The following is a 57,671-nucleotide window of genomic DNA, read 5'->3' on the forward strand; positions in this document are numbered from 1 at the left end:
GCTGGTATGCCCAAAAAGAAGGGGTTTATCTGTTCAGTGATATGGGGGATACCAGGAGCAGTGAGGAGGGCACAAACATTCACGGACTGTTTGGCGCCATTATCGTGGAAGCCCCTGAATCTGTATGGCTGGATCCTATGACCGGACAGCCGATAGAAAGCGGACTATTCGCAGACATCTATCATCCGTCCCTCCCGGCATTCCGGGAATACGCAGTATTTTTTCACGACGAACTGGAGATGAAAAATAAAGATGGGCTGCAGCCCGTAGATATGCACACAGGACTCCCTTCCGCCACAACCGGAATCAGCTACCGTTCGGAACCCATGCGGAACCGCATGCCTCTAAGCGATGACCACGCGGACACGGGAGAGGATATTTCCATGAGTTCCTGGGTGTACGGCGATCCTGCGCCTCCTATCCTCAGATCCTACGTGGGTGATCCGTCCAAAATCCGTCTGGTCCATGGCGGAGTGAAGGAAACACATGTATTTCATCTTCATAACCACCAGTGGAGACTGGAGGGGGATAATCCCAGTTCAACGATAATAGACTCCATTTCCATCAGTCCCCAGGAGTGTTATACCCTGGATATTCTGCATGGGGCCGGAAGCCTGAATGGAATGATTGGGGACGCTATCTTCCACTGCCATCTGTATCCGCATTTCCATGAAGGAATGTGGACCCTCTGGAGAATATACGACCGCCTTCAGGACGGGAATCAAAAGCTGCCGGACGGAACGGCCATTCCCCCTCTGCTGCCGCTAAAAGACAGGGTGGCTCCGCCTGAAGTTGACCCGGATCATCCCGGTTATCCGAATTTTATCAACGGCCAGTATGGTCAAAGACCATTACAGCCTCCGCTTGGTGTGCTGAATCCAGACGGAAGCAATAAAATATTTCCGACCCCTCTGGAAATGAAAAACTTTGTGGTAGATTATAAAAGCGGTGCCCTCTATACAGACACCTGTCCCTGCCATACCGATGGTAAATGCGGCTCCGGAGAGGAAAATATCAAGGTGTTTGAACTGGCTGTCATCCAGGCCAAAATCACGTACAACGATTATGGATGGCACGACCCCCAGGGCCGGTTTTTTGTACTGAAAGAAGAGCTGGAGCTGCACGGCGGACTGGACGCCTATATTCGGAAAGTGGAAAACCAGGAAATCCGGGTAGAGCCTCTGGTCATCCGGGCCAACGACGGGGACTGCATCGAAATCAGGCTGACTAACTTGCTGCCGGAATATCTGGAGGCCAGCCCATTTCAGTTAAAAACCCTGACTGATATCGTGGGTTACCATATCCATCTGGTAAAATTTGATACCATTGTATCAGACGGAGCTGCAAACGGCTGGAATAATATCGCGGGTGCCCGCAGATATGAGACGCTGATTGAACGTTTCTTCGCAAACGCAGAGCTGCGCGCTGTGTTCTTCCATGATCATCTGTACGCTAACAGCCACCAGCAGCATGGTGTCTTCGGCTCCCTTATCGTGGAGGAAGCAGGCGCGACTTTCCATGATATCCGCACAGGGGAAGAATTAAAGTTCGGGACACAGGCCGTAATCCGCAGAAGGGATGGTTCCTCCTTCCGTGAATTCGCCCTGTTTGTGCACGACTTTGCCCTTTTGTTCGACAAAGACGGAAATCCCCTGAATCCGCCTGCGGTCCCCGGCTCCCACGATGATCCCGGGGTTATGGGAATCAATTACCGTTCCGAGCCCATGAGAGAGCGGCTGAAAAGCCACGGAGATCCCGCCTATATCTTCAGCTCATATGTTCATGGAGATCCTGCCACTCCGCTTCTGCAGACCTATCCTGGTGACGAGATGATCATCCGGCTGCTGGACGGGGCCCATGAAGAACAGCACTCATTAAATATAACCGGGCTGGCCTGGCAAAAAGAAATTCAGGATTTCCATTCCCCCCTTGCCGCCTCCCAGGCGATCGGTATCTCTGAGGCATTTAATTTAAGAATCCAGAGAACCTACGGAGCCGGCGATTATCTGTACTATTTTGGAGGAATCGACGATGCCTGGCTGGGATTATGGGGAATCATCCGGGCCTATGATAAAGTAAGGGATGATCTGCTTCCCCTTTGCAAGGGAAAGGCGCAGATCCTGCCCCTGCTCCCTTGTCCCGGCAAGGACGCAGTGATACGAAAATACGAAATAGCCGCCATCCAGACAGATCTGTTATACAACCGGTACGGGGATCATGACCCGGACGGTCTGATATTTGTTCCAGTAGAAGAACTTCCCTCTATCTATTCGGGAAAATCAAAGCCAAAGCCGCTGATCCTTCGGGCAAATGCGGGAGACTGGGTGGAGGTTACACTCCACAATCTGTTCTCTCCGGATAAGCCGATACCCTATTACGACTATCCCAGAGTTCCTGTAGACATGAAACACCAGCCGTCCGACAGAGTTTCCTTAAACCCGCAGTTCCTTAAATACAATCCCATAACAGATTCCGGCATCAATGTGGGCTATAACAACAGGGAACAGACCGTAGGCCCGGGCGAGAGCATAAAATACCTCTGGCACGCAGACCTGGAATACGGTGCCTGTATCCTCCAGTCTTTCGGAGATATGCGTAATCACAGATACCACGGCTTGTTCGGAGCTGTCATCGTGGAGCCGCCGGCCTCCAGATGGTACCGCAGCTTCTCCATGGCAAAAGGAACTTATGATGAACAGGCGGTAATCACAGCGCCTGGAGTGGAAACCTTCCGTGAATTTGTATTATTTATACAGAACGGAATCCGATTGTTGGATAACCAGGGCCAATTAATCCAGACGGCGGCGGAAGATCCCCAAGAGCCTGTGGATGCGGAAGACACCGGAGAAAAAGGATATAATTACCGTTCCGAGAGATTCTTCAACCGTCTAAAAAAAGACGGACGCATTTCCAGGGTATTCAGCAGCAAGGTGCATGGCGACCCCGCCACCCCGATCTTCAAGTCCTACACCGGGGACCGCATCGTCTTCCGCACCATGATGCCCGCGGATAAACCCAGAAACGTAGGGCTCGCCGTCCACGGCCACTTATGGAAGGAGCAGCCCAAAGACCCATTCTCCAGAATCATCCCCCTGCAGGGAGGTATCAGTATCGGTAACAAATTTGACATGGAACTTTCCGAAGGCGCCGCGTGCCCAGGAGACTATCTCTACCGTTCAGGCAGCCTGAAATGGGATATCGAATCCGGCATGTGGGGCATCCTCAGAGTTCTCAGACAATCCCTGGGATGCAAATGCAAAAATGCCTGCAAAAAATTCTGCGGCTGCTTCAAGAAAAATTAGAAAACGCGTCTAAAACTGCTGTAAAGCAGGAGCGGGCCGGTGCGAGGGCGGGCTTCGGGGGCGGCGGAATTCTTTTGTGTCTCCCCGGGCGGGCATAGGGCGGCTGTGCAGCAGCTTAGTGAAATCCAAAAACCGGATTCAGGATGCCCGGCGGACTTCACGTCCGACGGGCAAGGGCCCCTGAACCGGAAACACATCATGTGTTTCTGGTGAATGGACCCGGTTCCTGAATCCGGTTTTTGGATTTCACTTAGCTGCTGCCAGCGCAAGCCCTCCGCCCGCCCGGGGAGACACAAAAGGATTCCGCCGCCCCCGAAGCCCGCCCTCGCACCGGCCCGCTCCGGCCCTTAATCACAGAACCTTCATCCCAGCTCCTCGATCTGCTTAAGCCACAAAGCCGCGCTGGCATCACTGGGCATTCTCCAGTCGCCTCTGGGCGACAGCGCAACACTTCCCACTTTAGGTCCGTCCGGTATGCAGGAGCGTTTGAACTGCTGGGAGAAAAATCTTCGGTAAAAAGTTTTCAGCCATTTCAGAATCGTAACGTTGTCGTAGACACCGGCAAACGCCTTTTGGGCTACACGGTAGATCTTCTCCGGCTCATAGCCGAATCGGAGCATATAATAGAGGTAGAAATCATGGAGTTCGTAGGGGCCCACCAGGTCTTCCGTCTTTTGGGAGATTTTACCGTTCTTCGGCGGAAGCAGCTCCGGGCTCACCGGCGTGTCCAGTATATCGTACAGGATCGCCGAGAGCGTATCATTGTCACAGGTTTCGGCATAATATCTGACCAGATGGCGGACCAGGGTCTTAGGGACAGAGGCATTGACCCCATACATGGACATGTGGTCCCCGTTATAGGTGGCCCACCCAAGGGCCAGTTCGGACATGTCCCCGGTTCCGATCACCAGGCCTCCCGTCTGGTTGGCAATATCCATCAGGATCTGGGTCCGCTCCCTGGCCTGGGCATTTTCATAGGTCACATCGTGCTGATCCTGATCCTGGCCGATATCCCGGAAATGGATATTGACCGCTTCCCGGATATCGATCTCCCGGAATGTGGCACCCAGGCACCGGATCAACTCACAGGCATTCGTGTAGGTCCGGTCCGTGGTCCCAAAACAGGGCATGGTTACCGCCGTTATGCCTTCCCGGGGCAGCTTGCAGCTGTCGAAAGCCCGGGCGGTCACCAGAAGGGCCAGCGTGGAGTCCAGACCCCCGGAGATTCCCACAACCGCGCTTTTACAGTTGGTGTGGATCAGCCTCTTTTTCAGCCCTCCCGCCTGGATGGACAGGATATCCTGGCAGCGTTTGTCCCTGTCCTGCTTATTGGCAGGCACAAACGGATTCGCGTCAAACATCCGGACCAGCGGAGTTTCCTCCATCTTCAGGTGGAATTTTACACGGACATAGGTCAGATTTTCTTCCTGCTGGAAGGTGCCCAGCCGCCGCCGTTCACTCATCAGCCGGTGGACATCTAGGTCCGCCCAGATGGTCTGATTGGAGAAGCGGGGAGACTCCGCCAGCACGATCCCATTTTCCGCGATCAGGTTATGGCCGCTGTATACCACATCCGTAGTGGATTCCCCGTCACCGGCGCTGCTATAGACGTATCCGCACAGCAGCCTGGCGGACTGGCCCCTGGCCAGATCCTGCCGGTAGGTGTCCTTGCCCACCACCTCGTCGCTGGCTGACAGGTTCACGATCAGAGTGGCTCCGGCCAGCGCGTGTTCCGTACTGGGGGGGGACGCCACCCAGACATCCTCACAGATCTCCGCCGCTACGGACAGCCCGCTCATCTCCTCACATTCGAATAAAATCCGGCTGCCGAAGGGAACCTGATCCTGCTTACATTCCACGAATTCCGGGTCTTTCGGGCCTTCGGTGAAATGTCTGGCTTCATAGAATTCAGAATAATTCGGTATATTTCTTTTTGGTATGATACCAAGAATCTTTCCTCTGTGCAGTACAGCCGCCGCATTATACAGTCTGTTCCTGAACTGGAAAGGAAGCCCGGTAAACACCAGCGCGTCCAGGGATACCGTCTCCTCCGCCATACGGTACAGCTGCCGCATGGATTCCTCCAGCAGCAGTTCCTGCAAAAACAGATCTTCACAGCTGTAACCGCTGATGGCAAGCTCCGGAAACACGATGATCTTCGCGCCCTTTTGTGCCGCCTGTTTCATTTCCTTTATCATAACATCGGTATTGTAGACCGGGTCCGCCACCTTCATATCCGGCGTGACCGCGGCGATCTTTATAAATCCATGCTTCATGCTGCGCCTCCTGCATTTCAACTGAAATTCTGCCTGTATCTGCTGTATCGGTCAGTCAATATTTTACTTTACCGCCTGGTTTTTCAGCTCCTTTAATTCCTCCACCGTGAACTGGTAATGTTTTTCACAGAACTGGCAGTTCACCTCGATCTCTTTTCCATCGTCGATCATTTCCTGCAGATCCTTCTTTCCCACGCTGATCAGGGCTTTGGACACCCGGTCTTTTGTGCAGTTGCAGTAAAAGCTGGTGGGAATACGGTCCGTAGTCTCCATTCCCAGTTCGCCCAGCAGCTTTTCCAGGATCTTTTCCGGGGAATAGCCCATTTCCAGAAGGGACGTAACCGACTGCACCTGACTTAGGTTCGATTCCAGCTCATCCACGACCCGCTCCTCGGCAAAGGGCATCAGCTGAAGGATAAATCCCCCGGCCTGTTTTACCGTATTATCCCTGGCCATCAGCACACCCAGTCCCACCGAGGAAGGCACCTGCTCCGATGTGGCAAAGTAATAGGTCAGATCCTCCGCGATCTCTCCGGTCTGCAGATCCACCTCTCCCACATACGGTTCCTTCAGTCCCATATCCTTGATGACACGCAGATATCCATGTCCCACAGCCCCCGCCACATCCAGCTTCCCCTGCTGGTTCGCATGCAAAAGCACGGAAGGCTCATTAACATAACCCTTGACCCGGGCCATGGCATCTGCGGTCACGGTAATTCCGCCAAGCGGTCCGTCCCCGCGTATCTGAAGTGTCAGAATATCCTGCCTGCTTTTCATCATACAGCCCATCATGGCTCCGGCCGTCATAAGCCTTCCCAGCGCCGCTGTGGCCACCGGGCTCGTATTATGGGCCTGCCGGGCCTTTTCCGCCATATCCCTTGTGGTAGCGGCAAATGCCCGGATCTGTCCCTGCGCTCCCATTGCCCTTACAATATAATCTCCCATTTTCCACTCTCCTATCTTTTTCCCCATTCCCTTGCGATCACATAGATCCGCTCACTGGCCGGCCCCGGTTCTTCTCCGGTGAACGCCTCATAAGCCCCTTCGAATTGAAGGCCCGCCTCCAATAGCAGCCTCTTTACCTTCTCAAGCTCATATGCCCGCTGATAATGTGTCTCCTCAAATTTGCGATACAGCGAGTGGTTTCCCTCTACAAAAAGAGTCAGATCGTATTCATTGATCTGTTCCTCTTCATAATAGGTATTCTCCCAGATAAAACTGCAGTGCTCCCTATTTTCCGCAATCACACAGTCCCCCATCTGTTCATACTTATAAATAGTGTTCAAATCAAATAAAAAATATCCACCCGGATCCAGATAATTATTCACAAGGCGGAATACTTTCAGCATGTCCTCTTCTTCCAGCAGGTAGTTTAACGAATCGCAGACACTGACCACCGCCCGCACTGTCCCATACAGCTCGAACTCCTGCATATCCTGCAGCAGATATAAGATCGGCAGCCCTGACTGTTCCTTCTTATGCATGGCGATCTCCAGCATTTCTTCCGAGTTATCCACACCGATCATGTCATACCCGGCTTTTGCCAACAGTTCCGTCATATTGCCGGTACCACAGCCCAGGTCCAGAACCAGTCCGTCCCCGATCCCCAGATCCTTTAATACTCCGACCAGATAAGCGCTCCATTCCCCGTAGGGCACGTTGTCCATGAATTCGTCATATACCCCGGCAAATCCCGTATACGCTTCCATTTTCTCCACCAGCCTTTTGTTAGATATACTATCAAGTTTTCCGTGGAAAAGCAAGGTTGATTCTTTCTTCTGTTGATTCTTTCTCCAAAATCCCGTATACTGGAATAGAAATTACAGCCACAGTGCGATCCCCGCGGAGCGTTTTTATTTACACAGGGGCACTTTCCTGTGAAATAAGAAAATGCCTCCGGCCAATCAGGCCTACAAAGGATTCCATATGAAACGAATGAAGAATACAAACAAAGTCTATAAAAATATACGACGTTTTTATCTGTCGGATTTCATTTTCCCCATTCTCTTTCTTATGATACTGGCAGCCGCCTGGAAGTACAATCCCTTCCAGGGCATCTACACGCCGATGAAGATAGATTCCGTGCAGACCTTAAAAAATGCTTATTCCTCCGATAACCGTTATGTCAAAATCTCCCTGAAGGATCTTCACAATACCGGTTACGATTACATACGTTTCGGCAAAGTATACGGAACCTACTACTATACCTTTTTGGACGGCACCTGTCTCATTGTCATCCTCTCTCCCGATACGGTTCAGAACCTGGCTGCGCCCATCGCGCAGCTTAATATCCGCGCCAAAATCGTCCGGCAGAACCAGAGCGACAGAGAATTGGTGGAGCGTATGTCCGAAGATCTGGACTGGACCTATCAGGATCTGTCCCAGGTAGTCAGTCCTCTGATTCTGGATGAAGCAGATTACCATCTGCTCTTTCCTTCTATTCTCACCTTGTTTCTTCTGCTTGGCTTTCTGTGCGCCTTCGCCGTCCTGATTACCGATCTGGTCTACCTGGCCGATCCCGGACTGGCCCCGGTATCCCGCAGACTCAGCCGGCTTAGTAAGGACAAGAATGCTCTGGCCACGGCAGTTCAGGAACTGGAAAACGAGCCGTTGCTATCCACCGGCCACATGTATGTAACCGAGCACTATTTTTTTGACCTGTCCAACCGGGGGACCATCATTCTTCCGATTCACCACATGCTCTGGGTGTACCGGCATCTGAAAGTGCACAGGCCCCTGCTGAGAAAATCCACGTCCTATCATCTGTATCTGATCACGGAAGACGGTCGCGTGACCGTCTGTCCCAAACGCAGCCAGCATGATACCGACGCCGTCATCGCGTACCTGCAGAACCTTAACTCCCGGATTCTCATTGGATTTACAGAGGATAACAAGGAAGCCGCCTCTCATTTAGTCAATTCTTATATTCAGTCCGCTAAGAAGGGACATCACCTCCGGAAATGAAAACCTGGCTCCTTTCATATTATTGGTCAGAACATCGATCTGGTATCCCGAGGCCTGCCTGAAATCCGCTTTCTGGATATTGCATTGAAGGAATTCGGTTCGTTCAAGATTACATCCTTTAAAGCTACACTCCATAAGCCGGCATTTGGCAAACATGGAATCTGAGATATCCTGTCCCGAAAAATCAAATTTTCTCAAGTCCATGCCGGCGAATGTATTGTACTTCAACCGGCATGTCTGCAGTTTTTTGATCGGTTCCGCAAACTTTCCTGCGGGCAGAAGCTCCTCCCAATGTACCCCAATCAGATTACAGTCTGCAAATTCCACGAATTGAATCTGGGAGTGATCAGACGCTCTCAGGCTTGTAATCGTACATTTGCGGAAAGTACAGCTGCTAAATGAACACTGAACCAGCACGCATTCTTCAAATATACAGTTGGTAAACGTACAGTCCTCAAACCTGTATTTCCTGAAAGTTTCTTCTCTGTATTTCAAATTTTCAAACTGCTGCGATTCATAATACTTTTCTTCCATAATATTTCTTACCTCCTGATGATTCATAAGGGGGCCGGCCTTTTTATCCGGCATTTACAGGCATTTATAGGCAGGCATCTACCTGCAAATATGATCATAAAGTAAATTGACAAACCTCACAAGAAAGAATAGAATCATATCTTAACTGGAATTTGTTACTGCAAATCAGTTTTGTAGGAAAAGGTTAAACACAATGTTCAACAGATTAAGTTAAAATATAAACGCAAAGAATACGGAGGGAATTGCAGAATGGGTGATTGGTTTACCATCGACCACATCGATAAGGATACACATATGATCAGCGAATACCGGCATTGGGAAGAAACCCACGCCTATTTGCTGAACGGCAGTACCCGCAGTCTTTTGATCGATACGGGGCTTGGCATTGAAAATATTTACGAGGAAGTCATAAAATTAACCGACAAACCGGTCATAGCCGTGGCAACCCATATCCACTGGGACCATATCGGCGGCCACCGGTATTTTCCTGAATTCTACGCCCATGAAGACGAGGTCTGCTGGCTTACCGGAGAGTTCCCGCTGACGATGGAACAGATCAAAGCCTATGTGGTCGAACGCTGTGATCTGCCGGAAAATTTTAACGTGGACAATTATGAATTTTTCCAGGGCACTCCCGTGAGGGTATTAAAAGACCAGGACCTCATTGATATCGGCGGCCGGGTGATACAGGTATTACATACCCCGGGCCACTCTCCCGGACATATGTGTTTCTGGGAGGAAGCCAGGGGGTATCTGTTTACCGGTGATCTGGTCTATAAAGATACGCTCTTCGCCTATTACCCCTCCACCGATCCGGCCGCCTATCTGGCCTCTGTCGAGAGGATCGCCGCACTTCCCGCGAAAAAGGTATTTCCGGCTCACCACGATCCGGACGTGAAGCCCGCTCTCATCCAGGATATGAAAAAAGCCTTCACCCAGTTGAAGGAAGAAGGCAAGCTGCATCACGGCAGCGGTATTTTCAAATATGAGGATTTCTCTATATGGATATAGCGAAACCTGCAATTATGTTCCATATCTGGTATGACTGATTCATTTCCCGGCGGATTGCGGCTGCGGGCATGGGGACCTCATGTATTCTTACGAAAAGAAATTGAGGGGGCTTTTATTCCTCACCCCTGGAACCCATAATATAGGTAAATACCGCGCCTGCCGCCAAAAGCACTACACCTGCGATGGTGTTGAGTACTGTGATGTGCATACCGCTTTCCTGCATGACATTGTATATAATAGCGAAAGGAGAAGCCACGATAAGCCCCATAATCGCGCTGTAGGTGGTTACACTGTGCTTGCGGAACAGGTAATCGATCAGCTTCGCAATCAGGAAGATCCCCAGCAGTACGCCGATCCCGAAAGGAATCAGCACAATTCCTCCAGAGAGTATCCCATCTATCTCGAAGGAGGCCAGCGAGTCCAGAAAACTTTTCAGCGTGTCAATGATTCCATAGTAATATCCCAGGATCATCAGGACCAGAGAGCCGCTGACTCCGGGAATGACCATGGTAGCCGACGCGATGATCCCGACCAGGAACAGTTTTATAATGGTAAAAATCCCGGGGTCCGTGAGGGAAGCCGACTGTCCCTCGCTTTTCATCAGAGGCATCACGATAACCAGCGCGAACAGGACAAGAAATGCGATGACCTGGACTGCACCGAACTTCGTGTGTGTGGTTCGCATTCCCTTTTTCAGGTTTGCCACCAGGATCGGCACACCGCCCAGTATCATACCGATGAATGCCAGACAGGTGGGAAAAGGCTGATTGGCCAGCAGATACTGGATCGCATAGGTGAATCCCACCAGGCCGATGACACAGCCGATCCCGATCGGGAGCAGGCTGATCACGCTCTTCTTGAACTGTTTGAACAAATTAGTGATGGAAGAGATCAGACGGTCATAGATTCCCATAGAAACCGCCATTGTACCACCGCTGACTCCGGGGATAATATTGGCTACCCCCACAAAAATACCTTTTACAATATCGATTATAAATTTCATGCGTAACGTTTTACCTTTCTTAATTTACTTTCCTGTACAGATCAGACTCTTATAGATACCTCTTTGTATATTTTCTCAGGAAACCGAGAAAAACATTCATCTCCTCATCCGTTCCGATGGTAATTCTCAGATAATTATCTGTCCGGGGGGCATCAAAATAGCGGACATAGATCCCCTCTTCTTTTAACGCAGCCTGCAGTTCACGGGCCGGATAGTCCGGATGAGTGGCAAACAGAAAATTCGCCCTGGAATCCGGAAACGCAAACCCCAGCTCCCGCATTTCCTCTTTCACCCGCTCCCTGGTGGTGATAATCTGATCCAGGGTTTCCCGGAAATAAGCTTCGTCATTGACTGCCTCCACGCCCAGGATAATCGCCGCCCTGCTCATGGTATAGGAATTGAACGAGTACTTAACGTCATTCAGATATCGGATCAGCCGAGGGTTCCCCATCGCATACCCGATTCTCATACCTGCCAGTGAGCGGGACTTGGAAAAGGTCTGGACCACCAACAGATTCTCGAATTCGTCGATCAGTTTCACCGCCGACTTTCCGCCGAAATCAATATAGGCTTCATCTACGATGACAACGCTGTCCCTGTTGTGCTGTAAGATCCAGCGGACATCCTGCAGAGGCTCGTACACACCGGTAGGCGCATTGGGATTCGGGAAAATAATTCCGCCGTTCTCACGAACATAATCCTCCTTCACCAGATGAAACTGATCATCCAGCGGCACCGTCTCGAAGGGGATCTGAAATAACTCCGCCCATACCGGATAGAACGAATAGGTCACATCCGGAAACAGCAGCGGCTTGTCCGAGTTAAAAAAGGTCATGAACGCCATAGCAAGCACATCGTCGGAGCCCACTCCCACAAATACCTGGCCGCTGCTCAGATGGTAATGATGGGCCAGCGCCTCCACCAGATCCGACGCCGCCGGGTCCGGGTAGAGCCGCATGGCTCTGGTGGACATGCTTTTTACCGCCTGCCGCACCTCCGGTGACGGAGGATAGGGATTCTCATTGGTATTCAGCTTGATAATATTCTCTCTTCCCGGCTGTTCGCCGGGAACATAGGGGGTTACCTTCCGGATATTCTTTTCCCACGTTCTCATTCGTATCTCCACCTTTAAAAATACACTTTGCCAAGGGCCTCAAAGCCGGGCATGGCATTTACGATTGTCTCATAAGCTACGCAGTACGCGATCCTGACATATCCGGGGCAGGCAAAGGAGGTGCCCGGCACGATCAGGATATTGTGTTTCTTCGCTTCCTCACAGAACACTTTTTCATCCGGAACCGGAGATTTTACGAACAGATAAAAGGCGCCTTCCGGCTTAATGCAGGTAAATCCGCACTTTTTCAGCCCTTCATAGAGAGCCTTGCGGTTTTTGTCATAGAAGTCAACATCCACTTTGGCATCCAGACACCGGCCGACGACCTTCTGGAACAGGGACGGCGCGTTGACATAGCCCAGAATCCGGTTGGCCACATTCGCCGCATTGATGATCATCTCACTGTCAGCGGCTTCATCCGGGATCACCAGATAACCGATCCGCTCTCCCGGCAGGGACAGGGATTTGCTGTAGGAATAACCGACGATGGTATTTTCATAATAATCCGCGACCCACGGCACTTCCACTTTGTCATATACCAGCTCCCGATATGGTTCATCCGTGATGAGATAGATATCGGTATGGAATTCTTCCTGTTTTTTGTGAAGGATTTCCGCCATCTTTTTTAATGTGTCCGCGGAATATACCACGCCGGTGGGGTTGTTCGGAGAGTTGACTATGACTGCTCTCGTCCGGCCGGTGATCAGCTTCTCAAATTCGTCCAGGTTGGGCTGGAAGGTTTCCGTGTTGGGAGGAACCACCACCAGGTTCCCTTCAAAGTTGGCCACATAACTTCTGTATTCCCCGAAGAACGGGGCAAACGCCAGCACTTCATCACCAGGATTCAGTAATGTCTTGAAAATCACATTCAGACCTCCTGCCGCTCCTACAGTCATCAGAATATTATGCAGCTGATAAGAAGTACCGAACTTTTTGTTCAGGGATTCCGCGATCGCCTGGCGCACGTCGTCAAAGCCGGAATTATTCATATATCCGTGGACAGCCAGAGAATCTTCTTCCTGTATGATGTCCATGACCGCCTGTTTCACTTCCGCGGGAGCATCCACACTGGGATTGCCCAGACTGAAATCATATACCTTATCTGCTCCATAGATCGCCGCCAGACGTTTCCCTTCCTCAAACATTGCCCGGATGGCCGAACTGTTCTGAACCATACCTATCATTTTATCTGCTATCATAGCGTTACTTCCTTTCCAGAAAATTCTTATCCCTTATCATAGCAAACTACTGGAGAAAATGCAATATTGGAACGATGGGGAGGGGGCTTTTGGGGGAGGGCCGGGGAGAGAGGGGCGGGGCGCGGCCTTGCTGAACCGGGCAGGCTATCCCGTGGGGCGGAATCGCTTCGGCCGGACCTAAGAACAGGTAACTACGATGGAGGGAGAACCTCTTATTGGCATGGCCTGGAACAAACTCGCCAAAATACGGCTCGGACAGTGTTCCAGGCCATGCGAGGTTCTCCCTCCACCTGCGTAACCTGTTCTAAGGCCCGGTCTCAAGCGATTCCGCCCCACGGGATAGCCTGCCCGGTTCAGCAAGGCCGCGCCCCGCCCCTCTCTCCCCTACACTGGTAAAAGCGAACTTATATTTCTGAACTTATATTTATGTATTTATATATTTAAGTATTTATATTTTTATACTGGGGTTTGCAACAGTTGGGCGTTTGATTTACACTTATTGGAAAAGAGGTTTCTATTGGATTTTTTGGGGCTTATATTGGGCGTTTGTGCTGAAGGGCCTGGGAAGGAGTTTTGGTATGAGTAGGATCAGGTGGTGTAAGAGGGGTTTTTGTTTGCTGCTTGTTTTGATGATTGGTTTGACTGGGTGTCAGACTGAGGGAACGGGAGAGACGGATGAGACGGATTCCGGGAAATCGGTGGGGGCAGCGGATTCTAATGAGGCGGGGGATATGGGGCTGGCGCCGACGCCGGCGACTAGTGGTGCTGATGGAGGGGAGGTATCTGGAGAACCACCGGCGGGGGATTCTTCCGGGAGATCTGAGGCTGGGCCCTCTGCCGCGCCGGAAGCGGTGATGAAGGGGACGGTGATTCAGGTGTCGGATTCGACGATTCTTTTGGCTGTGAATGAGAATGCTTCGTCGGACCTGTTTACCGTAGGAACGGCTGATATTCCGATCGTGGATTCTTCGGGTAATCCCGTGAAGGCCGGGGAGGTTGTGCCGGGAATGCTGGTGGATGTGGAGTATGACGGATTTATTGAGGAGATATATCCCGGGATCGTCGCGAATCCCTCCCTGGTTCGGATTACGGATGCCGGGGATGATATGACCGGGTTTTATCTGACGATTGTCCGGGATATCTTTGAGACGGATTCGGCGCTTAACAGCGATATCCATACCATCGCTCTGGATCTTACAAAAGTGCATAATCTTTCGGACGCTGAGAAAGCAGCTCTTGCTTATCTGGTATGGACTCAGCTGGGTTACGAAGCGTTTCAGAGTACGTGGGATGAATTGAGTGAACAGGGTTATATTGATAAGGACCGGCTGAGTTTTGAGGATGGGATTCTGATTACTCTTACGGATACCCCCGTAAAGGGCTCTTCTTTTGATTTTACGGTTAAGAAATGGCGGGGCGGGGATGGTTCGATCGGGTATGATGATTGCAAAGCTAAGAAGTCCGGCACGGAATGGGAGTATAAACTGGACGGAGCGTGGATTTCCTGAGAGAGGAATTGGGAGGGGTAGTCCCCTCCCATCGTTTGCTGTGGGCAGGTACTTTGGGGGACCGGCAGGAGTTTTTTTGTAATGCTCCTTGCGCTTTGGCAGCGGAATGTAGTAAGATCAGAAAAAAGGAGGATCTGTTGGCGGCGGTCCGCCAGCATTTAAGCAGAAGGGAGTTAACAGATGAGTCAAACAGTTCTGGTCACAGGCTCTTCCCGGGGAATCGGTAAGGCCATTGCTTTAAAGTTTGCTAAGGAGGGCTGGTCCGTCGTTTTGAACTGCGCCCGGTCTTTGGATCAGCTGCAGGCTGTAAGGGATGAAATAGAAGAACGGACAGGACAGGCGTGCCTGGTCTGTCCGGGTGATGTCGGGAATTATGAGCAGGCGCTGGGGATTTTTTCGGAAATTGAACGGCGCTTCGGGGGCGTGGATATCCTGGTAAATAACGCCGGGGTGTCTCATATCGGCCTTTTACAGGATATGTCGGCGGATGAGTGGCAGGGATTGTTGAATACGAATCTGTCCTCGGTGTTTTACTGCAGTAAATTGGCTGTGCCTTATATGCTTACGAAAAAGAAGGGTCGGATCATCAATATTTCTTCGGTCTGGGGAAATGCGGGTGCCTCCTGTGAAGTGGCTTATTCCGCTTCCAAAGGCGGGGTGAACGCGTTTACCCGCGCGTTGGCTAAGGAACTGGCGCCCAGTAATATTCAGGTGAATGCCGTGGCCTGCGGTGCTATTGAGACGGAAATGAATCAGTTCCTGTCCGCTTCGGAGCGTCAGGAACTGATGGAGGAGATCCCCGCGGGACGCTGCGGCGACCCGCAGGAGGTGGCTCAGATGGTTTATCAGCTGGCGCATGCCCCTTCTTATCTGACCGGACAGGTGATTACCCTGGACGGCGGTTGGATGTGAATGTTATAAGAAATTGCCGACTTATTTCAGCTTCCAGATATCCCTATTATACTGTTCTATGGTCCGGTCGGATGAAAAATATCCGGCTTTCGCGATATTTACCAGCATCTTTTCACTCCAGCCCTTCCGGTCCTCATAGTCTTTGAGCATCCGGTCTTTGGTGCGGATATAGTCTTTCAGATCCAGAAGCGTCATGAACCAGTCTTTGCCGATCAGTTCCTTCTGCAGTCTGTTCAGATTTTCCGGGTCCCCGATTTTCATAAGCTCAGGGCCGGTGATAAAGTCCACGGCCTCTTTGATCTTGGGATCTTTCTCGTAATAGTCTCTCGATACATAGTCTTCCCTGGCATAGTGTTCGATTACTTCTTTGCTTCCCACTCCGAAGATATAGATGTTTTCGTCCCCGACCAGATCATGGATCTCCACATTGGCGCCGTCCATGGTACCCAGTGTCACCGCCCCATTCAGCATGAACTTCATGTTGCTGGTTCCGCTGGCCTCTTTGGACGCCAGGGAAATCTGTTCGGAGATATCGCAGGCCGGTATCAGCTTCGCAGCCTTGGTCACATTATAGTTCTGGACCATAACCAGGTTCATGTGCCTGCGCACCTGTGGATCGTCCTGGATTAACTCCTGCAGACAGAGGATCAGATGGATGATATCCTTGGCTGTCACGTAGGCCGGAGCCGCCTTGGCCCCGAAGATCAGGGTGACCGGCGTGGAAGGCACTCTGCCTTTTTTGATCTCCAGGTATTTGTGGATGACATAGAGCGCGTTCATCTGCTGGCGTTTATACTCGTGCAGACGCTTGATCTGGATATCAAAGATGGAATTTTCGTCGATCTCTATATGTTCCGTCTCCTCCAGGTAACGCTTTAACGCCAGTTTATTCTCTTTCTTGATGGCCAGCAGCTGTTCCTTCACCTGGCTTACGTCCCGGTAACGTAACAGCTGTTCCAGTTCCGCCGCGTCCTTCTTGAACCCATTCCCGATCAGTGACTCGATATAGTCCGCCAGCGGGTGGTTTGCCTCCAGCAGCCAGCGGCGGAAGGTGATCCCGTTGGTCTTATTGTTGAATTTTTCAGGATAAATATCATAGAAATGCTTCAGCTCCGAATGCTCCAGGATCTCGGTGTGCAGGGCCGCCACTCCGTTGACGCTGAACCCGTAATGAATATCGATATGGGCCATGTGTACCCTTCTGTCCCCGTCGATGATCTGCACTTTCTGATCGGCGTACTCCTCTTTGACCCGGGTGTCCAGCTCGCAGATGATCGGCATCAGGTGGGGCACCACTTCGTTCAGATACTCGAAGGGCCATTTTTCCAGCGCTTCCGACAGGATCGTGTGGTTGGTGTAGGCGCAGGTCCTGGAGACGATGCCGATGGCCTCATCCAGACGGATGCCCTCCAGCATCAGCAGCCGGATCAGCTCCGGGATCACCAGGGTAGGATGGGTATCGTTGATCTGGATCACCACATGCTGATCCAGTTTGTGCAGATCGTAACCTTTTTCTTTGCACTCTTTTAAGATCAGCTGCGCGCCGTTGCAGACCATGAAGTATTGCTGGTATATGCGGAGCAGGTTTCCTTCTTTGTCACTGTCGTCCGGGTATAAAAATAAGGTCAGATTCTTTTCCACCTGGCTTTTATCGAAGCTGATCCCTTCCTCAACCAGACTTTCATCCACCGTCTCCACGTCAAATAAATGGAGTTTGTTATTTTTGCTCTCGTAACCCGTCACATCGATATCGTATAGACGGGATTTCAGTGTAAAATTTTTGAATGGCACTTCGAAATGGATATCGGTCCGGTCAAGCCAGCTCTCCGGCTCGATCCAGGGATTGATTAACTCTTTCTGCTTATGTTTTTCAAATATCTGCCGGAACAGCCCATAATGATAATTCAGGCCGATACCGTCGCCAGGCAGGGAAAGCGTGGCGATGGAGTCCAGAAAGCAGGCAGCCAGACGGCCCAGCCCGCCGTTCCCCAGGGATGGCTCCGGCTCCGCCGCTTCTACCTCCTCTATCGTTTTTCCAAACTTCGCCAGCACTTCTTTCACATCTTCGTACAGACCCAGGTTGATCAGATTGTTTGATAAGAGCTTGCCGATCAGAAACTCGGCGGAAATGTAATAGAGCTTGCGCTCCCCTTCGTTGTATCCGCGTTCCTTTGTGATCTGCTTGGTCAGCTCCAGCAGGGAATAGTACAATTCCTCACTGCTGCAGTCCTTTGCTTGTTTGTGACAGCGCCCAGTGATGATGTCACACAATTGCTTTTCTATCATATGATACCTCCCGAAATATCTCACCTGTATTTTTCTTTCACGCATTCCCGAATCCTAAAATTTACTATTATTGAAGTTTATCACTACTAGGATACATGATCAATGTGAAAATTATACGATTTTGGCTTGATTTTGACAAATTTTTGTGTATCGGCAGGTTTTGTTATTTCTATGATACGGTCCGGTTTTTTTTATCTTTCAGCTTGAGCATGGCAAACAGGCTGCCGGTGATACCCACTCCCGCGCCCAGAAGAATACAGGCCCGCACCATTCTCGGATACAGCTCCCGAAGCGGAATCAACCGGATACCATCCTGGAACAGATGGAACTCCTCCGCCATAAAACCTGCTCCCCAACGGTAACTGAAATAGAATACCGCCAGCGGCACCGCCACACCGATCAGCCCCATCACGATCCCTTCCAGGATAAATGGTATCCGTACAAAAGCCTCCCGGGCTCCCATCAGGCGCATGACCCTCGTTTTTTCCCTCTGAGCCTCGATTCCCACTACCAGCGTATTCCGGATCAGTACCGCGGAAATGATGATCAGTATCCCTGTCATCCCCATCACCACGGAGGTGATCACATTTTCCAATTTCACAAGCGCGTTCACTGCGTCGGTGGAATGCTTGACACTGCGCACGCCCTCCAGCCCTTCCGCAAATGTGACAAAAGAAGGCTGATCCTTGATCCTGTTCAGATAGACCTCATAGTTATCGGAATTTTCCAATGGGTTGTCCTCCTTGAGGATTCCCTTCAGATTGGCCTCCTCCGGAAATACCGAGCTCTGGAAGTCCGCCCAGGCATCCTCTGCGGAGATGTATACCGTCTCCTTCACCTCAGGCCTCTGCCGGATCAGTTCACCGATCTCTTCGATCCGCTGATCCGTGACTCCGGGCTCGAAAAAGATCAGCACGGATATCTTTTCCTCGGTTTTCTGCACCGCGTTGTCCACGTTCAGAGCGGTCGCGTAGAATAGTGAGAACAGAAAAATACAGACCGACATCGTAACCACGGTGGCCATGGAGTATACTTTATTTTTCCACAGATTTTTTAACCCCATCTGAAGCAGATAGCGATAGGTCTTAATTCCCATAGAAATATCCTCCCCGGCTGCTGTCCTTGATGATTCTGCCATGTTGCAGGGTGACAATGCGCTTTTTCATATTTTTCAGTATTTCCTGGCTGTGGGAAACCACCAGTACGGTGGTTCCCCCTTCATTGATCCTGTGAAGCAGCCACATAACTTCCATCGCATTTTTCCGGTCCAGATTGCCTGTAGGCTCATCGGCCAGCAGGATCGCGGGCTGATTCACGATGGCCCTGGCCACTGCGGCCCGCTGGCATTCCCCTCCCGACAGCTGGCCGGGATACAGCTTCGCCTTTCTTTCCAGTCCCACCTCCCGCAGTGCTTCCATAACTTTTGCACGGATTTTTTCCGGGGCGGTCTCGCTGACCCGAAGGGCGAATGCCACATTTTCATAGACGGTAAAGTCTGAAAACAGCTTAAAATCCTGGAACACCACCCCGAACATCCGGCGATACCGGTAGATCTGGCGTTTTTTCAGCCTTCCTGTGTCTATGCCGTTTACCCGTATCGTCCCTTCTGTAGGCTCCGTATCCTTTAACAGCAGGTCCAGCAGTGTCGTTTTCCCCGCACCGCTTTCCCCTTCCAGAAGTACGAACTCCCCCTTCCCGATCGTTAAATCCAGCTGGGTGATGGCCTTCTGGCCCGTCGGGTATATCTTGCTCACATGTTCTAATTGTATGATCTCATTTTCATTTACATTTGCCATGTATCCGTACTCCACTTAAAATTGCTGTATTTGTCTATTGCTGTTTGGACTGCTTTCCTTTATCCCTCATCCGATAGACCAGGGCCATCACCTCAGCCACCGCCTGATAGAATTCTTCGGGTATCTCCATGTCCAGCTCCACATTTTCATACAGGCCCCTGGCCAACGGCCGGTTTTCCAGGATACAGATTCCGTTTGCCTCTCCGATCTCAATGATTTTAAATGCGATCCGGTCCGCACCCTTGGCCAGAAGAACCGGCGCCCGGTTCTTCTCCGGCTGATAAGACAGCGCCACTGCATAATGCGTAGGATTCCGGATGATCACATCCGCCTCGGGAACTTTCTGCATCATCCTGCGGGAAGCCATCTGCCGCTGCTTCTCCCTGATTTTGCCTTTCACCTGGGGATCACCCTCGGTCTGCTTATATTCTTCTTTGATCTCCTGCTTACTCATCCGCAGATTCTTCTCATATTCCCACCACTGGTAGAGATAATCAAAGGCCGCCAGGAAGAGGAAAGCCACGCCCACCGTATTAGCCAGGGAGACCACCGTATCCCCGATAAAGGAGAAAGCCCCTATCACACTGCCGTCCATCAGCCGCATGAACTGTACGATACGGTCTTTCAGATAAATGTAAATCACTGCCCCCAGGACACTGATCTTAATGAGCGCTTTTAACAGCTCTACCACCGAACGAAGGGAGAAAAGACGCTTAAATCCTTTCAGCGGACTGATCCGGCTCATCTTAAATTTCAGCGCGTCCATGGATACCATCAGTCTGGTCTGCAAAAAAGTGATGATCACAGCCACCGCCACACTGAGTAACAGCAGCGGCAGCGCTGCCTGAAAGAAAATAAGCATGGCCTTTGGCAGCTTGTCGTTTAAATTACCGGCGTTGACGGGATATAGCGTCCCCGCGTAGTTGAAAAACAACTCAATACAATATTTAAGCTCCCGATAGATCGTAGGAGCCAGCATCTTCAATCCGTTAAATAATGCCAGCAGAGAAAACACGGTAACCATATCCTGGCTCAGAAAAACATTTCCCTTTTTCCGCTCGTCTTTTCTCCGCTTGGGAGTGGCTTTCTCTGTTTTTTCGTCAGCCGCCACCGCATCTCCCCCCTTTCAGCTCTGCCTGTCATTCTGTCAGACGTTCTGCCTTCCTGCCCGCCCCTTTGTCCGGCGTTCTCTCACCGCTGGTCAGATCATCGTCAGCAGGCGCTGGACCTCATCAAACATAGCCGCGATATAGCGGTCTATAAAATTCCCCACCGGCTGGGCGAACAGCATCATCAGGAGCATACCGGCCAGTATTTTTACCTGGAGATTGATCACAAACACATGGATCTGGGGAATCAGCTTCATCAGAACTCCCATCGCCGCCTCTATGATGAACTCCGCCGCCACAAACGGGAGAGCCAGTTTTATAACCATGACAAACGCACTCTGGAACAGTGTCAGCAGAAACCCGCTGATTTCCGATACCACCAGCGTATAGGTTCCCACCGGTATCATCTCAAAGGAATAGGCGTATACCCTGATTAGCAAAAGATGGGTTCCGGTGGCGAATATGTAAAGGAAAAAACAGACATTCAGAAGCTGTCCGAAGATCGACGCCGAAACTCCGTTAACCGGGTCCATCACCTTCCCCATGGAAAGTCCGAAAACCGTATCCAGCAGGTCTCCCGCGACAAAAATCATATAAAAGAAAATCTGTAAAATAAGCCCCATGCACAGCCCCAGTACAACCTCTTTCATCAGAGCCATGGCCATCTCAAGCGTGTGAAAGCCTGACACCACACCGCCGTCTAATCCCGGCGCGATCAGCAGGCTTAAGGCCAGCACCAGACCGACCCGCACCCGCATGGGTACATTTCGCTTGGTGAACATGGGATTGGATAAGATAGCGCCGCCCATCCGGGCAAACACCAGCAGGAATACATCGAAATATCCTAACAAACCATTCATAATCCGCTCCCGCCGCTAGAGGGCCGCCATCATGGCGAACAGCTCCTGCACAAAGGAATCAAAAACATTTAACATCCAGGAGCCCAGCACCAGCAGCAGGATCGCGATCACGATCAGCTTCGGCACAAAGGTCAGTGTCTGTTCGTGAATCTGGGTCGCCGCCTGAAAAATGGCGATGACCAGCCCCACGATAATGCTGACGATCAGCAGCGGCCCGGCCAGCTTAAACGCCACCAGCATGGCTTCTTTCATTACTTCCATAATCTGTTCTGTCGTCATACGGCCACCTCCTTAGTGGAATCCCTGCACCAGAGTCTTAATCACCAGGTCCCATCCGTCTACCAGCACAAACATCATGATTTTAAAAGGCAGCGCGATCATGGTCGGGGGCAGCATTACCATCCCCATGGACATCAGGGTGCTGGACACCACCAGATCGATGATCAGAAACGGGATAAAGATTAGAAATCCCATGGTAAATGCTTTATTCAGCTCACTTAACACGAAAGATGGAACAATGACGGTTAAACTGAGTTCCATGTATCGTTCCGGCCCCTCCACTGATGTATCCGGCAGCTCCGTTTTGGATATGGACATAAAAAGATCCAGGCTTTTCTTCTCCGTCTGTTTCAGCATGAATTCCTTCATCGGCTCCTGCGCTTTTTCGAATGCTTCCTCCCGGGTAATCTCCCCGGACTTATAAGGCTGATATGCCTGCGTATTCACATCGCTTAATACCGGGCTCATAATAAAAAAGGTCAGCACCAGCGCCAGACCGATCAGAATCTGATTCGGCGGGGACTGCTGCGTACCCATGGCGTTGCGCAAAAAGGACAGCACGATGATAATCCGGGTAAAACTGGTCATCATAAGAACCAGGGAAGGAACAACTGCCAAAAAAAGGAAGAGGAGCATAATATCCAGGGAATTCATGGAACTGCCCTCTCCTGCCGCATCCTGAAACTTCATGGTGACCTCCGCCGCGCTGACCGGATGGGCGAAACCAAACACACCCACACAAAAAGCCATAACACCGGCCGCCCACTTCCCCGCTTTCCATCTGCCAGTCCTGTACTTATCCATCATTGGTAGCCTCCCCTGCCGCATATTCTCCGGCAGTACTTCCGGGAATTATAGTAAATCATCCTTTGTTCCCCCGCTCTTTTTTCCGCTCAGCAGCTTGTCCTTCCCACTCTTCAGGCGGTTGGCCAGCAGCTTCGCAAAGTCTGAGTCTGCCGCCGGTGCCGGCCTCTTTTGCTCATAGTGATCCAGTTCCTGAATCTTTTCGATTCCCGAAGGGGTAACCCCCAGCAAAAGGAACCGCTCCTGCACCTGCACGATCAGCAGGTAACTGTCCCTGCCAAGAGGCGTTTTTTCCAGAATCTGTATATTGCCGGACATCCCTTTCGGCCCTGCCCCTTTCGCGACAAATCTGGTCGTGATATAGGCCAGATATAATACACCGGCCAGAACCACGAGATAAATGACCAGCTTCACAATCAATTCCAACATACGCAATCCCTCTTGTTCAATCTGTCTTGCTGATAATCTCGATAATCCTGGCTGCGAATTTATCTCCTGACACCATCACATCCGCCCGGCCAACCAACGCGCCGTTGACCACCACATCGGCGGGAGCCCCCGCCTGTTTATCCAGCAGAAGGGTCTGTCCCTGTTCCAGTGCCAGAATATCTCTGACTTTACAGACAGTCTGCCCTACCCTGACAGAGACGTCCATGGACACATCCATCAGCTTCTGTCTGGATTCGTCTATATCATTCACTCTGTTCTCATCCCGTACCACCTTAAACTCCGGGAACTGAATACTCTTGACTGTTACCGCCTTAGACTTCCGGATACTTTTCCCCGGCCTGCCTGCAGTGTCCATCCCCAGCAATTCCGACATGTTGTCCCTGTCTATCCCATAGACATCCAGATCCATGATATCTTCCAGCATCATATGATACCGTACGGCCAGAAACTTCTCTTTATCCGGAGAGATGCGGTACAATGCCGAATCCGCAGATCCTTCCGCATAGACACCTTTTATTTCCTTTTCTATCTTTTTACCATAAAATTCTCCCAGCTCCTCCAGCGCCGCACCCAGGCATTGGGACACCACCTCCCTGAGCGCGCTCAAAGCGATCTCATCCATCGGATTCGGCTGCGAAAGCCCAATTCCCATAACAAAATTAACGATCCGTGACGCCGCTTCCCGCTCCAACATATAAAACTGGGAAGAATTCTCATCCTGTGAGCGATCCGATATTTCTATTAATATGCCGGAAGCCGGAAGCACCGAACATAGCTGCCGGCGGTCCAACTCCTGTATCTCTTCTACAGTGATACCCGCCTTTTTTCCAAACAGTAAATTGATTTTTTCACCAACAGGTACCGCCAAAATCTCCAGCAGTTCCTTCAAAGCCCCTTTATCCGCAGCTTTCATGCTAACCTCCAGTGCCGCATTATCTGCAGCTTATAATACCTTACTAATTGATACGGCCTTGTTCAGTTTCGTGTGGCCAAGCTTTGCTTCAAAGCAGGCCATGTCCTCCACGAAAATCTCAATATCCGTATCCAAATGCTTTCCAATAGGAATCACGTCCCCCACCTGGAGATCCATAACCTCCTGGGCGTCCAGGGCAAACGTGTTCAGGATGGCTCTTAACTCCACCTCGGATTCCAGCAGATGCTGTTTGATAAACTGCTGGCGCATCCGGATCTTAAAGTCATCCTGTTTCAGGTTATTCATGGCGTATTTATAACCGAACTTAGAAGTCAGCTCCTCCACATTGGGGGCCGGCATTACGATATGGATATTTGCCGACAGATCATTTAACAGCACTTCCAGCTCCACCAGAATTACCACATCCTCCGGCGCGCTCATCTGCAGCAGGTGCGGATTCGTCTGCAGGCCGGTCAGGTGGGCCTCCACGCCCATATATCCCTGCCACGCATCCCCGATAAAATCGCTAAAGCGCCCCAGAAGATATTCCAGCACCGCTTTTTCAATATCCGTAAAATCTCTGTGCAGCTGATATTCCGTACCGGCTCCGCCCAGAAGCCGTTCGATCATAAAAAAGCCCAGGGCGGTATCCAGCTCCATCACCAGCGGAGCCTCATTGCACTCCTTATTCTCCGGCATCAAAGTTACCAGCCCGAACAAAGAACGGTCTTCGATCTGGCTGCTGTATTCCTGGTATCTTTTTTCCACGATCCGGGTGATATGCATCTCGCAGTAGACCTGCAAAAGCCCGGTCAGATAAGTAGCCAGCGACCTGGAAAAAGTGTCGTACAGGTTTTCAACCGTGCTCATGCGCTCTTTTGTAAACTTTTTAGGTGATTTAAAATCGTATGTTTTTACCACTGGTCTGTTCCTTCCTATTGTCCGTCGTCCATATCCGGCACATCAATCGGACTTAAGGGATCAAATACCTGCATATCGCCCGATTCGATCTCTGATTTGTCAAAGTCCCTGCCCAGGATGATCATATCCACACGCCTGTTCTGCTCCCGGCCTTTCTTAGTGCTGTTGTCCGCAATAGGATAATTTCTGCCGTATCCTCTGGAAATCAGCATCTTCGGGTCCAGGTTCGTATGATCCTCCAGATAGATCGCCACGTGATCCGCCCGCTCAGAAGACAGAAGCCTGTCATTGATGGGGGAATTCGGGGCCTGCGCAGTATGCCCGTTGATATAGACCGCCAGTATCTCTCCTGCCTTATCCTCCAGTATGGAGCCCAGCCTGTCCAGCACTTCCTTGCTCTCTTCCCGAAGGCCCGAGCTGTCCGGGTCAAACAAAAGCTCATTCTTAAACCGGATATAGATTACATTGTCGGTGCTCACCGCTGTAGCGTCGATCTCATTGCTCTGCAGATACTGCTGGATCTCATCCGCCATCTGCTGGATCGCCTGTGTGGAAGTAGATACCTGCGAGGTGCCCGGATTCTCAAAGCCGCCGGTAGACTCTCCCACTTCCGGATATTTCAGTTCATCCGGGATCTCCTCCAGAGATACTTCCGGCTCGATTCCCAGCTCTTTCTGCATTGCCTGGGCGATCTGCTCTAATTTAGTGATATTTACATTTGATATACTGTATAGTAAAACGAAAAAGGTCAGAACTAAGGTTATCATATCCGCATAGGTATTCAACCAATCCTGACCGCCCCCGTCTTCTCTGTGCTTTTTCTTCACCGAGAACCCCTCTTTACCTTTATTTATCTTCCTTTATTGCCGTCATTCCATCTGCGGGAACTTCTATTTACCGATCTCCAGCGCTTTCATCGCCATGGCCTTCGCCACATTGAGCGCCGTCAGATTCGCCTCATAGGCCCGGGTGGCGGCCATCAGATCCACCATCTCCTCCGCGCTGTTGACGTTGGGCATCATCACATAGCCTTCCTCATCGGCATCGGGATGCTCCGGGTCATACACGGGAACCAGGTCATTCTGGCTCTCCACGACCTCCTCCACATAGACTCCGCCGTTTTGCACATTCCTGTAGGCCTGGTCCAGTTCACTTTTAAAATCCAGCGGCCGTTCCCGAAGCACCACCTGACGCCGCCTGTAGGGGCCGCCCTCCTCGGTTCTGGTCGTGTTCTGGTTCGCCAGATTCTGCAGGATAATATCCGTGCGGAAACGCTCCGCCGTCAACGCGGAACCCGTTATATTCAATGAATCCAAATATCCCATAACCCGCTCCTTTTATTTCGCCGTATTATTGATCACGTACTTCAGTGTGGACAGCCTGCCGGACATCCGGGCGGTCAGCGCAGAATACTGCAGATAAGACTGCCACAGCTCCAGCTCTTCTTTCTCCACCTGGACATTGTTCCCGTCGGGGCGGGCCTCGGTCTCTTCATCCGTGGTGACCACGGTCTTATACTCCGTCACCGGGCTCCCCTTTTCTTCACTTTCCTTCAGTATCTGCTCAAACTGTACCTTTTTCGCTTTATAACCGGGGGTCTCCACATTGGCAATATTATGGCCGGCTACCTGCTGCTTCTGCCACATAGCATCCAAACCGCCGCTTAACGCCCGAAACGCTGCATCCTCAAACATAACTCATCCACCTCTTATCCATGACTTCCCATCCGCACCTGCTTATCCGCCTGTGCGAATGCTTCTTTTAATTCGGTCAGCATGGGAAGGATCTCCTGGATTCCCTCCGGCTCCTTTTTTATATTCGCCTGTACGATCTGATAGATAAAATATTCATACAGGGATGACAGGTTCTGCGCGATGGCATACTCAGGGTTCAGCGTGGCCGACAGATGGCTTACGATATTCTGCGCCTTTTTGAACAGCTGGTTGCATTCCGCGAAATCTTTATTTTCCAGGCAGGCCAGACCCTTGTTCAGAGAATTGATGGTTTCGTCGAACAGCAGATTGATCATATCTCCCTGTGTCATGGTCATGACTGATTGTTGCTTATATTTTTCATATGGGTTTTGCATCCTATTACTCCTTCATCGCGCCGGCTCAAGCCGGATCTGACTGTTATGAATATCAACCATTCGAAGATGAGAACTGCTGGGAGATAAAGGAACTCTGGGTATTCAGATTGGAAATGGCCTTTTCCATCTCCGTAAACTGCTTCCAGTAACGCTCCCGCTCGGACTCATACTTCCGGTTCAGGTTAGACAGCGCAGTCTGGATATCCTTCAGCTGATCATAGATCGTATTATCGTTAGAAAGGATCGACTTCGTACCGGCGTATCGCACCATACTTCCGGGACTGCCGCTGCTTAGGTTCGCCGCTGCCTTCAAAGCCGCGTCCATCTTCACCGCGATCCCCTGATCCTCGTCTGTGAACAGCAGCTGTACCTGATCCGGATTCTTAGCCAGCGCTTCCTTCAGCTTGTTCTCATCCAGGATCAGCTTCCCGTTGTCCCTCCAGTTACTGCTGGTATCGATCCCGATATCATACAGGGATAATCCGGCGCTGTCGACCTTCTGATAGAGAACGGTCCGCATATCCGACAGAAGCGTACTGACATTGTCATCATTCCGGAGCAGTCCCGCCTTGGCCTTCTCTTCCCACAGTTCGATTTCCCGCTCACTCATCTCTTTCTTCTGGTCTGCGGTCAGCGGCGCGTACTTCTTATATGTAGCTTCCTCGGAAATCCGGGCATTCAGATCCTCAATCAGCTTGTTGTAATCGTCTACAAACCCTTTAATGCCTTCTAATATTTTATCAGTATCCTGGGCAGTAGTCAAGTGGATAGGGGTGGTGGAAACCTGGGTTAGCTCGATGGTAATTCCTTCCAGATCAAAGGTATTGGAATATCTTTCCACCGTCGTGCTCACTCCGCCGTTATCCACAGTAAAGACCGCGTTCTTTCCGGCTTCGAGGATATCATTGACCTGTGTTCCTGCCTGATTCATGACCAGGGTATCTGTCCCGAACAGATCCTGAAGCGCTTTTGAACCTTCTGCGTCCAATCCGGTCACCGACAGATTCGCTCCCGCTCCGGTAATGCTAAGGCTGCCTGTCTCCTCGTCAAAGACTGCCTGTGCCCCCGGCGAAGCAGCAGATACTGCGTTAGTAATCTGATCTGCCAGCTCCTGAAATGTCAGCCCCGACAGGCTTAGGGAACTTCCGGCCACCGATATGGTTCCGGCAATCCCTGCATCACTTAGGAGTGTACTTTTGCCTACCTTTTGGGTTTGTCCGTCCGTAAAGCCCAGCGCCTTTGTGACATCTGATTCCACATTCGCCGTCTGAAAGCTCACCAGATACCGATCGGATATCACTTCCGCGTTGGTACCGTCATACCGGATCTCTATGTTGGCGGAACCGTCAGTCTCTCCAAACGCTTTTTTTAACTTCTCATTCAGAGCGTCTATGAATTCTGCGCCATCCGCATAGTCTGTTCCATCCTCTTTTTTTCCCACGGACACGCTGTAGTTTGTTCCATTGACATTCAGGGAAAATACCTGTGCGGTGCCTGCATTGGCTGCGCTTACCACATCCGCCAGGCCGGTACCTGAGACCACGGCGGATAATTTTGCTCTCAGCTCATCCGTGCCCGCGGTGACAGAATCACCGGTCCCGAGACCGAACATCGCGCTTAAGAGATTGCCCTCTTTATTTTCCATGGTGATGTCCGCCACCGATCCGGTCGCTTTTGACTGCATCACAAACCGGTCCTCCAGGCTGGAATAGGTAATCTTCACATCCGATCTGTTGTTTATCTTATTGATCACATCGCCCAGAGTATCTGTATCTTTGATCCCGTCGATCACTGTCCCATTGATGGTAAAGGAAAAACTCCGTCCCTGAAGCGCGGTGGCAAAGGGCAGATCCCGGAGCATAGTGTTATAGCCCATGATATTAGTAGCTCCGTCACTCAGTCCCAGCGCTGCCAGGGCATCTTCCCCGTCTTCATTTTTCTGAAAAGTAACCTGTCTGGACGGATCACTTTCCACCGCTCTGCCGTCGCTGCCGATTTTCCCCGTACCGTCCGCATTGATCTGAACCAGTTTCAGCCGCCCGCCGTCGGTTCCCAGTCCCACTGCCGAGCCAAAGGACTGATACATCGCCTTATTCACATTCTCCAGCAGGCCCGCCTGATCTGCGGCACCCTGAAAGGATATCTTCTTCGTCACTCCGTCCACGGTTACATCCATCGTATACGTCTTATCCGGGCTGGTGGTATTTACGGCCGGCAGACTGCCTGCCAGCATCTTTACCGGATTCTTCGATGTCACCTTCGCAGCTGTAGCCAGCTGATCCACCGACTGGATCGTAAGGTTCGCCGGTGCCTGGGAGGACGCGGAAGTTACCTTCACCGCATCCGAACTGCTCATGACCGACATCGTATTGTAGAAGCTCCGGCTTAACAGGTTTGTATTCGCCGAGCTGTAAAAGGAGAAATATTTATCCCGGAAAGAATTAATATTCTGGATCAGATCCCTGTATATCTCCTGCTTCCATTCCAACTGCTGCTGTAATCCGGTCTGCTTATCGATCTTAGCCTGCGTTCCGGACAGCATCTTTTCTACCATTTCTTCCGTATCCATACCGGAGACCAGGCCCGACACATAATTACGATTACCGACTCCGCTCACTGTTGACATGGCTGTTCCTCCTATCTCTTCTTATCATATAATACACCTTTACTGGTTTCATTCCGGTTCAGATATCCCGCAAATTTTGTATTGGTGTTTGTCTGCCGTATTTTTTCCTGAAGCTTTTCCCTGATTTTGTCCATACATACCGCCAGTGTCCGGTCCTTTTCCCGTATCCTGCACAAAATCCCCAGAATATCCTGTCCCGCCCGGAACAGCTCCTGCTCATCCTTAGAAAGGCCCGTATAATCACACTGGTTTTTGATGATCACCGACAGCCGTCCTTCACCGGAACCGCACAGCAGCCTGATACGCTCATCCATAAAATCCGTTTCGTTTATCAGCCCCTGACGTTTTTCCATACCTGCCAGGATCACGTCCACCATATCCAGGGAGTCTCCCAGCATCCCGTCTGTCACACGCTCATAGGCTGACAGAATCTCTTTTTTTTCAACCAGCAGTTCCATGAGTTCCTTATGACTCCCCATCCTGTTCCTCCTCATCTGCCGGTTCCTCAAACGTCCGCAGATTCCTGGACAGCTGGAATACTTTCAGCAGATCCACCTTATCCACAGCCTCTTTGTTATTCTCCACAGTCAGGTATAATTCGGTGCGGGAAATCTTCATATGCTCCGGTGCACTGATACCGATACGCACCTTATCTCCTTTGACATCGGTAACAAAAATCTCGATATCATCACCGATTTTTATGGATTCCCCTTTTTTTCTGGTCAATATCAGCATATGTCACTCCTCACTCGGCCCATCGAAGACCGGCTGCCGGATCGGATAATCCTGTTCCAGAATCACCTGCAGAGCCAGATTCGTCTCATGATTGATAAGCACAGGGCTTTTCAGGTTAACCGTGGAATGTTGGAAGGTCTCCCCGATTACCGCGATGGTCCAGCAGTCCAGCTCATCTTCCGGCGCAGCCTGAAGCTTAAAAAGCACATCCTGCATCACCACCGGCGCATAGTCCGGGCACACTTCCAGCGGGTTCAGCATAATAAAGCAGACCGCTTTTTGCTCGATCGACTGAAGCCAGCAGATTCCATTTCCCATGTTCGAGTCCGTAACCAGTACGAACTGTGTATAATCCTCGAAGCCGAAGATCGGCTGCACAAACGTGATGATATTTTTTTCTTCGATATCGATAATTCCGAAGTCCCGTGTCTCTATTTTCACTGATGATACCTGCCCTTTCCTCTTGCAACGTCCGGTGAGCCGCCCCGTTGCCTATTCCTCATAAGACGGGTTCGCGCTTGGCGGAACATACAGCGGTTCCCCCACATATTCGATCTCCACTTTTGGATACTGCTCCACATTGATGGCCAGCTCACCGGGGACATAGACCGCGGACTGGGGCATGACCTGCGGATCGAACTCCACGCTAGCCGGTGTGTAGTCAATATCCAGCTGATTCGGCTCCCAGGAAATATCCGGCCCCTTGGCCGGCAGGAATTTGAGTTCCGTATTGAATTTGCTCTGGGCTAACATCTGGTTCTTTATAATATCGGGAATCGTGACCCCTTTTTGAATCTGCATCATCTGATTGCCGGTCTGGGCGTATACAGCAGCCGCATCCGATGCCGCCTGTTTCCCCGCCTGGGCCGCATCCCGCATCAAGGTTCTGGCGCTCCTCATTCCCCTACTGTCACGGGCCTCAAAGGTATCGATATTTACCTTAATATTCTCGGATCTCATATTGAGTTTACCGGGATTCTGAATAATGCCCACTTCCGGGTCGGGAATCTGTGATTCCAGTCTGGCTCGCTGTGAAGTCATGGATAATTTGATCGGCGTCGTCGTAATTTTTAAGACGTTCATTCTAACACCTCATTTTCTTCCTGAATTATCTCATAAAATCAAATACCGAAGGCGGAATGATATTGGACCCCAGCTGCAGCGTAACCATCCATGCCGCCATATAAGATTTGTTGTTGATGGATTCTTCCTCCAGGCTTACCGCCTCTATATTCTTCTGGCTCTCCTTTAAGTGAACCAGCCCGCTGTCCAGCCGGTCCTTGGTCCTCTCCACCATATTCTGTCTGGTTCCCACCTCGGAGATGGCCATGGAGATATTACTCTCCTTTTTCTTTAGATGATCCAGCGTTTTGAGTGCGCCTTCTTTGTCTCCAGCCTTAAACTCATCCGCCATTTTCCCGATCAGGCTGTAGATATTGTTCGGCTGGCCGTCTTCGGTTCCATATCCCAGTACATCCACGCCGGATGTGGAGATCTTGATCCCCGTCTTGGCGTTAATCCCTGCCTGCCCGTCAATTCCGAACCCGATATCCAGATAGACCTCTTTATTTTCCGGAAAATAGGTATCGGGATCTGCCGGGTCATAATCATCCACCGGCTTTCCATTAAAAAGAAGCGTACCGTCCGCGTCTACCGTGAACGGCTGCCCGTCATTGGCGGAACCGGAAAACAGGTATTTGTCCCCATATTTTCCGTTCATCGTCTGTAAAATCTCTGATTTCAGGCCGTCCAGGGACTTGGCCACAGCGTCCATAGCATCCTGATCCATCGCTCCCCCGCCCCGGGTGGCTGTCTCATACACCGTCTTTAAGATCGAACTGACCGTTATGATGGTCTCGCCTGCCGTATTCAGCTCGCCCATGGCGTCCTCTACTGTCCGGATGTGTTCCTCACTCTGATCGATCTGGCGGCGGAGAGAAAAGGCTTTCGCCGCAGCAGCCGTGTCCTCGGATACATGGTTAAATTTCCGCTGGGACGTCAGCTTCAGATTGGAATCCGAGAGGTTCTTAATGTTCGTCTGCAGATTCCGCGTATAGTTGTTGGTCATGATTCCTTCTGTTATTCGCATAAGCTCCTCCTTAACGGCCTACCAGCCCCATTTTATTAATTATGGTATCCAGCTGCTCATCCATCACCGTCATCAGACGTCCCAGCGCCTGGTACGCTTTGTTATAGGTCATCATATTGATTCCCTCTTCATTCAAAGATACGCCGGACGTAGCCATCCGGTCCGTGTCCACACGCTCCGCCACCGATACCGCAGCTTCCAGCCTCGCCTGATTCGCCTTGATATCATCTCCCAGGGAGGTGGTTATGTAACTCACAAATTCACCGAAGCTGCCCTTATATTCCCCGCCGAATCCATAATCATTCTCCAGCGCTTTTTTCATCGCCAGGATATCCGTATTATCTTTGCTCCCGGCTGGATTATTCTTGCGGATCACATAGGAACTGTCGCTGGTCCATCTGTCGCTTATGGTAATACTGCCTGCTGTGAACGATCCGTCCGCAGCCCCTTCCAGCAGTTGTTTGTAAGGGCCGGGATTCGCGGGATCGTCCTCATGTACGATATGATTGAACACATCGGCCAGCGTGACCGCCACATCATCCAGCTTTTCCTGATAGTAAGGGATTCCCCGGTTTACGGCGTTTTTCCCGGTGAGCACCTCCTGGAATCCCTTCAGAGCACCGTTGTTTCCACCGATCATTTCATTGGTGCTGTTCCATTTTAAGGTGATTCCGTCCCGGTCCAGCATCATCTGATCATTGCTGAACCGGCCTCCCTGATTATCCACTACCACTTTGCCGTTGAATTTTACCTGTACGCTGCCATCATTGGCCGGTGTCACTTCCACTGACCCGTAACGGGCCAGATCGTCCAGTATCAGATTCCGTTTATCGATCAGATCGTTGGGCAGATAATTTACCCCGTCATAGTCCGTGCCGGAGCCTACCTCGTCGGCGATGGTCTGATTGAGAATGGTCAGCTGATCGAAGCTTGTGTTAATCTCCTCCACAGACAGCCGTAAATTGTTTTTCTGCTCCTCCACCATCGATGTCAGCTTTCCACTGTACTCATTCAGTATCTGGGTGACGCCCTTCATGGCATTCATCACGATATTCGCGTGGGTCTCCTGGTCCGGATTATTGCTGAAATCCGCCAGCGCATTGGACAGTACCTTCAGAGCGTTCCCGATTCCCGTATTCTCCACCTCCGGATCGCTGATGGCCGCCTCCAGCTCCTGCAGGATCGCCGCCTTCTGATCATAATATCCCACATCCCCGTATTCCTGGCGGAATTTGGCGTCCAGATAGGAGTTACGCACCTGGGCGACTCCCACGGCCTCCACACCCTGGCCGGCCAGCGGCAGTGTCTTTCCTCTGCCGTGTACCTGGACCGTCACCGTATCCAGCCTCTGTCTTGTATATCCTTTTGTTTTCAGATTACTGATATTATTTCCCACGATATCCATGGCTTTCTGATTCACCATGATTCCCCGTTTGGCTGTCTCCAGCCCCATAAATGTCGGTCTCAAACTCTCACGCTTCCTCTCCCCCGATGATCTTCCTCATCGGTCTTTTTAGATCTTTCTCTCCAGCATGGACCGGCGGTAGGCAGCTTCCGGCTTATAGATACCGCCGTTCTTCGTCACCGCCGATCCCGTATCCGCTCCCATCTTCTCCAGCTCCGCCCGGGCCAGCCCAGATGCTTTTTCATTATAGAACCGTATATTCCCGACCGCGTGTTCCAGACGCTCATTCAGCCCGATCAGCTCTTTGGCCTCCGCCCCGCTCTGGGACGCGATCAGCTCCTGGAACGTACTGCCTCCATACCCAAGCTGTTCAAACAGGCTGCTCCTGCGGCGTTCCATATTTTCCAGCCGTTTGTCCATCGCCTGCTGCATCATGATCGTTTCCTCGATCTGCGAAAGCTCCCGGGACAGCAGTTTTTCCAGTTTTTCTTCCTGTCTGTGCTCCATCTCTTCAAAAAAAGCAACATACTCTCTTAAAAATTCTATCAATTGTTCCAATATAAGCCTCTCTTTCCAACGGGATCTTCACCGCCGTTACCACACACATTCCTATAGCCCGTTCGCCAGCCGTCTGGCCACCAGCTCAGCCGGTACCTGATAGGTTCCCGCCGCCACCTGCTGTTTCAACTGTGCAATCCGTTCCGGGGAAGCGCCTTCCCGCACGGAGGAAGCGATTCCTGCCGCCATCCTGGCTGACTCCTGTTTTTTTACTCCATCGCTGCTGATGCAGATCTCGTCACTGCGCAGTTTTCCCTCTGCCAAAACCGGCGAAGGAATATTTTTATCGGCACCTTTGCCGCTGTTTACGGTCTTCTGGTAAATAGAACAATTCCTGGTAATCTTCATATCCATCCATAACACCCCTTTTCACATTTTCTTCTAGTTATATTATCGGACAGTTCAGTCAAAACTTTAGCTGTTTTTCGTTATATCCGTATCTTTTTTTCACATTTTTTGGCGGGCCGCGTAAGCGGCATCTTCCTTTGACTTTGGCAGATGTTCTCTTTATAATAAGCCGATATACCCCAGGGTAAAGAATCTTCAACGGGATCTGTTTTCCCGGATTGTATATTCCCCAATTCCTTGTTATAATGGACGACAGATAGGTCGAATTTTGTAAATTCAATTCCGTGAAGAATCGGAGGATTCCCAATCGTATGGCAAAAGTGATCGTATTATCCAATCAAAAAGGCGGTGTGGGCAAGACAACAACGGCAAACGCACTGGCCGTTATATTTAAAGCGCGGGGATACCGGGTTCTGGCCGTGGATATGGACCCGCAGGGTAACTTGAGTTTTAGCATGGGGGCTGACACAGACGGTTCGGCCACGATTTATGATGTGCTGAAGGGGGAATTAAAGACACGGTTTGCGATTCAGAGAACCGCTCTCGTGGACATTATCCCTTCCAATATCCTGCTCAGCAGTATTGAGCTGGAATTTACCGGGGCCTCCCGTGAATATCTGCTGCGCAATGCGTTGTCTTCCCTGCTGCCTCTTTATGACTATATTTTTATCGATTCTCCGCCGGCTCTGGGCATACTGACAGTCAACGCTTTTACAGCCGCGGACTATGTGCTGGTCCCTCTGCTCTCTGATATCTTCAGTCTTCAGGGGATAACCCAGCTTAAGGAAACCATCGACAGGGTCAGAAATTATTGTAATCCCGATATTCAGATGCTGGGTACATTTCTGACCAAACACAATCCCCGTACCAGGTTCAGCAAAGAAATCAAAGGCACATTGGACATGGTGGCCGCGGATCTGGATATGCCGGTACTCAAGACTTCCGTCCGGGAAAGTATCTCCCTGCGGGAAGCGCAGTCCCTGCAGCAATCGATTCTGGAGTATGCCCCTTACAGTAACGCCGTACTGGATTATGGCCGGCTGGTAAATGAACTGATCGAAAGGGGGTTATCCTAATGTCCAAAAGCAGAACGGATATTGATAAAGAAATCATGTATCGGAAAATAATGCCCTCTGCTGCCAGACGTTCGGAGAACCAGGAGCTTCCGGAGGTCCCGGTCCGGCCTATGTCCGGCTATCCGACTGCTTCCGTTCTCTCTTCGTCTGTCAGGCGGAATTCTGCCTCGGGGGTGGCCTTTCATGAATCCCGTGAGATGATTTTGGTCAATCTGATGGAAGATCTGGTGATCGGGAAGCTGGACAGCACGATTCAGCGGTTTAATTGCTGTAAATGTAATAAGTGTAAAAAAGATATCGCAGCGATCGCTCTGAACCGGCTGGCGCCAAAATATGTGGTGATCGGTGAGGATGATCAGGAAACACGCCAAAAGGCCGATGAGAGGTATTCTTCTGAAGTAACGGCGGCGCTGGTGCAGGCGATTCTGCTGGTTAAGAAAGAGCCCCGGCATTGAGCGTACCTTGCGGGATGCAAAAGTAAAGGATGCCGTAGCTTTCGGGGATAACTACAATGATGTTGAGATGCTCAATACCGTCGGGTACGGTTTTCTAATGGCCAATGCTCCGGAAGATTTAAAAAAGAATGCCGCAAACATCGCCGCAGATCATAATCATGACGGGATTTATTATGCGCTTCGGGATTTGCATCTGATATAAATCCTATAACACAACATGTTTTTTATTTCATAGGAGCACTTTCTTATGAAATGGAAAAGCCGCCGCAGCAGAGATATCGTATCCCTGCTGCGGCGGCTTTTTTCTTCCTTGTGTAAAAACTTACTGTAATAACTGTAAGATGGACTGCGGCTGCTGATTCGCCTGAGCCAGCATAGCCTGAGCAGACTGCATCAGAACGCTGTTCTTGGTGAACTCCATCATTTCCTTCGCCATATCTACGTCACGGATACGGGATTCTGCCGCGGTGATGTTCTCGGTGGTTACACCCAGGTTGTTGATGGTGTGCTCCAGACGGTTCTGGATCGCGCCCAGTTTACCGCGGGTAGTGGATACCTGGTTGATCGAAGCTGTGATTTTGCCGATGGCATCCTGCGCACCCTTTAATGTACCGATGTTGATTCCGTCAAGTCCTAATGCAGCCACATGCATATCCGCGATATTCAGCTGCAATACATTCGAAGCTTCCGATGTATCACCGATCTGTAAAAGTAAATCGCCGGTTCCTTTTGCACTGGCACCTGCGGCTCCGGATGTTACCTTGGTCACTGCACCTGCGCCCAAATCAATGCTCGCAGTATCCGCACTTAAACGGAAGGACAGCAGAGCTTCCACTTTGTCTTTATTGGCGGCGGAAACTGATCCACCATCCAACAGGCTTTGTGCTGCGCTTCTGACGGCTTTTTCGATATCTTCGGTTGCGTACGTATGGGCCGCTGCTGTACCTAAATCGATAGCCACGGTGCTTCCGTCGGCGGCAATCGTTACGCCAATCGTTCCTGCTGCATTGGCATTCTTACCCTCTAAGGATACTGTACCTGCGAATGCGGTTCCCATAGTAGCGGTAAAATCTTTTGCGCTGAAGGTCAAAGATGTTGTTTTTCCATTGTCCAAAGTACCATCCAGCAAGTTGATTTTATTGAAATTCGTGGTATCCGCAATACGGTCGATCTCGTCTTTTAATGCGGAGATCTCATCCTGCAGAGCTTTACGGTCAACATCATCCTTGTATGTGCCGTTTGCAGATTTTGTAGCCAGTTCCTGCATACGGTTTAACATGGAATGAACTTCCTGCAATCCGCCTTCTGCGGTCTGTACTAAAGAGATCGCATCCTGTGCATTATCTGTAGCTGCGGTTAAGCCTTTGATCTGCGCTCTCATTTTTTCGGAGATTGCAAGGCCTGCGGCGTCATCACCGGCACGGTTGATTTTGTAACCGGATGATAATTTTTCAAGGGATTTGGAAACCGCGCTGTTGTTGATTCCCAACTGTCTGTTGGAGTTTAAAGCCATAATGTTGTGTTGAATTCTCATACTATTACCTCCATGTAATATTTTATATTGGGACTTCCCTGTCCCGCTTATTAGTATGTATGCCAAACGGGCCCTTGTTTGGCATTGAAACTTCCGAGACATCCATCTCTTCCGCTCTGATATAAATATCGAACGCTTTCTTCTAAATTTCATCGTCAATTTGCACAAATTTACTGCCCGTTTTTGTCGCTTTTACCTATACCGCCAGTTTTACTTGGCGAACCGCTTTTCCAATTACATCTCATCACACAACATCCACTATCCATATAAGCTTTCCTCGATATAAAATTCCTCCAGGCACATGCCTGTCCGGTTCAGGTATTCCGCAGCCTTCTCCCCCACATAGCGGAAATGCCAGGGCTCGTAGTTGATTCCCGTAATCTCTTCCTTTCCCCGGTCATACCGCAATATAAATCCATATTCCCAGGAGTGTTCCCGAAGCCACAAGCCCTCAGGTGTATCTCCAAACGCTTCCTCCAACTGCGGATGGCTCTCACTGCTGATATCCACTGCCAGTCCCAGGCAGTGTTCCCCTGAACCGGGTACCGCCAGCTCACGTTCCGTCTGTTCCCTGGCTTCCTCCATGGAATCCCCCTTCTCCAGATATTCCTTTTGTCTGCGGCTGAATAAGAGCTCCTGCTTGTCAAGCGTCCGGTATCCGGAGCAGATCACAGGCTTTAGCCCCTGGTCTTTCATCTCATCAAGCATCTCCACCAGGGGATCCCAGATCCTCTCATCCACCTGCAAAGAGCTCTCAGGGATCTCCTTTAGCTTAACATCCTCCTGATAATCTAAAGGCACGGGATACCGGGCGTTCGTAAGGACCAGGCACCACATATCCTCCTGATCCAGCACGAATCCAGCTTCCGTTCCGGCTGCACCAGGATCTTCGGCAGCCTCTGTGCCGTCCCTTAAAAACTCATCGGTGTCAGCTGCCTCCGAAGGCATCTCCCCGCTTCTCATCTCTTGTTTTGCCGCCGCATACAGGAAAATTAGTATCAGCAAAAATGTATAGATCAGCATCCGGCGGTTCCGGATCACCATCTGTTCCCGGGCTGTTCGCTTAGCCATCGCTTCTCATCTCCCGCCTAACGGATCCGCCGAAGCTGGTCATTCTGACGCTTCAGGATATATTTATACAGCAGATCTTCCTGCAGATTCGTCATATCCATGAATTCGCAGCCATATCCCAGATAACCGTCCGCCCGTTCCACCCTGCGCCGGATCTCACAGGCATACAGCATGGAATCACCTAACGCCGGAATCATAATGCTGAAACTGTCATCCGGGGTCAGCTCCCGCTTTATTTTAAACATCAGGCCTCCCAGGCTTATATCCACCAGCTGCACCCGGATGTCATTGGCATCCTCATTCTGCGCTTCCTCTTCCTCCTCTTTACGGACCAGATTGTAAATGATTCCCTCATCTCTGGTACTGATACGGAAGTATTCCCGCCGTTCATCGTTGGTAGCCTCATTCAGATCTGTGATGCGCGCCATCTGCTTCGTGGATATGTACACACGGCCGATCAGCACCCGAAAACCGATTCTGGTGTTATAAATCTCTACCTTTACCAGGAGATTATAAGGGATCTCCGGCAGTTCGTTCCGGGAACTGTTGATATCTATGTATTTTTCCTTCACTCGGTGCAGGGTTCCCATGGTCAGCAGATCATTATTTTTCGTTTTAACCACACAGGAAGATCCCACATAACTATCGGGTAACTCTACCATGCTGCCACCTCCTCACATCATTTTGCTCTATCGCTGCCCGTCCTCTTCCCTGCGCCCTCTGGCGGATACCAGACCTGCCCGTATTTTCTTTCCAGGCGGCTGGTTATCCGGTTTATTCACCGGTCCTGCCCCCTCCTGGAGCTTCCTGGATGTCTCCATCAGTTTGCAGTAGATGGCCGCCACGACCTCGTACAGTTCCGTCGGAATATTGCTGCCCACCTCCAGCATACATAGCATGGACGCGGCGCTGTCATCCTTGAATACGGGTATCCCCTTCTTTTCCGCAATATTGATGATATTTTCCGCTACAGTGCCGTATCCGGAGGCGATGACCACCGGCGATACGTCTTCCTCTATATTGTATTTTAAGGCTACAGCTTTCCGCTTTTTATATTTTGACATCGACACCTGTCCTTTTGTATGGCAGCGTTTTAAATACATCCATCAGAGAACGGACCTTGTTAAGCTTCTCCACGCGCACCTCCGTCATATGGTAACCCTTTTCCCGGGCAATATTTCTAAATTCCGGGGCCAGGCTTTCAAATACCTGCGTATAGCGCTCCGGGCAGTACAGATTGAACCGTATTCTGCCGTCTATCACCATGAATTCTGCTTCCATCTGTCCGATCCCCTGGATGTCAAACGTAATCAGCATATGAATATGATGCCCTTCGTCCTCCCGCTCCTTCGGCTCATCCCGGTCATCCGGATCGATCCAGAGCTCCGCGAAGGATTTCATCCCCTCATAGTCCACCGGAATCACAAAATGCAGCAGCGGCGTATAGTTGCAGGGCGAGGACAGAAGGCTTGTGATAATCTTTTCGATCTTCTCACCGTTTAAGCTGCTCATCTGGGTCTCCTTGTCCTGTTTGCTGATGATGTCAGCCAGTATGTCCATCACTTTCGACCTTCTCTGCTGCGTGCCGCGGTACTCATCCGTCAGATATTCCCGCACCAGCGTCTTTAACAGATCCTTGTTTTCCCTGCCGCTCACATGGACCAGCACGTTCAGCAGTGCCTCCTGCAGATAGGAAGGGTTATCCTGGAACCTGGACAGATTATAGATAATATTCGGTATCACACGCGCCACCTGCGGCGTGTATAGAATGCTGTTCTCCAGCTCTTTGACGATGGCCAGCACCTGGGTTTTCAGATTCTGAAAATCCTCCGGCGCGTCCTGCCTGCGAAACGCCGCCGCCAGTTCCGTTAACTTCCCGGACAGGTTCTGGCTTGGCGCCAGCTGCTCTGCCAGATATTCCAGACTGTTGCCCACGGAGTCCAGCACATCCTGTCTGGAGACTTCTGCGTTCACCGCCTTTAACAGCTCCGCGATCTCGCCTTTGATCCCTGGTTTCTCCTCATACAGATTCCTGAGGAATTCAAACAGCGGCCCCTGAAACAGTGTGGAAGAATACTCCTGTTTCTTCAGCTCATCCACGATGGCATCCGGCCCGATCAACAGGGACTGGAACAGCTGCCGGATTTCCTGTGTGACAGTTTTGTTGTTTACAGGCAGAAGGTTTATAATCTCTTCCAGAAGATAAATATTTTTCAGATAGTTCACCGTTACATCCGGGTCCTTGATCAGATTCATCAAAGTAGCCGCTCCGGCTTCCTTCTGGAAAATATTGTGCTGTCCTAACAGCTCGCTGCTGTTGGGATTCTTTACAATATGGCTGATTTCCTGCAGATCAAACGGAATGGAAGGGTCCTGGGCCGCCTTGTTGGGCTGAATCACATTTTTGCTGATCATGGGGGAGGTCACTTTTAATATGTCTGCCATCGCTATTTGCTCCTTTGATCCGCCTACAGGCCTTTCTTAATCTCTCCGTCCAGATAATAGAAGCTGCAGTGGTCTTCTTTCCGGCTGATGGTAAGTTTGGAATCCCCGATACAGATGACGGTGCCGGGATAGACTTCCCCCGCGGTCAGTCTCGTCTTGCCCACTTCACGGATTTTCTGGGTAATCTGTGCGGCAGTGTTTTTTAACTGCTTCTGTTTCAGAGAATTGACCGGCAGCTTGAGTTTCAGTTCATTCAGCCGCTCGAGCTGTTTGGGAGTGGCAGTCCCTGATTTTTGCCGGGCGCTCAGATAGGCGATATTTTTCTGGCATTCTTCCAGTGTCTGCGTGATCGTTTTCAGTTCCCCTGCGATCTCTTCCACCTGGGCGATCTGCTGGGGAGTAACGCCCAGTGTGACCTGAGTCGGGATATGGCTCTCCGCCCCCACGGTTTTTACCTTCATCAGATTAAATACATTACATTTCCCGCCGATAAATGCGCCCCGGCGTCCCAGCAGGGTCAGATTATTCTCACAGGACACCTCAGAATTAATGATGTACTCTGCCTGGATATCGCCGCGGGCATAGATTTTGCAGTCCTCCAGGAATTTTGCTGTGACGCTTCCTTCTGCCTCCAGGATACCGCTTCGCATGCCCCGCATTCCCTTATGAAGCAGAATATTCCCTCCCGCCTTCAGAAACGCGCCCTCCACGATTCCCATTACCGTAATATCTCCCTTGGCTTTCACCTGGAAACCTTCCAGCACATCGCCATAGATCAGGACACTGCCGGAAAAATCCACATTGCCGACAGAGTTATCCACGTTACCGTTTACCTGAAACACATTTTCCACCTGGAACCGGCCGGAACGAAAGCTTAAATTTCCTTCACAGGCAGACACAAGCTTATCCTTTTCCGGGGAGTAAACCACATTTTTCCCCTGAGGGACCGGGGGCATTACGCCCATCTTTCCCTTCACCGGTTCCCCGAACACATCCATGCCATCCTCCGGTTCGGTAGGGCGCGTGATCTCACAGATCACCTCCCCTTTCTTTACGTTATGTATCAGGTTCAGGCTTTTAAAATCGATATTTCCGTTTTCCCGGGTGGCATACTTGAGCTGATGCTGCCGGGGATAGTAGTCTTTGATCCTGCCGTTCTGGCCGTTCACGGGAGGCTGGCCCCGGGCGATGAGAAACATCTGCCGGTAGGCTTTGGTGTCCACGATTTCCTGGAGCTTTTCCTCATCGATACCGAACACAATGCCGTTGTCCTCCAGCACATCCTCCAGGTCCCTCTGCGTAATATCCCTGCCCTCCCCTTTCGGGCCGGTCAGAATGACGGACGCAGTCATTTTGTCCGGCGAGATGCTAAGCTCCACCGAAGCATCCGCCGTTATTTCTTCCTCCGATACAGGGGGGGCTTCCTCCCCCTGTTCCTTCTCTTCTGTCTCATCGGGGAGATCTTCACCGTTCAGAACCGCCAAAGCGCGTTCTTTTTTCCGGCGTTCTTTTTCGTTCCAGTCCTCTACGGTCTCGATCAAATCCCGGACATCCTCCGGCCCTTCTGCCGGAGGGGACTTTCGCGATCCTTGGGCTTCATTTCCGTTGGTTTCCATGCCATCGGCTTGTGTATCACCGTTTTCGTCCAGATATTTGGAAAACAGGCTGTAGATAAAACTTTTTTCACCCATGGAGTTCCCCCCTTTCTAATCAATTTATGGCAAATCCTTTTGACTTAGTATTCTTATCGCAAATTATTCACGAACTCTTCCATCTGATCGGCGGTCGTCACGATCCGGCTGTTTAACTGGAACGCACGCTGGGCCTGAATCAGATTCACCATCTCATCGGTCACATCCGTCCGGGACAGTTCCAGGGCTCCGCTTAAGATCTTATTGCCTTCTGTCTGCATGGCAACCGGTGTCCACTGCCCGGAGTTGGGGCTGGTCCCATAGAGATTCTTCCCAAGAGGGATAAGTCCGCTGGGATATTCACAGGTATACAGCCCGATTCTGGCGGATAATCCGCTCAGATCCAGGCCGGTACCCTGGATCGGGTTTCCGTTTTCATCCTCCACCGTCTGGTAGGCCAGCGCGATCCGGTTTCCATTGGAATCCAGCACATAATCACCATTTCTGGTTGTGAGGAAATTCCCCTCCGGAGTGGAGGAAACCTGGAATGCACCATCTCTTGTATATACGGGACGGCCTCCCCCGTTATCAATGGCAAAATATCCGGTCCCGGACACCGCGAAGTCCAGTTCCCGGTCTGTCCTCTCGAACAGTCCCTGTGCGAAAACCGTCTCCATGCCCGCGCCGCGCACGCCATGTCCGACGCTATGCTCCCCCTGTGTCTTTACGTCCATCTGTGTATACAGAAGGTCGTCAAAAGATGCCTTCAGCGGTTTATAGCCGATGGTATTGGCATTTGCCATGTTATTCGCCGTGGCATCCAGCTGTGCCTGAAACGCCTGCAGGCCGGATACCGCGGTATAGTATGCGATATTCATAGAAAAGCCTTCCTTCCATTATAGTTTTCCGATCTCGGAACTTGTCTTCTGGTTCATCTGGTCAATGATCGTCAGCGCCTTCCCGCAGGACTGGAACGCTCTCTGGCTTTCCATGGCTCTGGTCATTTCCGCGTTCAGATCCACATCGGATCGTTCCAGATTTCCCTGGTAGATATCCGGATAAACCCGGTTTAGCTGCGCCCCGTCTGCCACTCCATAGGTACCATTGTCATAAAATACCAGATTATCATAATTCTCCGGGGCTACCAGGCGGATCTGATTCCGCTCCTGCCCATCGGCATCATAGACTCTGCCGTCCAGCCCGATCGTAAATCCCGCATCCCCCACCTGGATCTGGCCGTTGTCTCCTTGTACCCTTCCGATCCCCGGCAGGATCAGATATCCTTCCTCATCCCGGGTAAAATTCCCGCTTCTGGTCAGATATTCCCTGTTCTCCCCCTGTACCACGAAGAAACCGCTGCCGTTGATGGCCAGGTCATAAGTTTTCCCTGTTTCCTCGATCATCCCCTGCTTGTAACTGCTGGCCTCGGCCGCCACGATGGATATGGGGGTACCGCCCCCGATTGGCGTCGCCTGGCCATTCTCCTGACGGACCAGTTCCTCCTCAAAGGTCGTGCGCAGGAGACGCTTACTGTGGTAACCGGGTGTTTTCATATTCGCTACATTGTTTGCGGACAGATTCAGCGCCCGCTGATTCATCAGAACTCCCGATGCTGCCGTATAGAATCCGGAAAACATCTTCTCACCTATCCTCTCATATATTCTTCCAACGATTGTTTCATCTTATTAAGCGCCCGCGCGTGCAGCTGGCATACCCGGGATTCGCCGACGCCGATCACTTCACTGATCTCCGAATATTTTAATTCTTCATAATAATAAAGTGTCACGACCAGCCGCTCTTTCTCCGGCAGGCTCTCAATGGCCCTGTAAAGCATCTGTGTCATCTCTTTTTGCAGCAGGCTTTCCTGGGGTTTGATGGAGTCATCCCCGGCCTCCAGTTCCTCTTTCGCCATCACACCGGAGCAGTCCTGAAGGACAGCCTCAAAAGACAGCACCGACGCCCTGCTGATGGAAGCCATATGGGTTTCCACCTGCTCCTTTGATATTCCCAGATAAGCGGCCAGTTCTTCCGTATCCGGCTCCCGCATCTTCCGGCTGGCCAGCGTGTGATACGCTTCGTCCACCTTTTTCTGCAGGCTTCTGGTCCGGTGGGGGACCCAGTCCTGGCTTCGGATATAGTCGATCATCGCCCCTCTCACCCTCAGGAACGCATAAGTCTCGAACCTGGCGCCCTTTGTGTCATCATAACGGTCCAGACAGTCCATCAAAGCCAGAACCCCCTGGTTGATCAGATCCTCCTCCTGGGCAAAGCCCGGCGCGATCCCCCGCAGCTGATAGGCCAGAGAGCGGGCAATATACAGATAATGGAGGGTCAGACGATTCCGCAATTTTGCATCTTTTGTAACCAGATATCTGCGCAGCTCCTGTTCGGGATCAGCGATTTCCTCCGCCTCTTCTAATATCATATTGATCACTCACCTCTAATTCAGCGCGATGTTGCCCAACGCCTGAATCTGTATATTGTTATCTATCTCGTTGAAGGATACCACCGTCACATTCGGATAAAACTGGTCCAGCAGCTTTTTAAAATAGATCCGCACAATCGGAGAAGTCAAAATGACCGGAACCGGAACCAGATCACTGATCTTATCGATCTCCCCGGTAGCCGCGCCGATAATTTTCTGGATTGTGGAGGGTTCCAGTGCCAGATAGGAACCGGTATCTACTTTTTTTACCGAGGACATGATCATATTTTCGATCTTTTCATCCAGGCTTAACACTTTCATCTGCCCGGCCTCTGAGAACCGGTGGGAGATCGTCCGTTTCAGGGCCTGTCTCACATACTCGGTCAGCATATCCGTATCCTTTACCTGCTGCCCATAATCGGACAGTGTCTCCACGATGGTCTCCATATCCCGGATGGGAATCCCTTCCCGCAGCAGGTTCGCCAGTACTTTCTGCAGCGTCCCGATGCTGATTACGGATGGAATGGTATCCTCCACGATACTTGCGTTTACTTTTTTCAGATTTTCCAGCAGGTTATTGACCTCCTGCCGGTTCAGCAGTTCGTGCAGATGGGCTTTGATCACCTCGGACAGATGGGTAATCACTACGGATGTGGGATCGATCAGTGTGTACCCGGCGATCTCTGCCTGGATTTTCTTATCCTCGCTGATCCATTTAGCGGGAATATGAAAGGCCGGATCGATGGTGTCGATACCCGGGATATCCGCGGTATCCCCCACAGGCGGCAGCGCCAGATAGTGATCCATCAGGATATCTCCCCGGGCCACTTCTTCTCCTTTTAACAGGATGCTGTACTGGTTCGGGTTCAGCTGTCCGCTGTCTTTGATCCGGACCGAAGGGATGACGAATCCCATCTCCAGTACCATCTGTTTTCGGAACATAACGACACGGTCGATAAAGCTGCCTCCGCTGCTCTCATCCGCCAGCGGTATCAGGCTGTATCCGAATTCCATCTCGATTTGTTCCACATTTAACAGTCCATAGACATTTTCTATATTCTTATAAAAGGACGCTTCACTGGTCACCTCGGTTTCCACCATACCAGGAGCCGCCGCTTCCTCCACCGCCGCCGTCTTCTGCTTGCGCAGCAGGAAATATCCGCCGCCGATCAGCGCGCAGGAAGCCACCAGAATCTGAGGCACCGGGAATCCCGGGATCAGGCACAGGCAGGCCACCGCGCCGCCCGCGATCATCAGAACCTTGGGCTGGGCCAGGAACTGCCGGCTGACATCCTCGCTCAGACTCCCCTGGGAAGCCGAGCGGGTCACGATCATACCGGTCGCCACCGAGATCAGCAGGGCCGGAAGCTGGGATACCAGCCCGTCCCCTATGGTGGCTGTGGTGTAGATCTGCATTATTTCAGAGAAACCGCCCTGGTTGTTCATGAAACCGATAATAATTCCGCCCAGGAAGTTAATCAGTGTGATAATAATGGAAATAATGGCATCGCCCTTGACGAACTTGGTCGCGCCATCCATGGAACCAAAGAAATCGGCCTCCCGCTGTATCTTGGATCTTCGTATTCTGGCCTGATCCTCGTCGATCAATCCCGAGTTCAGATCCGCGTCGATGGCCATCTGTTTGCCCGGCATGGCGTCCAGGGTGAATCTGGCAGCCACCTCCGCCACCCGCTCAGATCCTTTCGTGATGACGATAAACTGAACCAGGACGATAATCAGGAAGATGATAAACCCGATCACCGCGTTTCCCCGGATGACAAACTCACCGAAGGTCTTAACCACCTGTCCCGCATATCCGTTGTCAAAGAGAATCTTACGGGTGGATGAAATATTTAAGCCCAGACGGAACAGTGTCGTAATCAGCAGTATCGATGGGAATACGGAAAACTCCAGTGCTTCCCTGATATAGAGCGTCATACACAGGATCAGAAAGGACAGCGTAATATTCAGGATAAATAAAAAATCGAGTAGAAAGGTAGGCAGCGGTACGATAATCAGAAAAATAATACCGATTACGCCGATTGTCACCAGGATGTTAAAGCGTTTCAAATTAATCCACCATTTCCAATAATGTTCTTGGTATTCACGATCTCCGTAATCTTCACTCCGAAGTTGTCATCGATCACCACAACCTCGCCTCTGGCGATCAGCTGACCGTTGACAATGATGTCCACCGGCGCATCCGCCTGTTTATCCAGCTCCACAACTGAGCCGTTGTTTAAGTTCAGCACATCCCTAAGCCTGCGCTTCGCGGAGCCGACAAGAACTGAGACGTTCAGCGGAACATCCATGATCAGATCCAGGTTTCCTCCGTATACCGGCTGGGACGCAGCCACAGAGTGGCCTGTCATTTTTACCCGGGCATCCTCCTGAGAGCTTCCCTCCTGCATATTCATAACTTTCGGAGCGCCTTTGGCCATTTCCTGGGCCGCCTCTTTTTCCGTTCTGGCTTTTAATTCCTGTTCCAGGCTGTCCATGGCCGTATCAGAGATACACTGGATACATTCACTCTCGATCATATCGTTGATGAGCATCTTATAGCGGACCGTCATCACCTTCGTCTGGACGCCTTCCCCCATGATATTGGCCAGGCTCTCGCCGGTCTCGTCGGATAGGGTTAACTGGCAGGCGGACATCTCCAGGCTATCCTCCAGGTAATCTGCCATGGCCTTTCCCGCCCCTGCTGTCATCTGATTCATAATCTCATTAGCCGCGTTAACAGCCACTTCATCAAAGACAAAATCCGGGTCCGGTAGATCATCGATTCCCATCAACTCATTCAGGAACAGCTGCATATCTCTCTGACGGAGAATCAGAACAATCGTCCCAGCCACGTTGGAGGTCAGACAGTGTTTCACGAATATAGCCGGCTCCAGTATGGAGTATTCCACATCCAAAACAGGCATTTCCCCGATTTCCTGAACGGAAAATTCAATTTTCGTCTTCAGAATGGAGGTAATCGCCTCTCCTGCCGCGCTGGCATATACGTCTATAATTTCCCGGAGCATCTGTCCTTTTGCCATCAGCTGGCTGTTCTGCTCGTTTCCCATCTTGCCAAACTCCTTTTACTTTTCTTTTTTCTGTTTTTTCGCTTTGCGTCCTTTTACAGGTTCTTCTTCCTCCGGCATCTGCCGGCTTTCATCCAGCTTAAGCTTCTGTCCCGCCGGGAGCAGCTTATAGAGCTTCTCTTCTATGAATTTGGGATTCTCCCCCTCCTGTATCGCCAGCACACCTTCCATAATGAGCTGCTTGCAGAGGAATTCCTCGTCGTGCCGCACTTTCAGCTTGCTTGCGATGGGCAGGCAGATAATGTTTGCCATCAAAGAACCATAAAAGGTGGTGATCAGCGCAGTCGCCATTCCGGCAGCCAGGGAATTGACGTCATTCATATTCCCCAGCATCAGCACAAGTCCCACCAGCGTACCGATCATACCAAAGGCCGGCGCGTAGCTGGCTGCTTTCTCATAGAAAGAACGGTCCAGCGCGTGGCGTTCGTCAAACTGCTCCAGCTCTGTCTCCATAACTCCCCGCACCTTTTCCAGATCCACGGAATCCACCACCAGCATCAGACTGTTATACAGAAAAGGATCATCGATATCCATTAATTTGTCTTCCAAAGACAAAAGTCCCTTCATACGGGCTTCCGTAGCCAGTTCCACGATCTGCCGGATGGATTCTCCCGGGTCAAATTTCTTCGGGCGGAAAACAATCTTCAGATGCTTCCCGATCTTTTTAAACGAGCTGGCCGGGAACGACAGCATCATAACGCCGATCGTGCCTCCCACTGTGATCGCAAGACTTGGATAGCTGATAAATGCATTCATGTTCCCCAGAACCACTCTCATAGTATTCGTGTCAAACATGATACCAAACAGTACCAGGATGACCGCCATAAGCAATCCCAAAATTGACATTATGTCCATAGCAAAACTACTTCCTTTTCCTTAATCATTCTTCTGAATCCTGACGCCGTATCCCATCCAGCAGATCCGTGAAGGTCTTTCTGCGAAATTCCGCCGTTTTCTCTATCACATCTTCCATCCGCTCCCGTACCAGCAGATGCTTTCCGTTCGTAAGCAGGATGGTGGTATCCGGATTCTCGGTAATGGTTTCAATCAGTTCGCTGTTGAGCACAAATTTTTCACCGTTTAATTTCGTTAGGATAATCACGGATACCGTCCCCCTGTCCTATGTAACAGCCCGGACTTATGTCCGGCCTTGTCTCCTTTTGTCCTTAACGTTTCAGGTTAACCAGCTCTTCCAGAATGGAGTCTGAAACGGTAATGATTCTGGAGTTGGCCTGGAACCCTCTCTGTGTGACGATCATGTCCGAGAACTCTGAGGAGAGGTCTACGTTGGACATTTCCAGAGCCGAGGTCTTAAGCCCGCCGGTTCCATTGGTTCCGGCCTCGCAGGCCTGTGCCGCCCCGGAGTTGGCGGTTTCGCGGAAATAGGAATTCCCCACCTCTTCCAGACCGTTGGGGTTCTCGAAGGTTACCAGGTCGATCCGTCCCAGCTGCAGATTACCCAGCGTCGGGTGGTTTACCTGTACAATACCGTTGGCCAGAATGGAGATCGCGTCGTTGGACACCGCTACATTGCCGCTCTCCGTGCCGCCCTCCAGTACAAAAATCTTACTGCCAAGGCCCAGATCCCTGGAATCCGACGCCGCCGTAATCGTGCTGACCGGGTGGCTGGTAAACGCCGCCCCGTCGGTGATCTCACCGCTGGTTCCGCTCTCTTCCCGATAGGCGCTGCTGATTCCTTCAAATCCCTGGTGTTTCAGCTCTATATACTGTCCTTCCTCTTCTCCTCCGGGGGTGCCGACTTCCTTTAACAGTACGGTTTTCGACACGGTACTGCTGGAATTCACCTCCCCCTGGAAGGTTCTGGTTATGCTGGAACCGTCAGGCTGCTTCACGGCCACTTCCGCCTTCAATACCCAGGCCGCCAGGGTTCCCTTATCCGGATCTGCCGCCCGGTAGGATGCGGAATAAGTCACCGTTCCCTCCGCTGTAAACTTCGGACTGGTGCTCATGGATTCCGGGAAAATCCCCCCGAAAATTCCCGATGCGGCCACGGAACTGTCTAACTTATTCGTCCCTGCTACTGCTCCGAAGGTGCTCTCCAGGACTTCCTTTCCGGTCAGGCCGCCCGCCGGGAACAGCTTATCCCCAGGGACCGCCTGTATCGTAAAGTTACCGGCCGGATGCGGAACACCGGAACGCCCCTCGGTGATCGCCGTGTTCATTTTCTTATTAAAATCTTCCAGACTGGAAAATACAGCCGTGGGGTTTACACTGACCGTGATCGAACCGCTGGTCATATCTCCTGCTTTTACCTTGATATCCGACCCGTCGGGAAGGGTGGGATCCAGCTTGAAATTGATGGACGTATTCCCGTCCTTGGTCGTATTTTCCGCGGTGATCGTAAAATTGATGCCGTTAATGAGCTGTGTGGCCTGTGCCCTGGTAGCCTGCGTTCCGGACATGGACAGATGGATCTTATCCGATCCGGCAGCCTTGCCCAGAGGATCTCCGGTGACACCCAGCACTGCGTTTCCGTTGGCGTCAATCAGGTTCCCGCTGTTCGGGTCGATACTTAAGATACCGGCTCTCGTATAGAATATATTTCCGTCCGAATCCTGCACCTGGAAAAATCCGTCGCCGGTAATAGCTACATCCATGGGCCGGTCCGTGCTCTGCAGAGCCGAGCGGCCGGTGTTCAGGTCGATTCCTCCCAGCTGGGCACCATACCCCACCTGGCTTGCGTTGGTACCGCCTTTGGTGGCCGTGCCGCCTGTGGCGCTCTCCAGTGTCTGATAGAATACATCCTGGAATCTGGCCCGGCTGGACTTAAAACCATAGGTATTTACGTTGGCAATATTATTTCCGATCACGTCCAGTTTCGTCTGGTGCGCTTTCATTCCGGATACTGCCGAAAAAAGTGATCTTATCATTTTCTTGTTCTCCTTTTTTTGAACCGCCCCGTCCGTCCGTCATTCGGGACAGGGATAACCTCCAAAAAGGACCGGCTATATCATTACGGTTCCGTCGATATTGGTAAATACGTTTCCCTTCAGGTTCTCATCCTGAACCACCGTAATTACCCTGTTATTTTTGACACTGACTACAAATGCTGTGGAATCCATCAGAATCAGGGGTTCCTTTAACCCTTTTTCCTCCGCCAGCCGGATACCTTCGTTCAGCCTCTCCAGCCTTTCCGTTGAGACATCCACATTCCTTTGGGCCACCCGTTCCAGCGCGTGTCTGGAAAATGATACCTGGGACTCTTTGAGAATCTGTTCCTCCAGTAGATTCTGGAACGACTTTTCCTGCTCCGCTGACTCGCCTGCGGGCTTCCCCGGCTGCCATGAAACCGCCGGATTCCCGGTACTGATCGGGGCTTGTAAGCGTTTCTGCATCAGGATAGGATCCATCCGCTTCTCTCCTTTCGTTCAGTATTGCTTTTGGCACACTGCTCTTCATCCGGATTCTTCCTCCGTTAGAAGTCTCGTTTGATTCACATTACGCACCGTTGTCTGACTGTGTACTGTTATCTGTCTGGTTATCGTTCTCAACCTTGTCACTGTTCTCAGTCTTGTCGCTGCCCTCAGTTTTATCACTGTTCTCAGTCTTATCGCTGCCCTCAGTTTTATCATCTGGGTTACTTCCGCTTGATGAAGCTGTACCGATCTCCATAATCTGATCCAAAGTAAAGGCCTTATCACCGATATAGATCAAAAACTGCTCATCGACCAGGGAGATTCTGTTCACAATCCCTTCTGTCCGGTCCAGCTGTCCGCTGACGGTAATCTTGGCGGCCACCACATTTTTTCCAACCAGCGAGGTGATAAAGGAGCTCTTCGCGTTGTACGCCATCTCTTCCATCTGCTGCATAGTTGTGAACTGAGCCAGCTGGGTGAGATACTGTGTGTCATCCACCGGATTCATGAAATCCTGATTCTTCAGCTGCGCTACCATCAGCTGAAGGAAATCATCCATAGACACCTGCTGGTCTTTCGGATCGCCGAACACTGCATCGATAGTGCTTCCCTGGGTCTTTTCCGCGGAAGCGGCTGCCGCAGCCCTGGCATAATTGCTATAATCGCTATAATCCGTATTAACTGCCATGAACTTCTACCTTTCCTTAATTGTCTGTTTTAAAAGACATATAGGTATACCCGAAGGGTACTTCCTTCGTTTGCTCCGCCTATATGTACGCATATAACCGGCTCATTGCCTGCTGCTGCGTGTACAGACGCATCTGCTGCACCTCTCCTGATACTTCCTCTGTCTCTTCCCCTGCTAATACCCTGTGCTGGAAGCGGCCTGCACCCTGCTGGTCCGTTCTCCACTGCTGCCCATTCAGGTCCTGCTGATAATTCATAAAATCCAGCCCGCCCTGGCTGTTTTGGTAGATCTCTTCCACCTCCGCGTTCAGCGGCTGCAGCGCTTCCCTCAGATTCAGCATCTCACTGTTCAGCATCCGCTGTGTCTCCGTGTTGGATACGCCGATACTCATGGCGATCTTTCCGCCGGCGGATACCATATGTATTACGATTTCCCCCAAGCCTTCGGGTTTCAGACGAATTGTGAATTGGTTCAGCCCCTTAGCCATTCCCTGTTCGATCCCGCCTCTGAGCTGTTCCGCCAGGGGAGTGTTCTCAGTCATGCCGCTGTTGCTGACCACCGGTGCCTCATAGCGGTCTGTCATACCGTAGAGTCTTGCAGATGGCAGGTATGCGCCATCGTTTACCTTTTTCTGAAGGTCATCCGCGTCCACAGTCAATTGTGTTTCTGCCGCTGTCTCACCCTCTGTGTTCCTGCCGTTCCCGGAAGCCATGGATTTCATCAGATCTGCTCTGGCCTTTAACATATCCTGATAGGATACCGCCTGTCCTGTGTCATGACTCTGCATGGCGGCCTGTTCCCGGGTTTGACTCCCGGCATTGCCTGTCTGGCCTGGTTTTACAGCCGGACTCTGCATCCCGGAATCTGGCATCTTACCTGAATCCGTCCATCCGTCCTTCTGCACATCCGCCAACTTCTGGCTCTGCACATCGGAATCGGTTCGTCCATCTGTTTTGACACCTTCCGCTGCCTGCATGGCCGAGGCCAGTACCTGAACCGGATCAGTCAGATTTTGGCTCAGACTCACCGTATCCTCTGCCGGAGGTATTTCCCCGGGTTCTTCCTGAACCGCCTGCGGTATCTGCACCAGCATGGCCGCTTCCTGCATGAGCAGGGCATCGGCTTCCGGGCCCTTTGTTTTTCCGCTGTCATCCTCCGGTTCCTTTTCAGCGTCGGACATCTGCGTATCATTACCGGTTTTCCCTGCAGACGCTTTCCTGTCTTCGTGGCCGCTGTCAGACACTTCACGGGAAGAGTCTTTTTCTTCCGCTTTTTCTTTCTGTCCGGCATCCTTCGCCTTCTGAATATGCGTTCCTTCGTTTACACCTGACTTTCGGTTTTGAGACGCTTCCAGGGATTTTTTCAGGACATCCATAAAATCCGATGCTTCCTTCCCCTTCGGCTGGCTCTTTCCATTCGACTGGACACACTCACTGTTAATACTCTGTACGTTCATCTTCTCACCACCTTTCCCGTACCTCTTCCTTTATATAGAAACACCATGCCTTACGAATTCGCCGGCAACATGTTCGGAGATCGTCTCCTGCTGCTCTTTCGCTTCGGCATAATGGTATTCCTCCAATTTTTTCGCCTTCAGGTTCTCCAGTTTCTTCACTTCCTGGGACGCCTTCACTACATTCTGGCGCTGTATCTCGATCTGCTGTTCCAGCTGCTCCTTCTGACGAAGCAGATCCATCTGATTCTTTCTCCCGTTTTCTATGGAACCCATCAGTATTTTCAGCTGAAATATCGTGGTCCCTGTTTGAATCCGGCTGTTCTTCTCTTCCTGCAGATCCCCGATCTGTTCCTCGAGGCGTTTGAGCTTCTCCTCAAGCTCCATGCGCTGCGCGTTCAGCCGGCCCATCAGATTTTTTTCTTTTTCCAGTGTCTGCTCTTCGAAGCTTAATACTTTCCCCAGAGAAAAGGAAAATTTCTTCATTGCAACCTACTCCTATTCCGCCAGCGCGATCATGCGCAGCACTGCCTCCTGCAGGGTAAAGCGCTCATCGGTCTTCTGCCTTAAGAATTCATTGATTTTATCAATTCTTTGCAGCACATCGTCCAGTTCTTTATTGGTTCCCTTCTTATAGGCCCCGATGGATACCAGATCCAGATTGTTTTCATATACGGACAGGTATTTGCGGATCTTATTGGCCGCTTCTTTGTGCTCCGGTAATACAATATCATTCATCAATCGGCTGATGCTGGAGAGAATGTCGATGGCAGGGTAGTGATTCCTGGCTGCCACCTTTCTGGACAGCATGATATGTCCGTCTATAATCCCCCGGACCGTATCCGAGATAGGCTCATTGGTGTCATCTCCTTCGACCAATACCGTATAGATCCCTGTTATGGAACCTTTTTCAAAGTTACCAGATCGTTCCAGAAGCTTCGGCAGGTCAGAATAGATGGAAGGGGTATATCCCCTCGCCACCGGAGGCTCTCCGATACTCAAACCGATCTCTCTGGAAGCCATGGCGAACCGGGTCAGGGAGTCCATCATCAGCAGCACATCCAGTCCCTGGTCTTTAAAATACTCCGCGATCGTCGTAGCTGTCAGCGTGCATTTTGCCCGCATCATCGCCGACTGGTTGGAGGTCGCCACCACCAGCACCGACCGTTTCAAACCCTCTTCTCCCAGATCCCGGCTGATGAACTCCACCACCTCACGGCTTCTCTCGCCAACCAGCGCGATCACATTGACATCCGCCTTAACATTCTTGGCGATCATTCCCATCAGCGTGCTCTTTCCCACTCCGCTGCCGGCGAAGATTCCCATTCTCTGGCCTTTTCCTATGGTTAACAGCCCGTCAATGGCTTTTACCCCCATCGGAATCACGGTGTCTATTCTGGGCCGTTCCATGGGGTTCGACCGTTCCCCCGTGATCGGATAATACTTGACATTCCCCACCGGCCCCATCCCGTCGATCGGCATACCCAGCGGATCTACGGTACGTCCGATCAGTTCTTCCGACACCGGTATCTTTAACTTGTCCCCGGTATTTCTCACGGCACTGCCATAGCCGATCCCCTCGATCTCCTCATAGGGCATCAGAAGCACCTTGTTCTCCCGGAAACCGACTACCTCCGCTTTCATGCTCTGGCCGCTTTTGGGGATCTCGATCGTGCAGACATCCCCGATGTTGCAGGCCGGTCCGGTGGATTCCACCGTCGTTCCTACTATTTTATCAATCTTGCCCATATAAGTATACAGGCTGGAATTTCTTATCACTTCATGTACCTTTCGCGTATCCATAAGGCGTTCTATTCCTCAAGCGTTTCTAACTGCTGTTTCAGATTCTCAAGCTGTACATATACGGAGGCATCCACCAGCCCGTCCGGCGTCTCGATCCGCAGTGTCCCCGGCGGCAGATCGGAGGTTTTCACCTTGATCATTGTTTCGTATTTTTCCCTGACCGGCTCCAGGGCCTGCTCGATGGCTTCGGCCTGACTGACTGCCTTTGCGGCCACCAGCACGGTCATCGGGCTCTTTTCCTTTTCAGACAGGACAGCTGTCCTGGCCATCGCGTTCATACCGTCATCCTCAGCGATCTTCTCACACAGGATCTTCTCCGCGATCTTAAGGGCCAGGCCGGTCACCTGCTCCCGCAGTTCCTTCTCCTGCCTGGCTGCACTTTCTTTTAATTCGTCCACAGCCTCCGCCAGTTCAGAACCTAGTTTCCGTATCTGCTCTGTGGACTTCAAAAGCCCTTCCTGCCATCCCTCTTCGTAAGCCTGTTCTTTGATCCTCGCAGCTTCCCCGGTGGCGGTATTTACGATCTTGTCCCTCTGGGCGTAGGCATCCCCCAGAATCTGAGCCGCTGTCAGCTCCGCCTGCCGCTTTGTCCGCTCCAGCAGCTGTTTTTTGCCTTTGGATATCAGGGCATACCCCGTCTCCTCGGTATCAGTCCGAACTTCCTTATCTGGTTTTCCAATACCGGACTCCTGATACAGAGGTACCTGATATTGATCAAATACGGTCTGTTCGGGCTTTAACACCTTAGACAATGATCTCATCCTTTCCGTCCTTGGAAATCACGATTTCCCCTTCTTCTTCCAAACGTCGGATCGTACCCACGATCCGCTGCTGCGCATCCTCCACATCACTCATGCGGATGTTACGCAGGTATTCCATATCGGACTGTATCGTTTCCCGCATACGGGTGGACATATTGGAAAATATGGCGTTTGCCACATCCTTATTTGCCACTTTAAGAGCAACAGCGATATCTTTCGTATCCGTATCCCGGATAAAACGCTGGATGGAAAGCGGGTCCAGATAAGCGATGTCTTCGAACACGAACATCAGCTTCCGGACATCCTCGGCCAGCTGCGGGTTTTTTATATTTAACTCTTCAAAGATATCCCGCTCGGTACTGCGGTCCACATGGTTCATCACATCGGCCACATAGTTTAAGCCGCCCACCTCAGTGGTTTCCTCGGAAGTGGAAGAGCCGATTTTCTTTTGGACCACATTTTCCACGATTTTGATAATGGCGGGCACTGCCCGGTCCATATTGGCGATCCGCTCCACCACATCGATTCTGGTCTCCTTCGGCAGGTTGGCCACGATCTTGGACGCCTGCTCTGGAGTGGCGTAAGACAGGATCAGCGCCAGTGTCTGGGGATGTTCGTTCTGTATGATCGACATCAGGGTCTTATAATCTACTTTTCGAATGAAAGCGAAAGCCTTGGTCTTCATGGCTTTGCTGACCCGTTCCATCAGACTCTTCGCCTGCTGCTGGCCAAAGGCCCGCTCCAGAACCTCTTTCGCATATTCACGGCCGCC

Annotated in this window: 59 protein-coding genes (2 of these 59 cut by a window edge); 8 read left to right on the forward strand and 51 right to left on the reverse strand. The window is 51.2% G+C overall.

The features are described 5' to 3' along the window. Positions 1–3,302 carry the 3' portion of a multicopper oxidase domain-containing protein gene (locus ABC831_RS12025; RefSeq protein ID WP_343248367.1) on the forward strand. The gene continues 376 nt to the left of window position 1, outside the view, so the window shows 3,302 of its 3,678 coding nt (coding positions 377–3,678); its start codon lies beyond the left edge, outside the window; it ends in the stop codon at positions 3,300–3,302. A gap of 362 nt (positions 3,303–3,664) precedes the next feature. Here the strand turns inward: ABC831_RS12025 and ABC831_RS12030 are convergent, their stop codons facing one another. The 3 genes from ABC831_RS12030 to ABC831_RS12040 all read right to left on the reverse strand — a co-directional run bounded on the left by ABC831_RS12030 (position 3,665) and on the right by ABC831_RS12040 (position 7,287). Continuing rightward, positions 3,665–5,578, reverse strand: a complete 1,914-nt coding sequence (locus ABC831_RS12030; RefSeq protein WP_343248368.1) for an NAD(+) synthase — start codon at positions 5,576–5,578, stop codon at positions 3,665–3,667. A 63-nt stretch (positions 5,579–5,641) separates the two neighbouring features. Continuing rightward, on the reverse strand, positions 5,642–6,523 hold the full coding sequence (hslO, locus tag ABC831_RS12035; RefSeq protein ID WP_343248369.1) for an Hsp33 family molecular chaperone HslO: 882 nt from the start codon (positions 6,521–6,523) through the stop codon (positions 5,642–5,644). An 11-nt stretch (positions 6,524–6,534) separates the two neighbouring features. Then, positions 6,535–7,287 (reverse strand): class I SAM-dependent DNA methyltransferase, encoded by a 753-nt coding sequence (locus ABC831_RS12040; protein ID WP_343248370.1) that lies wholly within the window; start codon positions 7,285–7,287, stop codon positions 6,535–6,537. Positions 7,288–7,504: 217 nt separating this feature from the next. On the opposite strand from ABC831_RS12040, the gene ABC831_RS12045 reads away from it, so the two are divergent. After that, complete coding sequence (locus ABC831_RS12045) at positions 7,505–8,542, forward strand: DUF6709 family protein (RefSeq protein ID WP_343248371.1); 1,038 nt, start codon at positions 7,505–7,507, stop codon at positions 8,540–8,542. Here the strand turns inward: ABC831_RS12045 and ABC831_RS12050 are convergent. After that, complete coding sequence (locus tag ABC831_RS12050; RefSeq protein ID WP_343248372.1) at positions 8,489–9,076, reverse strand: pentapeptide repeat-containing protein; 588 nt, start codon at positions 9,074–9,076, stop codon at positions 8,489–8,491. The two genes, ABC831_RS12045 and ABC831_RS12050, sit on opposite strands and share 54 nt — an antisense overlap. 249 nt (positions 9,077–9,325) lie before the next feature. On the opposite strand from ABC831_RS12050, the gene ABC831_RS12055 reads away from it, so the two are divergent. Next, positions 9,326–10,087 (forward strand): MBL fold metallo-hydrolase, encoded by a 762-nt coding sequence (locus tag ABC831_RS12055; protein ID WP_343248373.1) that lies wholly within the window; start codon positions 9,326–9,328, stop codon positions 10,085–10,087. A 112-nt stretch (positions 10,088–10,199) separates the two neighbouring features. Here the strand turns inward: ABC831_RS12055 and ABC831_RS12060 are convergent, their stop codons facing one another. Genes ABC831_RS12060 through ABC831_RS12070 form a run of 3 tightly spaced genes read right to left on the reverse strand, consistent with a single transcriptional unit; the run spans position 10,200 to position 13,403 of the window. Beyond that, positions 10,200–11,090 (reverse strand): DUF368 domain-containing protein, encoded by an 891-nt coding sequence (locus ABC831_RS12060; protein WP_343248374.1) that lies wholly within the window; start codon positions 11,088–11,090, stop codon positions 10,200–10,202. A gap of 49 nt (positions 11,091–11,139) precedes the next feature. After that, positions 11,140–12,204, reverse strand: a complete 1,065-nt coding sequence (gene hisC / locus ABC831_RS12065) for a histidinol-phosphate transaminase (protein ID WP_343248375.1) — start codon at positions 12,202–12,204, stop codon at positions 11,140–11,142. 14 nt (positions 12,205–12,218) lie between these two features. Continuing rightward, positions 12,219–13,403, reverse strand: a complete 1,185-nt coding sequence (locus ABC831_RS12070) for a pyridoxal phosphate-dependent aminotransferase (RefSeq protein ID WP_343248376.1) — start codon at positions 13,401–13,403, stop codon at positions 12,219–12,221. A 578-nt stretch (positions 13,404–13,981) separates the two neighbouring features. Between ABC831_RS12070 and ABC831_RS12075 the strand changes: the two genes are divergently transcribed. Together ABC831_RS12075 and ymfI are read left to right on the forward strand one after the other, a co-directional pair. Continuing rightward, the gene (locus ABC831_RS12075) at positions 13,982–14,911 is read left to right on the forward strand and encodes a hypothetical protein (RefSeq protein ID WP_343248377.1); all 930 of its coding nucleotides are present in this window, start codon (positions 13,982–13,984) and stop codon (positions 14,909–14,911) included. A 180-nt stretch (positions 14,912–15,091) separates the two neighbouring features. Next, complete coding sequence (gene ymfI / locus ABC831_RS12080; RefSeq protein WP_343248378.1) at positions 15,092–15,823, forward strand: elongation factor P 5-aminopentanone reductase; 732 nt, start codon at positions 15,092–15,094, stop codon at positions 15,821–15,823. A 21-nt stretch (positions 15,824–15,844) separates the two neighbouring features. On the opposite strand, the gene ABC831_RS12085 is transcribed toward ymfI, so the two are convergent. The 23 genes from ABC831_RS12085 to ABC831_RS12195 form a co-directional block, all read right to left on the reverse strand. Further along, on the reverse strand, positions 15,845–18,109 hold the full coding sequence (locus ABC831_RS12085; protein WP_343248379.1) for a glycogen/starch/alpha-glucan phosphorylase: 2,265 nt from the start codon (positions 18,107–18,109) through the stop codon (positions 15,845–15,847). Between the two features lie 169 nt (positions 18,110–18,278). After that, entirely contained in the window at positions 18,279–19,205 is a 927-nt protein-coding gene (locus tag ABC831_RS12090) for a cell division protein FtsX (RefSeq protein WP_343248380.1), read from the reverse strand. Then, positions 19,195–19,881: a cell division ATP-binding protein FtsE gene (gene ftsE / locus ABC831_RS12095; RefSeq protein ID WP_343248464.1), complete on the reverse strand. Its 687-nt coding sequence runs from the start codon at positions 19,879–19,881 to the stop codon at positions 19,195–19,197. The genes ABC831_RS12090 and ftsE overlap by 11 nt, the downstream gene beginning before the upstream one ends. Before the next feature lie 58 nt (positions 19,882–19,939). After that, positions 19,940–21,016, reverse strand: coding sequence for a flagellar biosynthesis protein FlhB (flhB, locus tag ABC831_RS12100; protein WP_343248381.1), 1,077 nt, complete (start codon positions 21,014–21,016; stop codon positions 19,940–19,942). Positions 21,017–21,106: 90 nt separating this feature from the next. Further along, positions 21,107–21,874, reverse strand: coding sequence for a flagellar biosynthetic protein FliR (locus tag ABC831_RS12105; protein WP_343248382.1), 768 nt, complete (start codon positions 21,872–21,874; stop codon positions 21,107–21,109). 15 nt (positions 21,875–21,889) lie between these two features. Beyond that, complete coding sequence (fliQ, locus tag ABC831_RS12110; RefSeq protein ID WP_158345402.1) at positions 21,890–22,153, reverse strand: flagellar biosynthesis protein FliQ; 264 nt, start codon at positions 22,151–22,153, stop codon at positions 21,890–21,892. A 12-nt stretch (positions 22,154–22,165) separates the two neighbouring features. Further along, positions 22,166–22,843, reverse strand: coding sequence for a flagellar type III secretion system pore protein FliP (gene fliP / locus ABC831_RS12115; RefSeq protein ID WP_425524585.1), 678 nt, complete (start codon positions 22,841–22,843; stop codon positions 22,166–22,168). Between the two features lie 162 nt (positions 22,844–23,005). After that, on the reverse strand, positions 23,006–23,386 hold the full coding sequence (fliO, locus tag ABC831_RS12120) for a flagellar biosynthetic protein FliO (RefSeq protein WP_343248383.1): 381 nt from the start codon (positions 23,384–23,386) through the stop codon (positions 23,006–23,008). A 16-nt stretch (positions 23,387–23,402) separates the two neighbouring features. Next, complete coding sequence (locus tag ABC831_RS12125) at positions 23,403–24,320, reverse strand: FliM/FliN family flagellar motor switch protein (RefSeq protein WP_343248384.1); 918 nt, start codon at positions 24,318–24,320, stop codon at positions 23,403–23,405. 30 nt (positions 24,321–24,350) lie between these two features. Further along, the gene (locus ABC831_RS12130; RefSeq protein ID WP_343248385.1) at positions 24,351–25,241 is read right to left on the reverse strand and encodes a flagellar motor switch protein FliM; all 891 of its coding nucleotides are present in this window, start codon (positions 25,239–25,241) and stop codon (positions 24,351–24,353) included. Between the two features lie 14 nt (positions 25,242–25,255). After that, positions 25,256–26,008 (reverse strand): OmpA family protein, encoded by a 753-nt coding sequence (locus tag ABC831_RS12135; RefSeq protein ID WP_425524586.1) that lies wholly within the window; start codon positions 26,006–26,008, stop codon positions 25,256–25,258. Between the two features lie 123 nt (positions 26,009–26,131). Next, entirely contained in the window at positions 26,132–26,566 is a 435-nt protein-coding gene (gene flgC, locus ABC831_RS12140; protein ID WP_343248387.1) for a flagellar basal body rod protein FlgC, read from the reverse strand. Between the two features lie 12 nt (positions 26,567–26,578). Next, positions 26,579–26,935, reverse strand: a complete 357-nt coding sequence (gene flgB / locus ABC831_RS12145) for a flagellar basal body rod protein FlgB (RefSeq protein ID WP_343248388.1) — start codon at positions 26,933–26,935, stop codon at positions 26,579–26,581. A gap of 14 nt (positions 26,936–26,949) precedes the next feature. Next, positions 26,950–27,330, reverse strand: a complete 381-nt coding sequence (gene fliS, locus ABC831_RS12150; RefSeq protein ID WP_343248389.1) for a flagellar export chaperone FliS — start codon at positions 27,328–27,330, stop codon at positions 26,950–26,952. A gap of 52 nt (positions 27,331–27,382) precedes the next feature. After that, entirely contained in the window at positions 27,383–29,956 is a 2,574-nt protein-coding gene (gene fliD / locus ABC831_RS12155; protein ID WP_343248390.1) for a flagellar filament capping protein FliD, read from the reverse strand. Between the two features lie 11 nt (positions 29,957–29,967). Then, positions 29,968–30,435: a hypothetical protein gene (locus ABC831_RS12160; RefSeq protein ID WP_343248391.1), complete on the reverse strand. Its 468-nt coding sequence runs from the start codon at positions 30,433–30,435 to the stop codon at positions 29,968–29,970. Beyond that, entirely contained in the window at positions 30,422–30,691 is a 270-nt protein-coding gene (csrA, locus tag ABC831_RS12165) for a carbon storage regulator CsrA (protein WP_343248392.1), read from the reverse strand. The genes ABC831_RS12160 and csrA overlap by 14 nt, the downstream gene beginning before the upstream one ends. A 3-nt stretch (positions 30,692–30,694) precedes the next feature. Continuing rightward, positions 30,695–31,132 carry a flagellar assembly protein FliW gene (gene fliW, locus ABC831_RS12170; protein ID WP_343248393.1) on the reverse strand — a complete coding sequence of 146 codons (438 nt, stop codon included), beginning with the start codon at positions 31,130–31,132 and terminating at the stop codon, positions 30,695–30,697. A gap of 51 nt (positions 31,133–31,183) precedes the next feature. After that, positions 31,184–31,774 (reverse strand): DUF6470 family protein, encoded by a 591-nt coding sequence (locus tag ABC831_RS12175; protein ID WP_343248394.1) that lies wholly within the window; start codon positions 31,772–31,774, stop codon positions 31,184–31,186. A 25-nt stretch (positions 31,775–31,799) separates the two neighbouring features. Beyond that, a complete protein-coding gene (locus ABC831_RS12180; protein WP_343248395.1) occupies positions 31,800–32,780 on the reverse strand; it encodes a flagellin N-terminal helical domain-containing protein in 981 nt (326 codons plus the stop codon). A gap of 10 nt (positions 32,781–32,790) precedes the next feature. Further along, positions 32,791–34,248 (reverse strand): flagellar hook-associated protein FlgK, encoded by a 1,458-nt coding sequence (gene flgK / locus ABC831_RS12185; RefSeq protein WP_343248396.1) that lies wholly within the window; start codon positions 34,246–34,248, stop codon positions 32,791–32,793. Positions 34,249–34,293: 45 nt separating this feature from the next. After that, positions 34,294–34,743 (reverse strand): flagellar export chaperone FlgN, encoded by a 450-nt coding sequence (flgN, locus tag ABC831_RS12190; RefSeq protein ID WP_343248397.1) that lies wholly within the window; start codon positions 34,741–34,743, stop codon positions 34,294–34,296. Between the two features lie 51 nt (positions 34,744–34,794). After that, on the reverse strand, positions 34,795–35,097 hold the full coding sequence (locus tag ABC831_RS12195) for a flagellar biosynthesis anti-sigma factor FlgM (RefSeq protein ID WP_343248398.1): 303 nt from the start codon (positions 35,095–35,097) through the stop codon (positions 34,795–34,797). A 305-nt stretch (positions 35,098–35,402) separates the two neighbouring features. Between ABC831_RS12195 and ABC831_RS12200 the strand changes: the two genes are divergently transcribed. Genes ABC831_RS12200 through ABC831_RS12210 form a run of 3 tightly spaced genes read left to right on the forward strand, consistent with a single transcriptional unit; the run spans position 35,403 to position 36,824 of the window. Beyond that, a complete protein-coding gene (locus ABC831_RS12200; RefSeq protein ID WP_343248399.1) occupies positions 35,403–36,167 on the forward strand; it encodes a ParA family protein in 765 nt (254 codons plus the stop codon). After that, positions 36,167–36,622 carry a late competence development ComFB family protein gene (locus ABC831_RS12205; RefSeq protein WP_343248400.1) on the forward strand — a complete coding sequence of 152 codons (456 nt, stop codon included), beginning with the start codon at positions 36,167–36,169 and terminating at the stop codon, positions 36,620–36,622. The genes ABC831_RS12200 and ABC831_RS12205 overlap by 1 nt, the downstream gene beginning before the upstream one ends. Before the next feature lie 7 nt (positions 36,623–36,629). After that, complete coding sequence (locus tag ABC831_RS12210; protein ID WP_343248401.1) at positions 36,630–36,824, forward strand: HAD family hydrolase; 195 nt, start codon at positions 36,630–36,632, stop codon at positions 36,822–36,824. A gap of 120 nt (positions 36,825–36,944) precedes the next feature. Here ABC831_RS12210 and ABC831_RS12215 read toward each other — a convergent pair whose 3' ends face one another. The 21 genes from ABC831_RS12215 to fliG form a co-directional block, all read right to left on the reverse strand. Further along, positions 36,945–38,156, reverse strand: a complete 1,212-nt coding sequence (locus ABC831_RS12215; protein WP_343248402.1) for a flagellin N-terminal helical domain-containing protein — start codon at positions 38,154–38,156, stop codon at positions 36,945–36,947. 258 nt (positions 38,157–38,414) lie between these two features. Beyond that, on the reverse strand, positions 38,415–39,227 hold the full coding sequence (locus ABC831_RS12220; RefSeq protein ID WP_343248403.1) for a M15 family metallopeptidase: 813 nt from the start codon (positions 39,225–39,227) through the stop codon (positions 38,415–38,417). Between the two features lie 17 nt (positions 39,228–39,244). Further along, the gene (locus ABC831_RS12225) at positions 39,245–39,889 is read right to left on the reverse strand and encodes a PilZ domain-containing protein (RefSeq protein ID WP_343248404.1); all 645 of its coding nucleotides are present in this window, start codon (positions 39,887–39,889) and stop codon (positions 39,245–39,247) included. Between the two features lie 27 nt (positions 39,890–39,916). Beyond that, positions 39,917–40,291, reverse strand: coding sequence for an EscU/YscU/HrcU family type III secretion system export apparatus switch protein (locus tag ABC831_RS12230; protein ID WP_343248405.1), 375 nt, complete (start codon positions 40,289–40,291; stop codon positions 39,917–39,919). After that, a complete protein-coding gene (locus ABC831_RS12235; RefSeq protein WP_343248406.1) occupies positions 40,278–41,672 on the reverse strand; it encodes an antitoxin in 1,395 nt (464 codons plus the stop codon). Before ABC831_RS12235 ends, ABC831_RS12230 begins: the two co-directional genes overlap by 14 nt. A gap of 23 nt (positions 41,673–41,695) precedes the next feature. Continuing rightward, positions 41,696–43,363: a flagellar assembly protein A gene (locus ABC831_RS12240; RefSeq protein WP_343248407.1), complete on the reverse strand. Its 1,668-nt coding sequence runs from the start codon at positions 43,361–43,363 to the stop codon at positions 41,696–41,698. 53 nt (positions 43,364–43,416) lie between these two features. Continuing rightward, the gene (locus ABC831_RS12245) at positions 43,417–44,181 is read right to left on the reverse strand and encodes a flagellar hook-basal body protein (RefSeq protein WP_343248408.1); all 765 of its coding nucleotides are present in this window, start codon (positions 44,179–44,181) and stop codon (positions 43,417–43,419) included. Positions 44,182–44,199: 18 nt separating this feature from the next. Further along, complete coding sequence (locus ABC831_RS12250) at positions 44,200–44,940, reverse strand: flagellar hook-basal body protein (protein ID WP_343248409.1); 741 nt, start codon at positions 44,938–44,940, stop codon at positions 44,200–44,202. 8 nt (positions 44,941–44,948) lie between these two features. Continuing rightward, on the reverse strand, positions 44,949–45,728 hold the full coding sequence (locus ABC831_RS12255; protein ID WP_343248410.1) for a sigma-70 family RNA polymerase sigma factor: 780 nt from the start codon (positions 45,726–45,728) through the stop codon (positions 44,949–44,951). A 15-nt stretch (positions 45,729–45,743) separates the two neighbouring features. Then, positions 45,744–47,798 carry a flagellar biosynthesis protein FlhA gene (gene flhA / locus ABC831_RS12260; protein ID WP_343248411.1) on the reverse strand — a complete coding sequence of 685 codons (2,055 nt, stop codon included), beginning with the start codon at positions 47,796–47,798 and terminating at the stop codon, positions 45,744–45,746. Continuing rightward, on the reverse strand, positions 47,795–48,799 hold the full coding sequence (gene fliN, locus ABC831_RS12265) for a flagellar motor switch protein FliN (RefSeq protein ID WP_343248412.1): 1,005 nt from the start codon (positions 48,797–48,799) through the stop codon (positions 47,795–47,797). The genes flhA and fliN overlap by 4 nt, the downstream gene beginning before the upstream one ends. A gap of 15 nt (positions 48,800–48,814) precedes the next feature. Then, complete coding sequence (locus tag ABC831_RS12270; RefSeq protein WP_343248413.1) at positions 48,815–49,672, reverse strand: motility protein A; 858 nt, start codon at positions 49,670–49,672, stop codon at positions 48,815–48,817. Positions 49,673–49,697: 25 nt separating this feature from the next. Next, positions 49,698–49,919, reverse strand: a complete 222-nt coding sequence (locus ABC831_RS12275; protein WP_343248414.1) for a flagellar FlbD family protein — start codon at positions 49,917–49,919, stop codon at positions 49,698–49,700. A gap of 64 nt (positions 49,920–49,983) precedes the next feature. Next, a complete protein-coding gene (locus ABC831_RS12280; RefSeq protein ID WP_343248415.1) occupies positions 49,984–51,708 on the reverse strand; it encodes a flagellar hook protein FlgE in 1,725 nt (574 codons plus the stop codon). Positions 51,709–51,783: 75 nt separating this feature from the next. Beyond that, entirely contained in the window at positions 51,784–52,188 is a 405-nt protein-coding gene (locus ABC831_RS12285; protein ID WP_343248416.1) for a TIGR02530 family flagellar biosynthesis protein, read from the reverse strand. Positions 52,189–52,276: 88 nt separating this feature from the next. Beyond that, positions 52,277–52,882 carry a flagellar hook capping FlgD N-terminal domain-containing protein gene (locus tag ABC831_RS12290; protein ID WP_343248417.1) on the reverse strand — a complete coding sequence of 202 codons (606 nt, stop codon included), beginning with the start codon at positions 52,880–52,882 and terminating at the stop codon, positions 52,277–52,279. Between the two features lie 79 nt (positions 52,883–52,961). After that, a complete protein-coding gene (locus ABC831_RS12295; RefSeq protein ID WP_343248418.1) occupies positions 52,962–54,338 on the reverse strand; it encodes a flagellar hook-length control protein FliK in 1,377 nt (458 codons plus the stop codon). A 30-nt stretch (positions 54,339–54,368) separates the two neighbouring features. Continuing rightward, the gene (gene fliJ / locus ABC831_RS12300) at positions 54,369–54,821 is read right to left on the reverse strand and encodes a flagellar export protein FliJ (protein WP_343248419.1); all 453 of its coding nucleotides are present in this window, start codon (positions 54,819–54,821) and stop codon (positions 54,369–54,371) included. Positions 54,822–54,833: 12 nt separating this feature from the next. Continuing rightward, on the reverse strand, positions 54,834–56,138 hold the full coding sequence (gene fliI, locus ABC831_RS12305; RefSeq protein ID WP_343248420.1) for a flagellar protein export ATPase FliI: 1,305 nt from the start codon (positions 56,136–56,138) through the stop codon (positions 54,834–54,836). Between the two features lie 8 nt (positions 56,139–56,146). Next, the gene (locus ABC831_RS12310) at positions 56,147–56,899 is read right to left on the reverse strand and encodes a FliH/SctL family protein (protein WP_343248421.1); all 753 of its coding nucleotides are present in this window, start codon (positions 56,897–56,899) and stop codon (positions 56,147–56,149) included. Next, positions 56,883–57,671 carry the 3' portion of a flagellar motor switch protein FliG gene (gene fliG, locus ABC831_RS12315; protein ID WP_343248422.1) on the reverse strand. It continues 219 nt past the right edge of the window, so only the last 789 of its 1,008 coding nucleotides appear in the window; its start codon lies off the right edge, out of view; the stop codon is at positions 56,883–56,885. Before fliG ends, ABC831_RS12310 begins: the two co-directional genes overlap by 17 nt.

The sequence above is a fragment of the Diplocloster hominis genome (genome assembly GCF_032380655.1).
In the GTDB taxonomy this organism is placed as follows: Bacteria; Bacillota; Clostridia; order Lachnospirales; family Lachnospiraceae; genus Diplocloster; species Diplocloster hominis.

Bases quoted from the DNA above. Each gene is read 5' to 3' on its own strand.
- ABC831_RS12030 (WP_343248368.1), bottom strand. From the start codon at position 5,578: ATGAAGCATGGATTTATAAAGATCGCCGCGGTCACGCCGGATATGAAG.
- hslO (WP_343248369.1), bottom strand. From the start codon at position 6,523: ATGGGAGATTATATTGTAAGGGCAATGGGAGCGCAGGGACAGATCCGG.
- ABC831_RS12040 (WP_343248370.1), bottom strand. From the start codon at position 7,287: ATGGAAGCGTATACGGGATTTGCCGGGGTATATGACGAATTCATGGAC.
- ABC831_RS12045 (WP_343248371.1), top strand. From the start codon at position 7,505: ATGAAACGAATGAAGAATACAAACAAAGTCTATAAAAATATACGACGT.
- ABC831_RS12050 (WP_343248372.1), bottom strand. From the start codon at position 9,076: ATGGAAGAAAAGTATTATGAATCGCAGCAGTTTGAAAATTTGAAATAC.
- ABC831_RS12055 (WP_343248373.1), top strand. From the start codon at position 9,326: ATGGGTGATTGGTTTACCATCGACCACATCGATAAGGATACACATATG.
- ABC831_RS12060 (WP_343248374.1), bottom strand. From the start codon at position 11,090: ATGAAATTTATAATCGATATTGTAAAAGGTATTTTTGTGGGGGTAGCC.
- hisC (WP_343248375.1), bottom strand. From the start codon at position 12,204: ATGAGAACGTGGGAAAAGAATATCCGGAAGGTAACCCCCTATGTTCCC.
- ABC831_RS12070 (WP_343248376.1), bottom strand. From the start codon at position 13,403: ATGATAGCAGATAAAATGATAGGTATGGTTCAGAACAGTTCGGCCATC.
- ABC831_RS12075 (WP_343248377.1), top strand. From the start codon at position 13,982: ATGAGTAGGATCAGGTGGTGTAAGAGGGGTTTTTGTTTGCTGCTTGTT.
- ymfI (WP_343248378.1), top strand. From the start codon at position 15,092: ATGAGTCAAACAGTTCTGGTCACAGGCTCTTCCCGGGGAATCGGTAAG.
- ABC831_RS12085 (WP_343248379.1), bottom strand. From the start codon at position 18,109: ATGATAGAAAAGCAATTGTGTGACATCATCACTGGGCGCTGTCACAAA.
- ABC831_RS12090 (WP_343248380.1), bottom strand. From the start codon at position 19,205: ATGGGAATTAAGACCTATCGCTATCTGCTTCAGATGGGGTTAAAAAAT.
- ABC831_RS12105 (WP_343248382.1), bottom strand. From the start codon at position 21,874: ATGAATGGTTTGTTAGGATATTTCGATGTATTCCTGCTGGTGTTTGCC.
- fliQ (WP_158345402.1), bottom strand. From the start codon at position 22,153: ATGACGACAGAACAGATTATGGAAGTAATGAAAGAAGCCATGCTGGTG.
- fliP (WP_425524585.1), bottom strand. From the start codon at position 22,843: ATGAAGTTTCAGGATGCGGCAGGAGAGGGCAGTTCCATGAATTCCCTG.
- fliO (WP_343248383.1), bottom strand. From the start codon at position 23,386: ATGTTGGAATTGATTGTGAAGCTGGTCATTTATCTCGTGGTTCTGGCC.
- ABC831_RS12125 (WP_343248384.1), bottom strand. From the start codon at position 24,320: ATGAAAGCTGCGGATAAAGGGGCTTTGAAGGAACTGCTGGAGATTTTG.
- ABC831_RS12135 (WP_425524586.1), bottom strand. From the start codon at position 26,008: ATGATAACCTTAGTTCTGACCTTTTTCGTTTTACTATACAGTATATCA.
- flgC (WP_343248387.1), bottom strand. From the start codon at position 26,566: ATGGGATATTTGGATTCATTGAATATAACGGGTTCCGCGTTGACGGCG.
- flgB (WP_343248388.1), bottom strand. From the start codon at position 26,935: ATGTTTGAGGATGCAGCGTTTCGGGCGTTAAGCGGCGGTTTGGATGCT.
- fliS (WP_343248389.1), bottom strand. From the start codon at position 27,330: ATGCAAAACCCATATGAAAAATATAAGCAACAATCAGTCATGACCATG.
- fliD (WP_343248390.1), bottom strand. From the start codon at position 29,956: ATGTCAACAGTGAGCGGAGTCGGTAATCGTAATTATGTGTCGGGCCTG.
- ABC831_RS12160 (WP_343248391.1), bottom strand. From the start codon at position 30,435: ATGGGGAGTCATAAGGAACTCATGGAACTGCTGGTTGAAAAAAAAGAG.
- csrA (WP_343248392.1), bottom strand. From the start codon at position 30,691: ATGCTGATATTGACCAGAAAAAAAGGGGAATCCATAAAAATCGGTGAT.
- ABC831_RS12175 (WP_343248394.1), bottom strand. From the start codon at position 31,774: ATGAACGTCTTAAAAATTACGACGACGCCGATCAAATTATCCATGACT.
- ABC831_RS12180 (WP_343248395.1), bottom strand. From the start codon at position 32,780: ATGCGAATAACAGAAGGAATCATGACCAACAACTATACGCGGAATCTG.
- ABC831_RS12195 (WP_343248398.1), bottom strand. From the start codon at position 35,097: ATGGATATGAAGATTACCAGGAATTGTTCTATTTACCAGAAGACCGTA.
- ABC831_RS12200 (WP_343248399.1), top strand. From the start codon at position 35,403: ATGGCAAAAGTGATCGTATTATCCAATCAAAAAGGCGGTGTGGGCAAG.
- ABC831_RS12205 (WP_343248400.1), top strand. From the start codon at position 36,167: ATGTCCAAAAGCAGAACGGATATTGATAAAGAAATCATGTATCGGAAA.
- ABC831_RS12215 (WP_343248402.1), bottom strand. From the start codon at position 38,156: ATGAGAATTCAACACAACATTATGGCTTTAAACTCCAACAGACAGTTG.
- ABC831_RS12220 (WP_343248403.1), bottom strand. From the start codon at position 39,227: ATGGCTAAGCGAACAGCCCGGGAACAGATGGTGATCCGGAACCGCCGG.
- ABC831_RS12225 (WP_343248404.1), bottom strand. From the start codon at position 39,889: ATGGTAGAGTTACCCGATAGTTATGTGGGATCTTCCTGTGTGGTTAAA.
- ABC831_RS12230 (WP_343248405.1), bottom strand. From the start codon at position 40,291: ATGTCAAAATATAAAAAGCGGAAAGCTGTAGCCTTAAAATACAATATA.
- ABC831_RS12235 (WP_343248406.1), bottom strand. From the start codon at position 41,672: ATGGCAGACATATTAAAAGTGACCTCCCCCATGATCAGCAAAAATGTG.
- ABC831_RS12240 (WP_343248407.1), bottom strand. From the start codon at position 43,363: ATGGGTGAAAAAAGTTTTATCTACAGCCTGTTTTCCAAATATCTGGAC.
- ABC831_RS12245 (WP_343248408.1), bottom strand. From the start codon at position 44,181: ATGAATATCGCATACTATACCGCGGTATCCGGCCTGCAGGCGTTTCAG.
- ABC831_RS12250 (WP_343248409.1), bottom strand. From the start codon at position 44,940: ATGTTTTCCGGATTCTATACGGCAGCATCGGGAGTTCTGATGAATCAG.
- ABC831_RS12255 (WP_343248410.1), bottom strand. From the start codon at position 45,728: ATGATATTAGAAGAGGCGGAGGAAATCGCTGATCCCGAACAGGAGCTG.
- fliN (WP_343248412.1), bottom strand. From the start codon at position 48,799: ATGGGAAACGAGCAGAACAGCCAGCTGATGGCAAAAGGACAGATGCTC.
- ABC831_RS12270 (WP_343248413.1), bottom strand. From the start codon at position 49,672: ATGGACATAATGTCAATTTTGGGATTGCTTATGGCGGTCATCCTGGTA.
- ABC831_RS12280 (WP_343248415.1), bottom strand. From the start codon at position 51,708: ATGATAAGATCACTTTTTTCGGCAGTATCCGGAATGAAAGCGCACCAG.
- ABC831_RS12285 (WP_343248416.1), bottom strand. From the start codon at position 52,188: ATGGATCCTATCCTGATGCAGAAACGCTTACAAGCCCCGATCAGTACC.
- ABC831_RS12290 (WP_343248417.1), bottom strand. From the start codon at position 52,882: ATGGCAGTTAATACGGATTATAGCGATTATAGCAATTATGCCAGGGCT.
- ABC831_RS12295 (WP_343248418.1), bottom strand. From the start codon at position 54,338: ATGAACGTACAGAGTATTAACAGTGAGTGTGTCCAGTCGAATGGAAAG.
- fliJ (WP_343248419.1), bottom strand. From the start codon at position 54,821: ATGAAGAAATTTTCCTTTTCTCTGGGGAAAGTATTAAGCTTCGAAGAG.
- fliI (WP_343248420.1), bottom strand. From the start codon at position 56,138: ATGGATACGCGAAAGGTACATGAAGTGATAAGAAATTCCAGCCTGTAT.
- ABC831_RS12310 (WP_343248421.1), bottom strand. From the start codon at position 56,899: ATGAGATCATTGTCTAAGGTGTTAAAGCCCGAACAGACCGTATTTGAT.